This window comes from Anabaena subtropica FACHB-260 (genome assembly GCF_014697105.1).
Taxonomy (GTDB): Bacteria; Cyanobacteriota; Cyanobacteriia; order Cyanobacteriales; family Nostocaceae; genus Trichormus; species Trichormus subtropicus.
This window is the reverse complement of record NZ_JACJRF010000014.1, coordinates 1-57,671: the sequence shown is the minus strand read 5'-3', so window position 1 is coordinate 57,671 and position 57,671 is coordinate 1. Positions and strand designations below refer to the sequence as shown.

The 57,671-nt window shown below is 40.4% G+C and carries 50 protein-coding genes and 2 pseudogenes (1 of these 52 running past the window's edge); 26 read left to right on the top strand and 26 right to left on the bottom strand.

Translation table 11 applies throughout. From position 1 onward, the window contains the following. From H6G18_RS10565 to H6G18_RS10540, 6 genes are all read right to left on the bottom strand, one after another. A protein-coding gene (locus H6G18_RS10565; RefSeq protein WP_190407057.1) for a hypothetical protein crosses the window boundary here: on the bottom strand, positions 1–232 show its 5' end (the start). It extends 581 nt beyond the left edge of the window; 232 of the gene's 813 nt are visible here — the first part of the coding sequence; it begins with the start codon at positions 230–232; its stop codon lies off the left edge, out of view. Between the two features lie 94 nt (positions 233–326). Then, positions 327–1,379 (bottom strand): hypothetical protein, encoded by a 1,053-nt coding sequence (locus H6G18_RS10560; protein ID WP_390824746.1) that lies wholly within the window; start codon positions 1,377–1,379, stop codon positions 327–329. Between the two features lie 146 nt (positions 1,380–1,525). Further along, positions 1,526–2,302, bottom strand: coding sequence for a hypothetical protein (locus H6G18_RS10555; RefSeq protein WP_190407055.1), 777 nt, complete (start codon positions 2,300–2,302; stop codon positions 1,526–1,528). A gap of 25 nt (positions 2,303–2,327) precedes the next feature. Beyond that, on the bottom strand, positions 2,328–5,075 hold the full coding sequence (locus H6G18_RS10550; protein WP_190407054.1) for a hypothetical protein: 2,748 nt from the start codon (positions 5,073–5,075) through the stop codon (positions 2,328–2,330). After that, the gene (locus H6G18_RS10545; RefSeq protein WP_190407053.1) at positions 5,023–5,400 is read right to left on the bottom strand and encodes a hypothetical protein; all 378 of its coding nucleotides are present in this window, start codon (positions 5,398–5,400) and stop codon (positions 5,023–5,025) included. The genes H6G18_RS10550 and H6G18_RS10545 overlap by 53 nt, the downstream gene beginning before the upstream one ends. A 28-nt stretch (positions 5,401–5,428) precedes the next feature. After that, positions 5,429–6,046 (bottom strand): hypothetical protein, encoded by a 618-nt coding sequence (locus H6G18_RS10540; RefSeq protein WP_190407052.1) that lies wholly within the window; start codon positions 6,044–6,046, stop codon positions 5,429–5,431. Between the two features lie 729 nt (positions 6,047–6,775). On the opposite strand from H6G18_RS10540, the gene H6G18_RS10535 reads away from it, so the two are divergent. Next, positions 6,776–7,351 (top strand): nucleotidyltransferase family protein, encoded by a 576-nt coding sequence (locus tag H6G18_RS10535; protein ID WP_190407125.1) that lies wholly within the window; start codon positions 6,776–6,778, stop codon positions 7,349–7,351. A gap of 333 nt (positions 7,352–7,684) precedes the next feature. Here H6G18_RS10535 and H6G18_RS10530 read toward each other — a convergent pair whose 3' ends face one another. Further along, complete coding sequence (locus tag H6G18_RS10530; protein ID WP_190407051.1) at positions 7,685–8,458, bottom strand: ZIP family metal transporter; 774 nt, start codon at positions 8,456–8,458, stop codon at positions 7,685–7,687. 331 nt (positions 8,459–8,789) lie between these two features. Here H6G18_RS10530 and H6G18_RS10525 point away from each other — a divergent pair, with 331 nt between their 5' ends. Continuing rightward, positions 8,790–10,526, top strand: a complete 1,737-nt coding sequence (locus H6G18_RS10525; RefSeq protein ID WP_190407050.1) for a hypothetical protein — start codon at positions 8,790–8,792, stop codon at positions 10,524–10,526. Positions 10,527–10,619: 93 nt separating this feature from the next. On the opposite strand, the gene H6G18_RS10520 is transcribed toward H6G18_RS10525, so the two are convergent. Both H6G18_RS10520 and H6G18_RS10515 read right to left on the bottom strand, forming a co-directional pair. Further along, on the bottom strand, positions 10,620–11,393 hold the full coding sequence (locus H6G18_RS10520) for an SDR family oxidoreductase (protein WP_190407049.1): 774 nt from the start codon (positions 11,391–11,393) through the stop codon (positions 10,620–10,622). A 138-nt stretch (positions 11,394–11,531) separates the two neighbouring features. Further along, on the bottom strand, positions 11,532–12,419 hold the full coding sequence (locus H6G18_RS10515) for a carbohydrate ABC transporter permease (protein WP_190407048.1): 888 nt from the start codon (positions 12,417–12,419) through the stop codon (positions 11,532–11,534). 111 nt (positions 12,420–12,530) lie between these two features. On the opposite strand from H6G18_RS10515, the gene purN reads away from it, so the two are divergent. Continuing rightward, positions 12,531–13,196, top strand: a complete 666-nt coding sequence (gene purN / locus H6G18_RS10510) for a phosphoribosylglycinamide formyltransferase (protein WP_190407047.1) — start codon at positions 12,531–12,533, stop codon at positions 13,194–13,196. A gap of 88 nt (positions 13,197–13,284) precedes the next feature. On the opposite strand, the gene H6G18_RS10505 is transcribed toward purN, so the two are convergent. From H6G18_RS10505 to H6G18_RS10490, 4 genes are all read right to left on the bottom strand, one after another. Beyond that, positions 13,285–13,866: a CPBP family intramembrane glutamic endopeptidase gene (locus tag H6G18_RS10505; protein ID WP_190407046.1), complete on the bottom strand. Its 582-nt coding sequence runs from the start codon at positions 13,864–13,866 to the stop codon at positions 13,285–13,287. An 89-nt stretch (positions 13,867–13,955) separates the two neighbouring features. Next, positions 13,956–14,987: a DUF3326 domain-containing protein gene (locus tag H6G18_RS10500; protein WP_190407045.1), complete on the bottom strand. Its 1,032-nt coding sequence runs from the start codon at positions 14,985–14,987 to the stop codon at positions 13,956–13,958. Between the two features lie 111 nt (positions 14,988–15,098). Beyond that, on the bottom strand, positions 15,099–15,281 hold the full coding sequence (locus tag H6G18_RS10495; RefSeq protein WP_190407044.1) for a hypothetical protein: 183 nt from the start codon (positions 15,279–15,281) through the stop codon (positions 15,099–15,101). 183 nt (positions 15,282–15,464) lie between these two features. Continuing rightward, positions 15,465–15,779 carry a 2Fe-2S iron-sulfur cluster-binding protein gene (locus tag H6G18_RS10490; protein WP_190407043.1) on the bottom strand — a complete coding sequence of 105 codons (315 nt, stop codon included), beginning with the start codon at positions 15,777–15,779 and terminating at the stop codon, positions 15,465–15,467. A gap of 287 nt (positions 15,780–16,066) precedes the next feature. On the opposite strand from H6G18_RS10490, the gene acnB reads away from it, so the two are divergent. The 6 genes and pseudogenes from acnB (at position 16,067) to H6G18_RS10460 (ending at position 21,959) form a co-directional block, all read left to right on the top strand. Next, positions 16,067–18,697 (top strand): bifunctional aconitate hydratase 2/2-methylisocitrate dehydratase, encoded by a 2,631-nt coding sequence (gene acnB / locus H6G18_RS10485; protein ID WP_190407042.1) that lies wholly within the window; start codon positions 16,067–16,069, stop codon positions 18,695–18,697. A gap of 53 nt (positions 18,698–18,750) precedes the next feature. Next, positions 18,751–19,167: a XisH family protein gene (locus H6G18_RS10480; RefSeq protein WP_190407124.1), complete on the top strand. Its 417-nt coding sequence runs from the start codon at positions 18,751–18,753 to the stop codon at positions 19,165–19,167. Then, positions 19,155–19,496 carry a XisI protein gene (locus H6G18_RS10475; RefSeq protein ID WP_190407041.1) on the top strand — a complete coding sequence of 114 codons (342 nt, stop codon included), beginning with the start codon at positions 19,155–19,157 and terminating at the stop codon, positions 19,494–19,496. Before H6G18_RS10480 ends, H6G18_RS10475 begins: the two co-directional genes overlap by 13 nt. Positions 19,497–19,602: 106 nt before the next feature. After that, entirely contained in the window at positions 19,603–19,800 is a 198-nt protein-coding gene (locus H6G18_RS10470) for a type II toxin-antitoxin system Phd/YefM family antitoxin (RefSeq protein ID WP_190407040.1), read from the top strand. A gap of 41 nt (positions 19,801–19,841) precedes the next feature. Then, positions 19,842–20,129: pseudogene (locus tag H6G18_RS10465) on the top strand (bifunctional aconitate hydratase 2/2-methylisocitrate dehydratase); the annotation flags it as partial. A gap of 132 nt (positions 20,130–20,261) precedes the next feature. Beyond that, positions 20,262–21,959: a DUF262 domain-containing protein gene (locus H6G18_RS10460; protein WP_190407039.1), complete on the top strand. Its 1,698-nt coding sequence runs from the start codon at positions 20,262–20,264 to the stop codon at positions 21,957–21,959. A gap of 128 nt (positions 21,960–22,087) precedes the next feature. On the opposite strand, the pseudogene H6G18_RS10455 reads toward H6G18_RS10460, so the two are convergent. Together H6G18_RS10455 and H6G18_RS10450 are read right to left on the bottom strand one after the other, a co-directional pair. Next, positions 22,088–22,276 (bottom strand): annotated as a pseudogene (locus tag H6G18_RS10455) (ABC transporter); the annotation flags it as partial. Between the two features lie 22 nt (positions 22,277–22,298). Beyond that, positions 22,299–23,081 (bottom strand): ABC transporter permease, encoded by a 783-nt coding sequence (locus H6G18_RS10450; RefSeq protein WP_190407038.1) that lies wholly within the window; start codon positions 23,079–23,081, stop codon positions 22,299–22,301. A gap of 48 nt (positions 23,082–23,129) precedes the next feature. Between H6G18_RS10450 and H6G18_RS10445 the strand changes: the two genes are divergently transcribed. After that, on the top strand, positions 23,130–23,555 hold the full coding sequence (locus tag H6G18_RS10445; RefSeq protein ID WP_190407037.1) for a DoxX family protein: 426 nt from the start codon (positions 23,130–23,132) through the stop codon (positions 23,553–23,555). A gap of 52 nt (positions 23,556–23,607) precedes the next feature. Here the strand turns inward: H6G18_RS10445 and aroF are convergent, their stop codons facing one another. Then, entirely contained in the window at positions 23,608–24,480 is an 873-nt protein-coding gene (gene aroF / locus H6G18_RS10440; RefSeq protein ID WP_190407036.1) for a 3-deoxy-7-phosphoheptulonate synthase, read from the bottom strand. Positions 24,481–25,165: 685 nt separating this feature from the next. Here aroF and H6G18_RS10435 point away from each other — a divergent pair. The 8 genes from H6G18_RS10435 (at position 25,166) to atpC (ending at position 33,805) form a co-directional block, all read left to right on the top strand. Next, positions 25,166–25,657, top strand: a complete 492-nt coding sequence (locus H6G18_RS10435) for a hypothetical protein (RefSeq protein ID WP_190407035.1) — start codon at positions 25,166–25,168, stop codon at positions 25,655–25,657. 266 nt (positions 25,658–25,923) lie between these two features. Further along, the gene (locus tag H6G18_RS10430) at positions 25,924–26,583 is read left to right on the top strand and encodes a pentapeptide repeat-containing protein (RefSeq protein WP_190407034.1); all 660 of its coding nucleotides are present in this window, start codon (positions 25,924–25,926) and stop codon (positions 26,581–26,583) included. A gap of 12 nt (positions 26,584–26,595) precedes the next feature. After that, positions 26,596–27,435 (top strand): SDR family oxidoreductase, encoded by an 840-nt coding sequence (locus tag H6G18_RS10425; protein WP_190407033.1) that lies wholly within the window; start codon positions 26,596–26,598, stop codon positions 27,433–27,435. Positions 27,436–27,439: 4 nt separating this feature from the next. Next, entirely contained in the window at positions 27,440–28,342 is a 903-nt protein-coding gene (locus tag H6G18_RS10420; RefSeq protein WP_190407032.1) for an alpha/beta fold hydrolase, read from the top strand. Positions 28,343–28,955: 613 nt separating this feature from the next. Beyond that, positions 28,956–29,855, top strand: a complete 900-nt coding sequence (locus H6G18_RS10415) for a choice-of-anchor L family PEP-CTERM protein (protein ID WP_190407031.1) — start codon at positions 28,956–28,958, stop codon at positions 29,853–29,855. A 732-nt stretch (positions 29,856–30,587) separates the two neighbouring features. Further along, positions 30,588–31,400: a DUF1194 domain-containing protein gene (locus H6G18_RS10410; protein ID WP_190407123.1), complete on the top strand. Its 813-nt coding sequence runs from the start codon at positions 30,588–30,590 to the stop codon at positions 31,398–31,400. 381 nt (positions 31,401–31,781) lie between these two features. Next, positions 31,782–33,230 carry a F0F1 ATP synthase subunit beta gene (gene atpD / locus H6G18_RS10405; RefSeq protein WP_190407030.1) on the top strand — a complete coding sequence of 483 codons (1,449 nt, stop codon included), beginning with the start codon at positions 31,782–31,784 and terminating at the stop codon, positions 33,228–33,230. Between the two features lie 161 nt (positions 33,231–33,391). Further along, a complete protein-coding gene (atpC, locus tag H6G18_RS10400) occupies positions 33,392–33,805 on the top strand; it encodes an ATP synthase F1 subunit epsilon (protein WP_190407029.1) in 414 nt (137 codons plus the stop codon). A 100-nt stretch (positions 33,806–33,905) separates the two neighbouring features. On the opposite strand, the gene H6G18_RS10395 is transcribed toward atpC, so the two are convergent. Further along, positions 33,906–34,568, bottom strand: a complete 663-nt coding sequence (locus H6G18_RS10395; protein WP_190407028.1) for a class I SAM-dependent methyltransferase — start codon at positions 34,566–34,568, stop codon at positions 33,906–33,908. 459 nt (positions 34,569–35,027) lie between these two features. Between H6G18_RS10395 and H6G18_RS10390 the strand changes: the two genes are divergently transcribed. Continuing rightward, positions 35,028–35,885: an SDR family oxidoreductase gene (locus H6G18_RS10390; RefSeq protein ID WP_190407027.1), complete on the top strand. Its 858-nt coding sequence runs from the start codon at positions 35,028–35,030 to the stop codon at positions 35,883–35,885. 169 nt (positions 35,886–36,054) lie between these two features. Further along, the gene (locus tag H6G18_RS10385) at positions 36,055–36,312 is read left to right on the top strand and encodes a hypothetical protein (RefSeq protein WP_190407026.1); all 258 of its coding nucleotides are present in this window, start codon (positions 36,055–36,057) and stop codon (positions 36,310–36,312) included. Between the two features lie 11 nt (positions 36,313–36,323). Here the strand turns inward: H6G18_RS10385 and mgtE are convergent, their stop codons facing one another. From mgtE to H6G18_RS10340, 9 genes are all read right to left on the bottom strand, one after another. Further along, on the bottom strand, positions 36,324–37,724 hold the full coding sequence (mgtE, locus tag H6G18_RS10380; protein ID WP_190407025.1) for a magnesium transporter: 1,401 nt from the start codon (positions 37,722–37,724) through the stop codon (positions 36,324–36,326). A 132-nt stretch (positions 37,725–37,856) separates the two neighbouring features. Further along, positions 37,857–39,386, bottom strand: coding sequence for a mercuric reductase (locus H6G18_RS10375; RefSeq protein WP_190407024.1), 1,530 nt, complete (start codon positions 39,384–39,386; stop codon positions 37,857–37,859). A 546-nt stretch (positions 39,387–39,932) separates the two neighbouring features. After that, positions 39,933–40,973 (bottom strand): glycosyltransferase family 2 protein, encoded by a 1,041-nt coding sequence (locus H6G18_RS10370; protein ID WP_190407023.1) that lies wholly within the window; start codon positions 40,971–40,973, stop codon positions 39,933–39,935. 15 nt (positions 40,974–40,988) lie between these two features. After that, positions 40,989–42,278, bottom strand: a complete 1,290-nt coding sequence (locus tag H6G18_RS10365; protein ID WP_190407022.1) for a glycosyltransferase — start codon at positions 42,276–42,278, stop codon at positions 40,989–40,991. A gap of 8 nt (positions 42,279–42,286) precedes the next feature. Continuing rightward, positions 42,287–43,579, bottom strand: coding sequence for a colanic acid biosynthesis glycosyltransferase WcaL (locus tag H6G18_RS10360; protein WP_190407021.1), 1,293 nt, complete (start codon positions 43,577–43,579; stop codon positions 42,287–42,289). Positions 43,580–43,594: 15 nt separating this feature from the next. Beyond that, the gene (locus H6G18_RS10355) at positions 43,595–44,320 is read right to left on the bottom strand and encodes a histidine phosphatase family protein (protein ID WP_190407020.1); all 726 of its coding nucleotides are present in this window, start codon (positions 44,318–44,320) and stop codon (positions 43,595–43,597) included. Further along, positions 44,304–46,151, bottom strand: a complete 1,848-nt coding sequence (locus tag H6G18_RS10350) for an ABC transporter ATP-binding protein (protein WP_190407019.1) — start codon at positions 46,149–46,151, stop codon at positions 44,304–44,306. Before H6G18_RS10350 ends, H6G18_RS10355 begins: the two co-directional genes overlap by 17 nt. Before the next feature lie 43 nt (positions 46,152–46,194). Next, positions 46,195–47,439, bottom strand: a complete 1,245-nt coding sequence (locus H6G18_RS10345) for a glycosyltransferase family protein (RefSeq protein ID WP_190407018.1) — start codon at positions 47,437–47,439, stop codon at positions 46,195–46,197. Further along, complete coding sequence (locus tag H6G18_RS10340; RefSeq protein ID WP_190407017.1) at positions 47,405–48,625, bottom strand: glycosyltransferase family protein; 1,221 nt, start codon at positions 48,623–48,625, stop codon at positions 47,405–47,407. The genes H6G18_RS10345 and H6G18_RS10340 overlap by 35 nt, the downstream gene beginning before the upstream one ends. Before the next feature lie 482 nt (positions 48,626–49,107). Here H6G18_RS10340 and H6G18_RS10335 point away from each other — a divergent pair, with 482 nt between their 5' ends. From H6G18_RS10335 to H6G18_RS10310, 6 genes are all read left to right on the top strand, one after another. Next, the gene (locus tag H6G18_RS10335) at positions 49,108–50,394 is read left to right on the top strand and encodes a glycosyltransferase family protein (protein WP_190407016.1); all 1,287 of its coding nucleotides are present in this window, start codon (positions 49,108–49,110) and stop codon (positions 50,392–50,394) included. A gap of 95 nt (positions 50,395–50,489) precedes the next feature. Then, entirely contained in the window at positions 50,490–51,752 is a 1,263-nt protein-coding gene (locus H6G18_RS10330; RefSeq protein ID WP_190407015.1) for a glycosyltransferase, read from the top strand. Positions 51,753–51,894: 142 nt separating this feature from the next. Beyond that, positions 51,895–53,055, top strand: a complete 1,161-nt coding sequence (locus tag H6G18_RS25195) for a glycosyltransferase family 4 protein (RefSeq protein ID WP_190407014.1) — start codon at positions 51,895–51,897, stop codon at positions 53,053–53,055. Next, complete coding sequence (locus tag H6G18_RS10320; protein WP_190407013.1) at positions 53,056–54,858, top strand: ABC transporter ATP-binding protein; 1,803 nt, start codon at positions 53,056–53,058, stop codon at positions 54,856–54,858. It begins immediately after the preceding gene. Between the two features lie 46 nt (positions 54,859–54,904). Further along, entirely contained in the window at positions 54,905–55,906 is a 1,002-nt protein-coding gene (locus H6G18_RS10315) for a phosphotransferase family protein (protein WP_190407012.1), read from the top strand. A 75-nt stretch (positions 55,907–55,981) separates the two neighbouring features. Beyond that, positions 55,982–57,523, top strand: a complete 1,542-nt coding sequence (locus tag H6G18_RS10310) for an iron uptake porin (RefSeq protein WP_190407011.1) — start codon at positions 55,982–55,984, stop codon at positions 57,521–57,523. Positions 57,524–57,671: the final 148 nt, after the last annotated feature.

The following is a 57,671-nucleotide window of genomic DNA, read 5'->3' as shown; positions in this document are numbered from 1 at the left end:
TGACAAATTGTCGAATCATCTCTGGTTCCCTGGCTAAATCATCAATCACACCTACAGGTTTACCATCGATTGTTTGCACAAAATTCGGGGGTTTACGGATACCAAGTTGACGAATATTTAACCCTTGTATTAGGAATATTACGAATACTAATAAATGTAAACTAAAGGTAGCGATCGCAAAGGTCGTCAGAACGCTGAATGTTTGTTTTTTCTGCTTTAAAAGATTGACCATTTTCCTCACCCAATTTATATAGGAAGTATATTCTATATCTGCAAAAATCCATTACCCTCCTCTAGAATTAATTTCTCTGAATCACACACAAATTCTATATTCTATCCCTCACCATATCCGCCCCATTACTAATACCATTAAATACGGCTAAAGCGGATAATCCTGCCAACGCTAAAGATAGCAATGGCGCTAAAACTCCTAAAAAAATCATGAACCACATCAAATCAGGATTGGCATTAGGGTCTTGCGCTGGGCCGTTGACAATCACGGCAGCAGTTACAATGGCAATAATATTGAATGAAAGTTTGGCAATTCCTGCTGATAAAAACCCTGTCAACCATAAGAAAATCGGTTTACCAGCCACGGGTAGTAATGAACTACCAATAGCTAAAGGCCCTAAGAGTGCTATCAGCAACATAGTTGCTTCTATCAAATTTTGAAAAGCATATTGCAATGAAACTAAGAAGTTTTTAATACTAGTTTGGACTGTATTACCTATCAAAGCACTAAAGGTAGTTTCTGATATATTGCCTGTACCAAATCTAATCTGATTAACTTGAGTTTCTAGCCTAACTATCCAAGGTCTATTGCCATATAAATCTCTATAGTCTCGCCAGAGGTTATCAATTTTCTCGCTGGCTTTTGTAAAACATTGAGTTTGTTGTTCACCAGTTAATGATTGACAAGGACGAAGTAAAGAACCTGCTACTTCTTCCGCAATACTCATATTTAATGCTTGCTGATAAACTAGGTCAGCATCTGCTGTAGCAACTACTTGTTGATTGACGGTATTGATAAAATTCCTCACACCCAATGTCAAGGTAGAAAGAAGGCTACCATTACCAGAATTACTTAATAATACGACGACAATAAAAGGCCAAACAAGCGCCGATATCGGACGAGAATACTCACTGTGAATCATATCTTTGAACCACTGGAGTACGAAAAATAACAAAGTACCAACAGCAAAAAATACTCCTAGATTTGTTAATGCTCCATATAAGTTATTATTCGTGTCATTTTGTAATAAATCTAGCCACTGATTGTCCCAACCTTCCGCAATACTGCGAGCTGTTGCAGTACCACTATTGAGTGTATCTGTAATGCCAATATCAGCTAGGAGTGGATAAATTTGCATTTTAATCATACATATAGCAGGAAGTTACAGGGAATAGGGTATATTTTTGAACTTCTCTTGTGTTTTTGTTGTCATATTTCTGACTATTGTTAGAGTTACATACGCTGTGTTTCTATGGTTAATTTTCCACCACAAAGACACAAAAAAACAGAGGTTTAATTTTCGGTTTTTCTACCAAATAAATCGATTTGAGCCGTAGTTCTTAAAAGCCTGGCTGCTTCTGCTGATGTGTCTACTCGCCGCGCTCTATTGGCTTCTTCCATTTGTTGGGAAATATTCGCCAAATTTAAATTAGAATATTGCAGAGATTGATTTGCTAGAACTGTTTGATATAAGTTTTCGCTGATAATCTTTGATTGCTCAGTTTGAATTTTGATACTTTGCACTTGTAAGTCAGCTTGACTTTGAGTGGCGTTGAGCGCTGGATTGACAGCAGTACCAGCCGCACGGATTATACTAGCTAAACCTGATTGAATTTGATCAGCTAATGCCGAAGATTTTTCAATTTCTGTGATACTTGTTTCTGTATCCTGCAATTTTGTTCTCATTCTTATTTGTCCATCTCTCCCCAGCGTTCCCTCTACTGCACTCCGGGTAAGATAACGATTAATTTCATTAGTAACTACGTTGGAACGTATCGCTTGATTATTTTCAAATTTGTCGGGGATGGAGTTAAAAAATATGATATCTCTACGCACTTGATCACTAGCCGCAATAGGATTAGGTATATTCAAATCCCCTGTGGCGCTATTGAGTGCGTTTTGAGAACTGGTTTCGAGTGGTTTTAAAGTTTCACTCAAGTTATATCGCAAATAGTCTTGTAAATCTGTGGAGTAGGATTGAAATTCTGTCCAAACTCTCCCCAGTTGTGCTGTTGCTGGGATAGTAAGTAATCCCAAAAATCCCAATGTTAATAAAATAGTTTTTTTCATTTACCTATACCCATATTTTTGACAATTAACCACCGCGTAAACTAGCTAGTAATTGACGAGCGAATACTGAAATTGCTTCATATTTATTGCTGTAATGTTGCATTGCTTGTTGACGTGCAGTTTGCTCATTGGGGTTGTTCGCAACTACCGCCAATTGTTCGTAACCAGGATAATAACGACAGAAGGTATGAATGCCGTTATCATCTAATAGCCATTGGCTATAAACTCCTTCTTTGCGAGGGAAAAAGCTTTCGGAAGCGTTACGTGCAATAATGTCTTTGGGATATTTTAAGATACTGACGAAGCTATCTACAGCTACTGGTTGGATACGACCGATTAAGCGTGTAGTTAAGTTTTGCAAAATCTTAGACGAGGCTTTAGATTTGGCGATGGTATCGGGGTCTTGTGCCGATAGGATAACTCTAATCCCGGCTTTGGCTCCGTTCGCACACATTCTGCCTACTAAGTCAGATATTTGATCAAATTCAAATAAAATCGGTGCTTCGTCAATAAAGAATATAGAAGCTGGACTGCTTAAGGCGCGGCGTAAGGCGGCTGAATAAGCACTCAAAGAAAGTACCGCCGCATCTTCGTTATCTGAGAGGTTTCGCAGCGCAAACACCAATAGTTGAGCATCTGTAGGGAAGCTGGAAGGTGCGGAAATAGCTTGTCCTACACGACTGGAAAGCCAAAATCTTAAGCGCAGATGAATTTGACTGAGTGCATCTTCCACTCGGCCACTGACAGCATCTAGTTGTAGATGTTCTGGTGAACAAAAATAGAGAAAGTCGTTGAGGGTAGGAGTTTTTTGCCATGCTGGAGTACCAAATCCACCAGCGATCGCCATTTTATATCTTTCTTGGATACCTTCATCGGCAAAGAAGGCGGTTAAGGCTAAGTTGAGGAGGGAACGGACTGTCTGTGCTAGTAGTTGGTTGTCACTGGATGAGCCTAAAACCATTGTCATGAGAGCTGATTCCAGAAAACCTGTATAATCGAGCAAGCGATCGCGTTGTTGTTCAGGATCGAGCGATCTTAAATCTGGTTGCTCAAATAAGTTATTTGATTGTCGAGAAATATCAAAGTATGCCCCGTTCCCTTCCATAAAGTGGGCATAGTCAGTAAAAGTAGATGTACCATCAGGTTTGGGAAAGTCTAAGGCGACTACAGGAATCCCATGTGCCAAAGCTTGGGTTAAAATCCCTGATACCAGCACTGATTTACCTGCGCGGGTGGTAGCAAACAAGGCTAAATTTTTATGTTGGTTAAATAAATCCAACTGTACAGGTGTACCGCCTTCTTCGGCAATTAATTCAAAGCCGTGTTTATCACCTGCTTTGGTAATTACTAAAGGCATTAAACCTGGCACTTCACTAGTTAAATATAACTGGCGGCGATTGAATGGTTTGACTAGTAAACCTTCCCAAACTATCGGTAAAGATTGTAACCACAGCTTCCAAGCGTATTCAGTTTCTCTGACTACCTGCGCCGGACGTTGAAAGCAGTTTTCTATATATCTTGTAGCTTCATCCAATTTCTCCACAGTGGGACGATGGACGAAGATTGCCACACCTGTGTAAATCGGCACAGCACCTTCAAATAATTGTTCTTGGGCTGCAACTGATTTTCTTAACTTTAATTGAGCGTTGACATCAATGGTTTTACTCTTTTCCTGCGCCAACATCGCCGTCACATTCGACTGCTTCAACACTCTTTGCAAGGTAGTTTTCACCAAAGAGGGGTTAGCCGCCGTTAGTTGACAGACAATTTCTGTGTCTACTACCGATTCTCTGGCTAGGAGTTCCCAAAGGTAACGCAATTGGGCAAATTTATTCGGCCAGCCCCCTGGTTTCTCCAAAAAAGTCATCGCCCCAATGTAATTATTATTCACATTGACCCAACGGCGATCGGCACAAGGTACACCAGACTCCATCAGCAGCGTTGTACTGTGGATATTTTCTATCAATAATTGTGTACTGGATAACTCTGAATGAACTTGTTCGTACAGTCCATTTTCATCTAGATTTACTAATTGGGGAATTTCGATTGGTTGTGTATCATTAAACCTTCTCCAGGCATTTTCCCAAAGTTCTGCCGCATTTAAAGGTTTAATATCCAAACCCATTTTGTTAGATAAAAGTTGTTCCCAACGACAAAATCCCTGTTTGTAAGCTTTGGTGATAATACTTTCAATACGCTGGTTTTGAATTTCTGCCATATCACCTTTGAACTTTAACCACCAGCCTTCTGCTTTTCCTAACAGTTTTTCAATCCAATCATCGGCGTTGGTGGAACTTGGTTCAATTGTATAAGTTACATAGATTTTCAGGAATTTTGGCTTGCGAATACCAGCAGCCGTCAATTCTTGGGTTCTCGCTCTCTCTGCCATCAATAAATACTTAATATCTCTTGATGGGGCGCGTTTAATCAAGTCTGTCAATTCTGCTTGTCGTTGTTTATCTGAACTAAAGGACCCCATGTGCAGTGTCATTTTCTCTTCTTCGGGAATGTCTTTTAATCCAGATTCAATATTATTGAAAATTGTATCTATCTGTTCTTTTCTTAAGGTGGTATGGATGCCTTTACATTCAAAACCAAAAACAAAGCAAAATTTATCCTTTTGAGTTCCTTTAGTGAGAATATACGCGCCAACATCACGACCATCCAGCGCGATGCGGAGCATGGTTGATAAATGTAACGCATCTTCAAATGGCGTTAACCTACTTTCTTGTCCGGCGAGACCGATGCTTTGTTTTCCGATTTTTTGCTTCATAGTTAACTTCTAACAAGCTTTGATAACGAGCAAAGCCTCTTGTCCAAGTGGGAACTCCGATAAATTTGCTTAAAAAGCGCCAACTCCTACCACCAGATAATATCCACCATGTAGCCATTCCCCAACCAGCGAGGAGAAAAGTCCACAGCCATCTTTGAAAATCATCTGGGAAAACACCCCCAAAAATTCCATTGATGATAAAGTAAGAAGTTAGGCAAATTACTGTCCAAGGAAATATTTGATCGGCAGGAATTGGCCCTAATGATGGTTGAGAGCCTAAAATTTGATTGACTGGGCGAAATTCTTGTTGCCGTTCCTCAGACATAACCAATCCGTAAAAATAATGGAGTTATTTATCTACTAGTATCACCGATTACAAATCCTGTTAAAACATCTGCGACTGTGACAGCAATCACAACTAACAGTGGAGTTCTGGCGATACTTTGCCAATCTTCGTCTTTACGGACTGCATTGATTACACCAATTAGAGATACAGCAATATACAGTAAAAATATTCCTCGTAATACGTTAAAAATTAAACTTACGGCTGGTTGGGTATTACTGTTATTTGTAGTCCCTTGGGTTAATGTGTTTTTGAAAAAACTTTCTGCCTTACCAAAAAATTGTGCTTGGGCAGGATAGGCAAAATAATCTAACCAAAATAAACTAAGAATGATGGCTACTGCTGATATTTGACATAAAATTAGCCACCGTTTTGGTAAATGTAACTGCTGCCCAATTTGTTGAATAAGTATGGTGATTAAACTACCAAGTACTAGGCAAAAAAGTAGTAAGGGGCTTTTTAAGCTGATAACACCTAAAAATACTGCACAAGCTAATAAAAATGGGACTGATTCAACCAAGTTTATCCGCACTGCTGCGACAATCAGCCTGAATTTATGAGCATCTTGTGTCACCTTACTTGTTGCATTTTGTCCGTCTTTTTGGACGTTTACACTCTGTCTAGGCATTTACCAATTTCCTTGCTATTGATTACAAATTCTGATTAGTACTGTTGTTTAAACTTTGATAATTTATCATGCAACAACACCCCTTGTTCAATAAGTTATTGATTTTAATTACAATATCTATCCATGATATTACATATCGTTAAAATTAAGTTAATACAATCTTAACATTATATTAAATAAAGATTGACCACGGCACATATTTCATGGCTGTAGAGTTGTCACATTCCCTTGAAACTATTTACAGACAACGTTTCAATGACCTCTCTTAACGCTTGCTTAATCTCTTGATGAGAAATTAATTCTGTTGTACATACCCAGCAATTTTCAATAACGTTTTGAAGAATTGGCGAAGAATGCTATAGTGAACCAAAGAAATTATTCAATTTGTTAAAAATTCTAGATTAAACTTGTTACTCCCCAAAAAAAGTGATTTTAGCTATATTAATAGCTCTGATGCTTTCTTGGTGATAGGTTGGCAAATCATCAGTTTTAAGCACGTGATAGATTAAGCTTGATAGACGCAAGTAACCCCATATAGAGAATGCACATCGAGAATCGTGTCATCGATAGTTAGTGATTAAACCACAGATGATCGCTTGTTTAACAACCTTTGCACTAGGTTAATAGATGGGTAGCTAAATGTCCAGTGTAAAACTCTCTAATTCACTGGGTTTTGTCGAATAGTTGTATTGGCTGCTAGGCTCAAAAATTTGTCCATTCCTATCAATGATGAACAATCAGACTCGTTTACAGATGATTTTGGCTGATACACCTGTTAGTAGAGTATTATCTGCAATCAGCTACGCTGGGCGGAACGCCATCGCAGAAGTGAATTTACCTAACTGGTGGTTAGCAGGGGGTGCAGTGCGAAACACAGTTTGGTGTTCCATCTTTGGTGAAAACTGTAGATTATTTATCAAAGATTTTGATATTGCTTTCTTTGATGAAACCGGAAACCGAACTCAAGAATTAGCAGCCCAAGCTTACCTCACAGAACAATTCCCCAATTATCTGTTCGATGTAAAAAACCAAGCTAGTTTTGCTCGATGGCGCACTGGCCACCGTCCCTACACCAGCACAGAAGACGGGATTGAAAATTGGCTACACACAGCTACTGCTGTAGGTGTGCGATTAAATACACAAGAGCAGTGGGAATTTTTCACACCCTACGGCTTAGATGATTTGTTCGCTGGTATTATTCGACCTACGCAAACTCACATTCATAATCCAGATGCTGACAATAAAGCAGCTGATTTTCTGTCAAAGTGTCCTTGTCTGCGGTTAGCTGATTCATTTGACAATTGACACGTGGAGTAAAGGTAATCCCTTGGCTTTAAACAATTTTTTATTGCAAGACAATACTGCTGGAGATTGTATTTTTGTTTGGATAGACTTAGAATCTGGTAAGGTAAAGTAGCTCAATTTATTGTATATGACTTTTTCACCAAAATTGGCTCATCAATTCTTATCTTTGGTGGTAAAGACACATTGACTGAGCATTTTTTCAATGGTGGTGCTGACAATATAATTCGCTGGATGAGGGGAAGAAAGACTAGATTAAAAAAGGAACAGATAGAATAAACAAATAGAGGTTAGGGGTTAGGTGTTAATATGATCTCTTTCCCACTCCCTAATAGCTTATCCCAAAGTAATATCTAAAAACATCATAATTACAAAGCCAACCATCACACCTATAGTGCCTTCCTTTTCTAAACCTTGGCGATGAGATTCGGGAATAATTTCATCACTAATTACAAACAACATTGCTCCGGCGGCAAATGCCATTGCCCACGGTAAGATAGAATTCGCTACACTTATCACAGCCACACCAACTAAAGCACCAATGGGTTCCACTAAACCCGTAAGTAGGGAAATCCATATGGCATAACTAGGTGAATATTTCTCTGTAACTAAAGATAAAGCAACTACTAAACCTTCAGGAATATTTTGCAGTGCAATTCCTAAAGCAATAGGAATACCATTATTAATATCATTATTGCCAAAGTTAACACCAACCGCTAATCCTTCCGGGAAGTTATGAATAGTTATAGCGGCGATAAATAACCAGATGCGCTTGAGTTTCTGACCACGACAGTTTTCTTTTCCCTTGAAAAAATGTTCGTGGGGTAAAAACCGATGAGCTAGTTGCAGGAATAGTCCACCCAAGAATACACCACCAACCATAATTAAAGCGGCATTGATGGGAAATTGACCCTGAGTAATTGCGGCTTCAGTGCCAGGGACTATTAAGGAAAATGATGTCGCTGCTAACATCACTCCACCACCAAACCCTAGCATAATTCCCTGCGATCGCTGCGTAAACTTTATTGGTAATAATACTGGCAAAGCACCAAGGAAAGTGGCAAGTCCTACTCCTAAACTGACAAATGCACCGATTACAAGACTGTTCATAGTTGAGATTGTTTGTTGAAGTTATTTAAATAAAGCATAGTTGAAATGACTATGACTTGCAATCAATGCTGGATATGAGTGTGTTTTATGACTAAGGATTAGTTTAAGTAGAAGATTCTCATTTAGTAAAAATACGCAAACATATACAAAATTTTATATAAATTTTTATACAGTAAATCTCTTAAAATAATCTTAATTTTCCAGGATTTTTATCTCAGGATATTGCATAAAAGAAAAATCCCAAACAAATAAGCTAATTGAGGCACATAGTTTAATTCATGCACTATGCGTCGGAGTATTAGCCAAAATATTTAATGGAAAATCATTGATTATGAAAATTAAAAAAATCGCTTGTGCTTTAACTCTTGCTACTACCTTAATTGCAGGTATTACATTCAAGGCAAATGCCGAACAACCCCTTGGTGTAATTACCCGTAAAAGTGAAGTTGCGCCTGAAGGTGTAGCGCGTGAAATTAAAGGAACTTTTCAATTAGAAAATGTCACGAAATATCCTTTAATCATCGAATTCTCTCCTGTGAGAACAGAGTCATATTTATTTAATGTAGGGGAACGCAGAATTATACTCAAGCCTGGTGAATCAAAAGAAATAGCTTACACAGGAGGGATTTTTCAAGATGGCAAGTGGCAAATTAACTTTCAATTAAGACTCCTGAGTGAACAAGGTATTCTTGCTGGTCGTCATACTGTAGATATTTATTTCTTAGTAGAAGAAGGTAAGTATCAAGCATCTACTTATGAAAAACTATTTTTAGTACCTGATGTCCGAGATTCGGTATTGGGAGACTCATTTTCTGTCAATCAAGATGATGGCTCAATTCCTCGCGCACCTTTAGGAGATATTCGATATCCGGCAATGAAAGACTTGCTGAATATGCAGCGAGAGTCTATCTTGAAAATTCCTACAGACTCTTCAGGTAAAACCGAAAGACCTACTATTAACATAACTAATCCTACTATTCGCCGACCTAATATTCGCCAACCGATTTTATCTCCTACTCCTATCTTGAAATCTCTGGCATCAAATAAAACTTTGTTAGCTTCTGGGACTGTACAAGCTAAGGGAGTGTTTTCTTGGAAGGGAATGGATAATCTGTTACATCCTGCATTTGGCTGGCGTGTACGCGCATGGCGGCTACAGGGTGGTAATTGGGTAAAAGTAGGAGAAGATTGGATTGAAAGTAATGGTTCTTGGAACCTTTCGTTTCCTCAACAAGCGGGTAAAGTTAAGTTTCAGTATGTGGCGTTTAATCGCTTTTTTACCCCTCAAACCTCTTTAGGAAATACTTATCGCTGGGTAGGGCCAGAAAGAAGCAGTGTAAGTTTGACCCATAACGAAGGTGGCTGGATAGCAGATACATCTGGTGGTGCAGTCCGGGGTTTGGGTGAAGTTTATCGAGAAGGGATGAATCTTTGGTCTAAACTATATTGGGATGGTGGGATTAATCCACTACGCAAAGAGTCAATCAAGGTAATTTTCCCCAATACGGCTTATGACTGTGGTAATGGTAGTGGAGTACCTTGGAGTTGCGCTAACACTGGTGGTAATATTTGGCTAATTCCTTCTCATGCCAGCCGTAACGGGGTGATGCAACATGAATTGGCTCACCAAATCAATTATGAGTATTGGGATAATAAAAGACCTGCGGGTTCTGGTGGTAGCCATACTTTAGGCGATTGTTATACACCTGGTTTAGCCATGATGGAAGGCTTCGCCAATTTTATGGTTTTCTGGACACAAGCTGTGCGTGGTGCATCTCCTGATGGTGGCTTTGATTTTGCGGTAGAAAATCCAGCTTTTGCTTGTCAGAATCCCATTAATAGAAACGAGTCTTGGACTGCGGCTACATTCTGGGATTTTCATGACACCCGCGCCGATGGTCAGGACAATTTATGGTTTAATCATCCGGGTGCAGTTCCAGGAATTTATTTGCGGGCTGGGATGAAATCTAGCATGGCAGATTTTGCAACTATCTATCGTAATGGGGCCAATGCAGAACATCGCACTATTATCGATAATATTGCTCGTCAAAACTTTATTATTCCTTAATTGAATTTGGATTAGACATTGATTTTGAAGTCAACCAATGCTTAACGTTTTAACAGTAAACAGTTACCACAGCACTGTTTACTGTTAACTGATTTAGGTTTGCCGATGAACTAGAGTGGCGCTGGCTTGGTCAACAGGCATGAGGATGACTTCATTAATATTGACATGAGGCGATCGCGTTGTACAGAAAAATATCACATCGGCAACATCCTCTGGTGTCAGTGGTTGCACTCCTTGGTAAACCTTTTTTGCCCGTTCCCTATCGCCATGAAAGCGGACTTCGCTAAATTCAGTTTCCACCATCCCAGGGTCAACAGAAGTCACACGTATCGGAGTACCCAACAAATCTTGTTTTAAGCCTTCAGAAATGGCTTTGACTGCGGCTTTCGTTGCACAGTAAACATTACCACCAGGATAAGTTTGATGTCCGGCGATAGAACCAAGGTTGACTACATGACCACGACCACGAGTTACCATCCCCGGAACAATATAACGGGTGAGATAAAGCAACCCTTTGATATTGGTATCAATCATTTCTTCCCAGTTTTGCCAGTCGCCTTCATGTAGCTTATCTAAACCGCGACTGAGACCAGCATTGTTAATGAGAATATCAATTGCCGACCAAGCAGGAGGTAAACTAATAATACTAGATTCAACAGCATGGCGATCGCTCACATCTAACTGTAGTAAATAAGTCTCTATACTAAACTCTTTACTTAGTTCATCAGCTAGTTGTTGCAATCTGTCCAGCCTCCGCGCCACCAGGATTAATTTTGCCCCCGCACCAGCAAAAACCCTAGCGCAAGCGCTACCAATCCCACTACTTGCACCGGTAATTACAACAATTTGATTTTTGAGAGAAATCATAAGTTAATAAAATAAAGGTTCGTAGTCAGGGCTACCCTACGGGAACGCTATGCGAATAGCCCTTTAAAACTATGTAAGTAAGCGATAAATCGCTCACTACAAACAAAATCTTAATATTTAATAGTCAGTTGTCAGTTGCTAATAATTTTCTTCTCCCCAAGTACGTAATTGTAAATAAACTAGTATTAAGGCTACTGCTAATAAAACTGTGGCGGCGGCGGCAGCGTAACCAAAATCAAATTGACCAAAAGCTTCTTGATAGATGTAGTAAACCAGCAAATTCGTTGTATTTAACGGGCCTCCACCAGTCATGACGTAAACTTGCTCAAAACTCCGCAATGTAAAAATAGCCGTGGTGACTGTGGCAAAAATTAAAGTGGGTCTTAGTCCTGGTAGGGTAATATGCCAAAATTGCCGCCAACCATCCGCACCATCTAATTCTGCGGCTTCGTAGCGACTGGGAGGAATGGCTTGCAACCCAGCTAAGAATACCACCATATTGAACCCTAATTGCTTCCAAATACTTAAAATAATGATTACAGGCATTGCCCAGAATGTATCTCCTAGCCAGGAAATGGCTGGGATGCCAAATATATTTAAAAATGCGTTTACTGGGCCGGAGGTTTGAAACAACCAACGAAACCCTAAACCAGCCGCTACCAAAGAAATAATTGATGGGAGAAAATAGGCACTCCGGAGAACTCCCCGCAATGCTATGGAACGGTTTAATAATACTGCCAGCCCCAGAGAGAGAACTAAACTAGGAATTAAGGAAGCCACAGTAAAATAAACGGTGTTGCCCAGAACTTGCCAAAAATCAGGGTTAAGTAACAATCGCCAGTAATTTCTGAATCCTATCCAATATGTGCCGGTGGAAGTGAAACTACCAGCAGTAAAGCTGAGATAAAACAAATAGGCGATAGGCCAGAGGACAAATAAACCCAACAAAATTACAGCCGGAGCAAGAAAAGTCCAAGCGGCGAATGTATCATTGTCTAACCATGACTTAGTAGATGTTTTTGGCATGATAATTTTCTTCTTGATTGCCTACTTCCAGAAGCTAATATACTTGGTTTTCTAATGCGTGAATTTTGAATTTTGTAGCTTGCTTCTCCAAAGGAGTATTTTGAATTGTTTATGACTCTCCGCCCTGATTCTACCTTTAGTCTTGTTTCTCCCAGCATTCACACTGATAAATTTTCTGATGGTACTCCTTTGAAACTGGGAGTGATGGCTTCTGGTAGTGGTAGCAATTTTGAGGCAGTTGCTCAAGCTATTGAAAATAAGCAACTCAACGCCCAAATACAAGTTTTAATTTACAATAATCCTACGGCTAAAGCAGCCGTTAGAGCAGCTAATAGAGGTATAGAAGCGGTTTTATTAAATCACCGTGAATATAAAAATCGGGAAATTCTTGACCAAAAAATTGTCCAAACTCTACGCCAATACGATGTGGAATGGATAATTTTAGCTGGTTGGATGCGTGTGGTGACATCAGTTTTAATTGATGCGTTTCCTAACAAAATTATTAATATCCACCCCAGTTTACTACCCAGTTTCAAGGGCATTAATGCTGTAGAACAAGCCTTAGAATCTGGGGTAAAAATCACTGGCTGCACTGCTCATTTGGTTTGTTTAGAAGTAGACAGTGGCCCGATTTTGATGCAGGCGGCTGTGCCAATATTACTAGATGACACAGCAGAAACACTCCACGCTAGGATTCAAGTCCAGGAACACCGTATATTACCACAGGCGATCGCCCTAGCAGCACAAAAGTATTCTCAAATAGTGAGTAAGGAGTAATGAGTAATGAGTAATGAGTAAGAAGTAAACAATTATTACTTTTTATATCTCCCCCTGCCTCCCCTGCTTCCCCTGCCCCTCTGCTTTCTTAAGGGTGTTGCAGCTTCCAAAAACAACTAGAAACCAAATTGGTCATAATATGAGCCACAATCGGCACTAATAAGTTACCACTCCACAAGGCACTATACCCTAATATTACCCCAACAATACTTGCCCAAACGACGTAAGGCCATTGTTGGGGTCCACTCAGATGCAAAATCCCAAAACAGAAACTAGAGCCGATAACAGCAAAATCATCTAACCCCAAAGCGGGTAACATGACACCGCGAAATAATAATTCTTCACTTAACCCTGGTAGTAAACCTAACCAGATTAAGTCAGGCCAAGCCAAAGGCTTCAGCACTAATTCTAAATAATAGTCGGCACTCCTGCGGTATGGCTTCCATAAGCTATAAGCCAGTCCACTTAAAACAGTAATAATTAACCCTACACCCAAACCAAGCAAGAAATCCCTGCCGTACCAATGCCATTCAAATAACAACAAGTTACCAAAGCGCAACCACAACTTGGCAACTGTCCACAACAGAACGGCAGTTACACCCATCGCTACTAGCACTTGGGTACGTGTCAAGTATGGAATTTCTGGTTCTTGTTTTTGTTGTTCAACCACGGGTTTTTAATGGGAGTGGGGAGTAGGGGAAGCAGAGGGGCAGGGGAAGCAGAGGGGCAGGGGAGGGAGAGAAAAGAACTGTTGACTAATTAACAAAGGGACTTTGGGTTGATGCCTGCTTTGTGGGCAACTATTAAACCCACTGCTTCTAAATAAGATTTTACTTGGGTGGATTTAATACCTAAGGCTTGGGGAGGAACTTGAATTTGAGTTTGATTTTCCTCTACAGTGATTATTTGACATTGCTTTTGGCTTAAGCTGAGTAAGGCGCTGCTACCACAGGCTGTTGATGGCATGATAATAACATCTACTTGCTCTGCCCAAATATCTCCTATTTGAGATGGGGTTGACCCTTTCTGTAATATAAATTGTGGTGCGCGACTCAATCCTACGAGTACGCTTGGTAAAAAAGTATAGCCTAATTCTTCGGCGGCAGAACGAGGGGATAAGTTTGGATATGGGGGTTCCGGTGCTAATGCGGGGGAATGGGCGCAAGGTATTTGAAAGTTTCGTACTACCAAATGGCTAATGACTGCTTCTGCACCTGCAATCGGGTCTACACCTTTACCGTGACGGTAGTTTTGTGCTGCTTCTTCATCCATATTATCGGGGAAACGGGCGACAACGGCGATCGCTTCTGCCCCACTTTTGTTAATTAATGTTTCCGCAGCTCGTAATAAGCTGTCGGGGTTGCCTATTGTTCCCCAACTTGCGCCTGATGGTGCAGTCCGCAATTCTACATTTAAGGGTGCATCGGTAATTGCATAATCGGTTAAGGTTAAGCCTAAGGTTGCTCGTGCTGCATCGGCTACTTGTAGGTGTCGTAGTCTTAAATCTGGCTCAATGCCTTGGTCTAAGAGTAACCCGATTTTGTTGTTACGTACTGGGCGTAATCCCCAGCATCCAGAGGCGAATTTGTCAAGACCGTAACCTTCTACATAGAAAGAATTGGGGATGTTCCAATACAAACTAGCACCATTGAGGACATTGGGGTGAGTGATCAGGCGATCGCAAACTTGTGCTATTAATCTAGCAACAGGTAAAGCATCCCCCGCATACCCACCAATCGCCGCACCAACGCCAGTAGGTACAATTAAGATAGCAGTGTAAGGACGATTCATATAGGTGCTGAGTTAATGTAGATTAAAAATTATGGCGGATTGATGCTTAAACATCTAGTTTTAGAGACTTTAACCCCTCAATCTTTATGGAGACTCAGCACTTAGAACTCCCTACTCAGGGCTAACTGTAGTTACCACAGCTTCCACAGTCGCTTTTTGCTGTTCATCATCTACAGCAGTAATTGCCCAACGGAGAGGTTCACCTTGCTTTTTCAACTCTGCCTCAATCACTTGTTGCAACTCTGTGGGTGTTTCTTGGATGTCGATTTCTGCACTAATAAAATGAGTTGTCATTGCTGTCAATCCGGTTGATTTGTAGCTTCTAGAATAACCGATTTCAGCCGCAGTGAAATACTGATTTTCTGTATATTGTCGATAAGAGACAGTAATTGGTAATGATAACTATCAGTAATTTAAATTTTCCCATAACTTACTGACAACCTAAAAATACCAATTACTGACATTAACCTATTTATGTTACTTACCGAATTGCAACTGATAAACAGTATCTTCTTTTTCGGTTTCAATTTTCAAATCGGAACGAGGATAAGCTACACAAAGTAATGCGTAACCTTGTTTTTGTAGTTCAGGGCTAACCCCCATACCATCAGTTTGATCTACAGTTCCGGTAATAATTTGACCAGCGCAAGTTGTACAAACACCAGCATGACAAGAACTAGGCAAATCTAACCCTTGTTCATCTGCAACTGATAAAATGGTTTTATCTTCAGGAACTTGTAAAGTGTGGGTTTTGCCTTGGTGGAGAATCTCAACGGTGTATGTTTTAGACATATACAAAATTAGAGGGAAGCAAATGACAAATAAAACATCTTATCTTATAAATAGGTAGCCAATCAAATAGTGCAAGGGCAACACAGGAATTATTTGCAAATAGCTTTGAAAAGCAAAAGTAGCTATACAGTGATAATTATAAGTCCTTGCCAGACAAAAAAATAAAGTAAGGAATCTCACTTTCTCTTAGTTCTGCCGGGAAAGACTGATAAGGTGATATTCTCCTGCGACGTAGAGAGTGATTATAAAATTTGCCGAAAGTTAAACCAAACATCTTGGAGTACACAATGCTGGAATCATACCGTCAACACGTTGCCGAAAGAGCAGCACTAGGAATTCCTCCCTTACCGTTGGATGCACAACAAACTTCAGAATTATGTGAATTACTGAAAAATCCACCAAAGGGTGAAGAAGATACATTATTACATTTATTGCGCGATCGCGTTTCTCCTGGTGTTGATCCGGCGGCTTACGTCAAAGCTGGATTTCTCACCGCCGTTGCCAAAAAGGAAGTTAAAAGTCCTGTCATTTCCTCAATAGAAGCGGTGGAATTGCTGGGAACGATGGTAGGCGGCTACAATGTGCAGTCTTTAATTGAGTTAATGCAATTCGCCACGGTATCCGTCTCCGACTCTTCCGAAACCCCCTTGGTAATGGGTGGAGAAGGTAAAGAACCCATAGCCGCCTACGCCGCCGCCGCCCTCAGTAAAATCTTGCTGGTGTATGATGCTTACCATGATATTTTGGAGTTAGCGAAAACCAACCCCTACGCTAAACAGGTAATTAACTCTTGGGCAGAGGCTGAGTGGTTTACATCTCGTCCACAGCTACCAGAATATATCAACGTCACCGTGTTTAAAGTGCCTGGGGAAACCAACACGGACGACTTATCCCCAGCCACCCACGCCACTACCCGCCCGGATATTCCCTTACACGCCTTAGCAATGTTAGAGTCAAAGCTGCCCGGAAGCTTGGAAACTATAGCTGAGTTAAAGAAAAAAGGACATCCTGTGGCTTATGTCGGCGATGTTGTAGGTACTGGTTCCTCCCGCAAATCGGCGATTAACTCAGTTTTGTGGCATACAGGAGAAGATATTCCCTATGTTCCCAACAAACGCGCTGGGGGGTATATTTTAGGTGGTGCGATCGCTCCCATCTTTTTCAATACAGCTGAAGATGCCGGTGCTTTGCCTATACAGTGCGATGTCACCAAGCTAGAAACTGGTATGGTGATTACCATCTATCCCTACAAAGGTGAAATCACTAACGAAGACGGCGAAGTTATCTCTACCTTCACCCTCAAACCAGACACCATCCTCGATGAAGTCCGCGCCGGTGGACGCATACCCCTACTAATTGGCCGTACCCTCACCGACAAAACGCGCCTTGCACTAGGTTTAGAACCCAGCACCATCTTCATTCGTCCTCAGCCACCAGCAGACACAGGCAAAGGCTACACCCTAGCACAGAAAATGGTAGGTAAAGCTTGCGGTTTACCAGGAGTTCGTCCAGGGACATCTTGCGAACCCATCATGACTACCGTTGGTTCCCAGGATACCACCGGCCCCATGACCCGCGACGAATTAAAAGAACTCGCTTGTCTGGGTTTCAGTGCTGATTTAGTCCTGCAAACCTTCTGTCATACAGCCGCATATCCCAAACCCGTAGACATCAAAACCCACCACGAACTACCAGATTTCTTCTCCTCCCGCGCTGGTGTAGCTTTGCGTCCCGGTGATGGTATCATTCACTCTTGGCTCAACCGGATGCTGTTACCTGACACAGTAGGCACAGGTGGCGACTCTCACACCCGCTTCCCCTTGGGTATTTCCTTCCCCGCCGGTTCTGGGTTAGTCGCCTTTGCTGGCGCTTTGGGTGTCATGCCATTGGATATGCCAGAATCAGTTTTGGTAAGATTCAAAGGAGAATTACAACCAGGAATCACCCTGCGAGATATTGTCAACGCCATTCCTTATGTAGCAATACAACAAGGCTTGCTAACAGTAGAGAAGGAGAACAAGAAAAACATCTTCTCTGGGCGCATTATGGAAATCGAAGGCTTACCATATTTGAAAGTAGAACAAGCCTTTGAATTTACCGATGCAACCGCCGAACGTTCCTGTGCAGGTTCTACCATTAAGCTGAGTGTCGAGACAGTCGCAGAATATCTGCGTTCCAACGTAGCCCTACTGAAGAACATGATTGCACGGGGTTATCAAGATTCCCGCACCCTCCTACGCCGTATCGCCAAAATGGAAGAATGGTTAGCCAACCCCGTATTATTAGAAGGTGATGCAGATGCGGAGTATGCAGCAATTATTGAAATTGATTTAAACGAAATCAAAGAACCAATTGTCGCTGCTCCCAACGACCCCGATAATGTTAAATTATTATCGGAAGTTGCTAATGATCCAGTACAAGAAGTATTCGTGGGTTCTTGTATGACAAATATTGGTCATTATCGGGCAACAGCAAAAGTTTTAGAAGGTGCAGGGGAAGTCAAAACTCGCCTGTGGATAGCACCACCAACCCGGATGGATGAATACCAATTAAAAGAAGAAGGTGTATACAGCGTTTTTGGTGCGGCAGGTGCGAGAACAGAAATGCCTGGATGCAGTTTATGTATGGGAAATCAGGCAAGAGTTGCTGACGGAACCACAGTATTTTCTACCTCCACCCGCAACTTCAATAACCGCATGGGTAAAGGTGCAAGAGTGTATTTAGGTTCAGCAGAATTAGCCGCCGTTTGTGCCTTGTTTGGACGCATTCCTACAGTACAGGAATATCTGGATATTGTAGCGAATAAGATTCATCCTTTTGCTGATAATTTATATCGCTATTTGAACTTTGATCAAATCGCCGGTTTTGAAGATGAAGGGCGGGTGATTTCTAAGGAGGAGCAAGCTTTGTTAATATAGCTTGATTAGGGTGAGTCTTGATGACTCACCTCAAACTCATTAATAAAGTAAAAATGCCAGCAAAAGATATTTACCACGATGCAGTCAAAAATGCTTTAATGAAGGACGGTTGGACGATTACTTTTGACCCTTATCCTATTAAGTATGAAGAAGTTAAATTACTGGCTGATTTAGCTGGTGAAAAAACTATTTCCGCAACAAGAGAAGGAGAACTAATAGTTATCGAAATTAAAAGCTTTCTTGGCCGTTCAACTATGCGTGAATTTGAAACAGCTTTGGGTCAATATCTAATTTATCAAACATTTCTCGATATCACCCAACCTCGGTACAAAATCTATTTGGCAATTAGTAAAAACATTTATGCAAAGTTTTTTCAACAAGTTGCAATTAAATTAATTTTGCAAAAATATCAGGTTCTACTGTTAGTTGTTGATATCAGTAAAGAGGAGATTATGCAATGGATCAATTAATTCATTATCAAAATGTAATTAAACAAATACTCACAGAGTATGAAAAAATTTCTTCTCAATTACCTGATCCTGATATAGATGAGGTATTGATGTTTGATGATCAAAGAAGTCAATATCTTTGGTTTAATATTGGTTGGAAAAATGATAAACGAGTGAAAGCTATTTCTGTTTATGTTCGTATTAAAAATGAAAAAATTTACATCGAGGAAGATTGGACAGAAGAAGGAATAGCTACTGAATTATTAAGAAAAGGCGTACCGAAAGAAGATATTGTTTTAGCATTTCATGATCCAGAAACTCGTAAATTGACTGAGTTTGCTGTTGCTTAATCAACCAAAATAATATTTGCGATCGCCTAAAGTTTGCCATAGTAAATAAAACTGCTATCAATCACCCTAGATTGATGTAGTCACGCCACTACGTATCTGAACTAAAATGATTGAACTACATCCTGAATTTTTAACCAAAAATGGTCAAAAGGAATTTGCTGTTTTACCTTATGAGGAGTTTTTAAAAGTTCAGGAATTGTTAGAAGATTTGGAAGATTTAAGAGATTTGCGAGAAGCGAAACAAGCAGGAAAAGATAGCCCATCAATATTGTTGTCTGATGCAAAAAAAATCTTAATAAGCTAATAAGCGAATGATTTTATAGGAAGATATGCTCAAGTCTAAGTATATTTTCTACATCTACCTGCAACTTTAATAATCGCATGGGTAAAGGTGCGAGAGTCTATTTAGGTTCAGCAGAATTAGCCGCCGTTTGTGCCTTGTTTGGACGCATTCCTACAGTACAGGAATATCTGGATATTGTAGCGAGTGAGATTCATCGTTTTGCTGATAATTTATATCGGTATTTGAACTTCGATCAAATTGCCGATTTTGAAGATGAAGTCCCAGTGATTCCATTGGAAGAGATGCCCAATATTGAAGATAATTTGGGTATGCCTACGGCAGTGAAGTAGTGATAAACCTGATTATTATAAGCAAAGTCCGCGTATGCGGGCTTTTTATTGCAAATCAATCATTACAAGTGTTGGATAACACAAAAACTTAGTTATTATCGTATATAATCACAAATCAATCAATTAGCAAGCATGAAAGCATCAGAAACGAGTCTTCGGAATTTACTAGAAGGTGGTAAACAGTTTCAAATACCTCTGTTCCAGCGACCATATTCTTGGAAACAGGAGAACTGGGAGACTCTATGGGAAGATTTAATGAGTCTTTATAATGATGATGAAAAAGGCTTCTATTTTCTTGGACCTATAGTAACTCAGGCTGAACTGGGAACTGCCGATGGTATAAGTCGATATATTGTTATAGACGGACAACAACGTTTTACAACCCTTAGCATTCTACTGGCAGCACTAAGAAATTATCTTAAGAAGTCCGACAGACAAATGTCAGAACAAATACACGAATTTTTTCTGATAAATAAGTATCAGAAAAATGATGATATTTATAAAGTACTACCTACACAAAATGATTGCGACGCATATAAAAGTATTATCGATAATAAGACGGTTAAGGCTAAACATAAAGAATCACAGTTAGGACAAATACACGCAGCATATAAATTCTTTGATGGGAAGCTTAAAAAGCCTTTTACCGATGAGGATACTTTGTTAGATTATGCAAAATTTAAAAATATTATCCTCGAACGTTTGGTGTTAGTAAATATTACTTCTGATAATAATGATAACCCCTATCTTATTTTTGAAAGCTTGAACAACAAGGGAGAAGAATTAACCCAAGCAGACTTAGTTCGTAACTATATATTTATGAAATTACCTGCTGAAGAAAGAGATGAGGTCTACAACAGTGAGTGGCTGCCTCTTCAAGAAAGTTTTAAATTAAACATGAAACAAAAGGAATATGCAGACGAACTAACGAAGGCATTTTGGTTTTATCTACGTAAAGACGGAGAGGCTATTAACGAAAAAGCCGTTTATAAATCAATAAAAAAACGTTTTGACAATTCAGAAATTGGTGTAAAAGCTGAACTGCAAAAATTAATACAGTTTACTAAGTATTATCAACGCTTTATTTTCTGTGATGAAGAACCCGAGTATAGATTAAGACATTGGTTTAGACGATTGAACAGACTCGATTTTAAGACTTGTCATATTTTTTTACTAAATGTTTACCATGAATATGAAGAAGAAAAACTATCCCTTGAAAAATTTGAACTAATTTTACTTTATTTAGAGTCATATTTTGTTCGTCGTTTATTTGCTGGAGTTTCTACAAAAACATTAGGAACTGTTTTTAATTCACTGTATAGTGAAGTTAAAAAAGCAGATCCTGATGATTTGGTCAATGGCTTACAACAAGTTCTAAAAAGTTATGATAAAAATAAAGTCTGGCCTAATGATAATGACTTTCAGAATGGTTTTTTTTCAGAAACTATGTATAGTAATAGCGTGAGTGATAGGGCAAAGCTGCTTTTAGAGAGTTTAGAATCATATTTTACGAAGGAAAAAGTTAATCCTGAAAATTTAACTGTTGAACATATTATGCCCCAAACCTTAAATAAAGACTGGAAAACAATGTTAGGAGCAAATCATACTTCTGTGCATAAAAAATGGCTACATACTTTAGGCAATCTTACCTTAACAGCATATAATTCTGAGATGGGTAATAAACCTTTTGCAGAGAAACTACTATATTTTAATAATAGTAATTTGTCCTTAAATCATTATTTCCGAAAGATATCAGTTTGGGATGAAGAAGCAATCAAAAAACGTGCAGAATACTTGGCTGGGATAGCTATTAAAGTTTGGCCTAGATAATGCAAATTTGGATTATTAGTAATCAGCTTTTGATTGTGACAGTATCGTAAAATTTACGCAGACCTAACCCCCTAACTCCCTGACCTTGTAGGCAAGGGGGAAAATTTGACAGCACTTTCATCCTCAAATCATCTCACCCCAGAGTGTAACCGCCACAAACTTGCATAAATCCCATATTTGAGCAGTAACTCCTTATTGGTTCCCACTTCTACCAATAGTCCGCGTTCCATCACATATATGCAATCAGCATTGGGGATAGTAGAAAGACGATGAGCGATCGCTATAGTAGTCCGATTTACGGTAATCTTACCTGTGGAATATTTTTTTACTTGGAAGTCCCTAACTCGAAGCGCTGGTATAAAATCGCAATGCAAACCGCCAAAACTGACTAGAAGCCCAAAATAGTGCTATTGCTAACACTACTGCACCCATTAACCAAGGAATTTGCACTCTACCTAACATGACTTCCGCCGGTATAGTAGTGAGAAATGTGACCGGAATTATAAACGTAAAGAAAAAGCGATAGGCGGCGGGGTAGGCTACCATCGGATATCTACCAGCTTCTAATAAACCCCGTAAAACTTCAGTAGCATTGTAGATTTTGACAAACCAAATACTAGTTGCCCCTAGCATAAACCATAGACTGTAGAGAATTACTAGACCGCATAACAACGGCAAGATACTGAGTAAATAGTCATTGATTTCCAAACCAAGGCGCTTACCTGCATAGCCAATGATAGCCCCACCAAAAATTAAATCTGGTACTCCCCAAGGAGATAGGGTGTGAGTAGAAAGCCAAAACTGACTGCGGATAGGTTTGAGTAGGACAAAATCTAAAGTTCCTTCTTGGACATGGCGGACGATGCGGTTGAGGTTGGGGGCGAGAAAAGTAGCGGAAAAGCCTTGTAGCAAAGTGAAAATTCCCAACACGATTAAAGCTGCTTCCCATGACCAGCCAGCAAAAGTATAGCCAGTACGGTAGAACAAGAATAGTCCGAACAGACTACCAGCTAAATTACCTAAACTACTGAGGGTAGCGATCAGAAAGTTTATGCGATACTCCATCTCAGCAGCGATCGCTGCACTCCAAAATAGTCTTAATATTTTCCCATATCTTGACATTTTACACCTGTCACCCAATTTCACTAACTGAATCTGGAAGTATCTATCATGCTAAAAAAATACATTCCTTTGGTTGCTCGTTCATTTTTGGCTGTGATTTTTATTTACGCTGGCTTGAACAAAGTTTTTAACTTTGCTGGTACAAGTGAATCTATGGCTAAAGCCGGACTACCAATAGTAGGCGTGCTACTCGTGTTTACAATTGCGTTTCAGATTTTAGGTGGGTTGTCCATTATCCTGGGCTATAAAGCTGAGATAGGGGCGATTCTACTGATTATTTTCATGATTCCTGCTACTATTGCCTTTCACAATCCTTTAGCCGATCCTAGTCAAGTGAATAATTTCTTTAAAAACCTGTCTATTATCGGTGGGCTACTGTTGGTGCTTGTTTATGGATCTGGCCCTCTTAGTTTAGATCAAAGCGATCGCTCTTCTTATGTCTCACAGTCAGAGGAATCAATAATGGGGGAATAGGGGAAAAATTTCTGGAATTTTGAATAGATTCTTCCCCAATACCTTTAAAAATTTAAGCTGCACAACAAATAGGGGTAGGTTTCAAGCCTACCCCTTTCGCTTCTGATATTTTCCGCCCAACAGCTACGGCTACAGGCTTTAAACTCTCAACTAAATTCACCATATCTTCTAGAGATAAGGCTTGACGAGCATCAGAAACAGATTTTTCTGGTTCTGGGTGACATTCAATAATTAAACCATCTGCGCCACAAGCTACAGCCGCTTTAGCTAAAGGTGCAACTAGTTCCCGTTTACCAACCGCATGGGAAGGATCTACAATCACAGGTAAGTGAGTAATTTGCTTGAGTGCTGCCACTGCTGCTAAATCTAAGACATTGCGAGTGTAATTATCAAAGCTGCGAATACCTCGTTCGCACAACACCACATCAGGATTACCATGACTGACAATGTATTCAGCCGCCATGACAAATTCTTCAATTGTGGCTGCTAAACCACGTTTGAGAAGTATGGGTTTACCAGCTTGTCCTAAAGCTTTGAGCAAATCGAAGTTTTGCATATTGCGGCTACCCACCTGCAACATATCAACATGGGTAGCTATTAGTTCAATTTGGGAAATTGCCATGACTTCAGTCACAACGGGAATATTGTAACGCGATCGCACCCCAGCTAAAACCTCTAGTCCATCTTCGCCCATGCCTTGGAAAGCGTAGGGAGAAGTACGCGGTTTGTAAACACCACCACGTAAAGCTTGTACAGACGCAGCCCCTAACTGTTGGGCGACTGTCTCCATTTGCTGCAAGCTTTCCACTGCACAAGGGCCACCGATAATTACCAGTTCTTTCCCACCGAAGACAACTGTTTCCGATATTTGCACAATTGTCTGGTGGTGAGGATGAGATTGAGCAACAAGTTTGGCGTTAATCATGGTTTGATTCTCCTGAAAGTTTTGGATTGAGAATTGAAGACTGGGTATGAGATATAAATTTTTATGCCCTTTGTCTCTTTTCCATTGCCTGAAACAAAAAAGCCCAGAACCTTTGAGTTCCGGGCGCGTATGATTTATCAGCATGACGCTATTTACCCGGAATTTGCTCTGGGCCAAAAGTAAAAGCCATAAAACCAGTTACTGAAATAGGTCATCACGATAAAATTTTGCTCCTGAAAAAACAAAAACCGCAGAGTTGTCTCTGCGGTTCACCGGGCGGCTTCCATTAGGAAACTTAATTCACCCCCGGTGAACCGCCTGATACCAAAAATAAAAGTAGCGACTGCTGTTGAACATTTGCACGATGTTAAAGCTAATAAGATATATATACGCTATGTTAAATCAAACATAACAGAAGAATTTGGTAGCGTCAAGACCAGCAAGACTTCTCAAAAAACGATAAACTCAGTACAAATCTGAGACTCAAAACTTGTTACTGATAGATACAGACAAGGATGTTTATTAACAATAAACATCTCCAGATGTAGATAATTTTATTTTTTAGATGATGGGTAATGGATGATCATAACTATCGGTAAATCAGATGAAAACATGAGTCTGTAGAGGTATTTTTTAGACAGTTCTATATTTTTCTACACAAATTTAATCTCAATCTAGTTTGATTATGCCCAGGTCTAATCTCTTCACGAAACCTTTTGATACTCATGATGTCTATCCATGCCCCGTCTGTCGGGTAGGTAAGATTTCTCACATACCATTGATGGAGGCGATGGGTTGTGATTTCTGCCACGAAATTTTTACTGTGAATATAGAACAACAGCAAATTAAAATGCCTTCGCGGCAACCCCCTCTAATTTGGCGATGGAATGGCTTTAATTGGACAGAGGCCCAGTTAGAAGGTGTGGAATTAGGTTGGGGTTATGGTTTAGCTGCAACTATTTTTGTCTTGCTGCCTACAACTTTAATTGGTATTGTCGCTTATTATTTTCCACCTCATGCCAATGATTTTCTGACTTGGCTGCCATATATTTGGACAATATTAACTTTTTTGTCGCATCTATCAATTATTATTTGGATTTTCATCGAAGTTTATCAAATTCCCGTAGCTGCATATTTACGCGCTATGAGTAGGTGGAGAAATCGGCAAGCACAATGATAATTGCATCAGCATTCAGAATAGAGAAACCAGAATCAAGATGGACTTGAGAGCCAAGCCGAATTGTGATCTTAGACCTTGTTAGCAAAAAAGTTATTGATAGACTGAGTTTGCTGCGATAGGCTTATATAATGTCTGAGTACTAGTTTTTTACCGTAGTATCTAAGCATTGTGTAAAAGTTACTACGGAATTGCCCAGTCCCTATTGATAAATATGGAGGGCTATATCTCTCATAATTTAAGTTTATTCTCCACTAAAACATCTTATGAGCGAGCTGGAGTGGTATTATAGGGTATTGGAATTGGAACCAGGGGCCACCCTTGAGGAAGTGAACCAAGCTTATAAAGATTTGGTCTTTGTGTGGCATCCCGATCGCCTCCCCAAAGATAATCTCCGCTTGCAACAAAAAGCACAAGACAAACTCAAGGCAATTAATGAGGCGCGTGATAAGTTGCGCTCTTTAAATGGAAATGGGAATGGTAATCGCCCCCATGTTTATCATAATCCTCCACCACAACCCAGAAAATCATACCAAGAAACCCATCAGCCACAAAAACAAAACTCTGATTTGAGTGGCAAAGATTTCAGTCGGGCAAATTTGAGCAATAAAGATTTATCTGGTAGAAACCTTAGTTATGCTAATTTAAGCGGCGCTAACCTCAGCGACACTTTTATGCACAAAGTGATTCTAAGAGGTGCTGATTTATCAGAAGCCAATTTGTTTAGAGCCAATTTACTGTTAGCTGACTTGAGAGAAGCCAATTTACGTTCTGCTAACTTAATTGGTGCGGATCTTAGCGGTGCTGACTTGCGAGGAGCAGACTTAACAGGAGCGCGGATTCGCTCAGGCGATCGCTTGCTAGTAAAATTGATAGGTGCAAACTTAAGCGGTGCGATTATGCCTGATGGACTTGTTCACAAATAATAACAATAACTAATGAATATTACAATTATCGGGTGCGGTTATGTTGGGAATGCGATCGCGCAGTATTGGCGACAAAATCCCAACTTGGTAATCACAGCCACTACCACTACACCTGAACGTGTGACAGAACTACAAAAAATTGCCCACAAAGTTGTAGTCACTCAAGGAAATGAGCTAGATAAATTAGTAAGCACCCTGCAAAATCAAGATGTAGTTTTGTTGAGTGTGGGAGCAAAAGGTGCTGATTTATATGAAACAGCATATTTAAATACTGCCAAAACTGTAGTTGCTGCTTTACAACAAAATTCCAGCGTCAAACAACTGATATACACAGGCACTTATTCAGTTTATGGTGATAGAAATGGTGAGTGGGTAGATGAAGAAACACCTGCTATACCTACGAGTAGGAATGCAGAAATTCTCAAGGAAACAGAAGATATTTTACTAGCAGCTTCTGATGAACAACTCCGAGTTTGTATCTTGCGCTTGGGTGGGATTTATGGACCTGGTAGAGAATTGATAAAAATATTTAGTAGAGTTCCTGGTACAACTCGCCCTGGTGATGGCAGTGATATTACCAACTGGATTCACTTAGATGATATTGTTGCTGCTATAGAATTTGTCTATCAAAATCAATTACAAGGTATTTATAATTTAGTGGATGATGGATATTTAACTATTAAAAAATTATTAGATAGTCTCATGGATTATCATAATTTACCTAAGGTAATTTGGGATGACACTCTAAAGAGTAATCGCCTTTGTAATGCCAAGGTTGCTAATCAAAAAATCAAAGAAGCTGGATATAAAATAATTCACCAAAGGATAATTTTTGAGCAGAGTTATAAATAATTTTATGCAAACAAATAACATAGACTTCGGAAATACACATTTTTATCATTGGCAGAATTATCGCTGCGCTTATCAAGTTTATCAACCCACCGAATCTAGTCATGAAGGACTTCCTTTATTATTAATTCATCCTATTGGTGTAGGCTTATCTGGTAAATTCTGGCAACGTTTTTGTCGTGAGTGGTATGCTACGGGTCAACGCAATCTTATTTATAATCCCGATTTATTAGGATGCGGCGAAAGCGACAAACCCCACATAGCTTATACCCCCAAAGATTGGGCAGAGCAATTACATTATTTTTTACAAACTGTAATCAAAACACCTGTGATTTTAGTAGTGCAAGGTGGATTATTACCAGTAGCATTAGAGTTATTACAACTAGAAGTAAATTTAATTGCTAAACTCGTACTTTCAGGGCCACCAACTTGGCCTGTAATTACCAAAAAATCACCAGACTGGCGCCAGAGATTAGCTTGGAATATTTTTGATTCACCTGTAGGTAATGCTTTTTATCGTTATGCACGTACACCAAAATTTTTGAGTTCTTTCTCCACTCGCAGCTTATTTGCTTCTGGTGATACTGTTGATGCAGAGTGGCTAGATAGTTTAGTCGCAGGTGCAGCAAATCCAGCCACTCGCCACGCTGTATTTTCGTTTTTAGCTGGGTTTTGGCGACAGGATTACACTAGCTTGATTGCAGCTATCAAACAACCCACACTAGTAGTTTTGGGAGAATCAGCGTCAAGTATTAGCAAAGAAGGGAAAGCAGCGACGGCTGACGACACTTTAGCGGATTATCTGGCTTGTTTACCACAAGGTAGAGGTGTGAAAATACCAGGAAGAAACGTTCTACCTTATGAGTCTACATCAGAATTTGTGAGAGCGATCGCCCAAATTAACACCTAGCTAATTACCCGACTTATTTAGATAATTTCTCTAAAATTAACCCTATTAAGCACTTTTTAGCACAGATAAGTAATTGCTTGATATTGTAAGTTTTTAACCTTAATAATTACAGGTTATTAACTATGGTGTTGAAAATTCACCACAATAATCTCAATGGGTGGTTAAACAATAGTAGATTTACATAGAAAATTCATATTCACCCAAGCTAGATATTTGAGATCAAAAATTATTATGAGCCAGAGAAAAGCTAGGTTTTGGCCAATAAACTCCAATAAACTAGCAGACTCAACAATATGTTTTTTGTGTGAAGGTATCGAACTACTACTAGTGGATTAAGTAGATTTGCCCTAATGTGTTAAGTATGCCAATGAGGAAAACACGGAGTAAAGTTTTGCTCATAAGTCAAAATAAAGGCAAAGAAAAAAACATTTCAGTGTTTTTTCAGGGTTTTTATTGTATGTGATCGCACTAAAAAATCACGCATTTACCTCTCGTCACAAAGTGATTGTAAGTGATCATGCCAAAAAGTTTGGTATGGGGAATTTGCAATTACGCATGAATCACGCAATTAAAGTGCGTAGATGTGTTAACTACTTCTTAAAGGATAAACATAATGAAAGTTTTGGCTAGTTTTTTGAAGCATAGTGCTTTTACCGTCGTAGGTTTAGGGTTAGTAACTGCGCCTGCTCAAGCTATTAACATTACGACTACTGGCGACCCTAACGCTTTAGTTAATGAAATTTTGGGTACTGGTATCACTATTTCCAATGTTACCTACAATGGCTCACCGGTGGCATCTGGAACTTTCTCTAATGGTTTTTCTTCAGGCATTGGCATAGATAAAGGTATCATTCTCACCAGTGGTAGAGCTGACTTGGCAGTTGGCCCCAATACCTTGGATGATGCAGGAGTTAATAACGGATTCCCCGGAGATGCTGACTTAAACAGCTTGATTCCTGGATTTACTACCCAGGATGCTGCTATTTTGGAATTTGACTTTACCTCAGATACAGGTAATTTGTTCTTTAACTACGTTTTTGCATCCGAAGAATACAACGAATTTACCAATAGTCCGTTTAACGATGTCTTTGGTTTCTTCTTGGATGGAGTGAACATTGCTCTCATCCCTGGAACTACCACACCAGTTTCAATTAACAATGTTAATGGTGGCAACCCCTTGGGTACTGGTGCTTCAAATCCAGGGTTATTTATCAATAACGACCCATCTGATGGTGGCCCATTTTTCAATATCCAATATGACGGTTTTACAAGAGTCTTCACAGCTCAAGCAACAGGACTGACTGGAACGCGTAGAATTAAACTGGCAATTGCAGATGCAGGTGATGGTGTTTTTGATTCTGCTGTATTTATTGCAGGCGGTACTTTCTCTTCTGAGCCACCACCACCAAACACTGTTCCAGAACCAGCAACTCTGATTGGTTTACTGGGTTTGGGTGCTTTTGGCATAACCTCTAAGATCAAACGCCATCAAAACCAATCAGTTAAGTGCTAACAAGAGAATTTTGATACTGAAATTCTAGATTCATAACTGCCGTATTGAAGAATCAGCAACACGGCAGTTTTTATTTTTGCCTACTAGTCTGTTCCATTAATTTTGCTGGATTCAAAAAATAGACATACCATAATTGGAGACTAATATAATTGATCAACCAAACATTTTAAGCTTGCCGCGCTACTAAAACTTTTTAGTGCAGATAAATAATCACTTCATATTGCAAGCTTTTAACCTTAATAATTGCGGGTTATTAACTATGGTATGGTGTTAAAAATCAGCCACAATAATCTCAGTGGGTGGTTAAACAACAGTAGATTTACATAGAAAATTCATATTTACCCAAGCTAGATATTTGAGATCAAAAACTACTATAAGCCAGATAAGAGCTAGGTTTTGTTCAATAAACAAGCAGACTCAACAATATGTTTTTTGTGTGAAGGTATCGAACTACTACTAGTGGATTAAGTAAATTTAACCTAATCTATTAAGTGTGCAGATGAGGAAAACACGGAGTAAAGTTTTGCTCATAAGTCAAATAAAGGTAAAGAAAACGCTATTCTCAGTGTTTTTTCAGGGTTGATATTGTGTGCGATCGCAACAAAGTACCTGATTAAAGCCTCTTACAGAGATTTACTGATGAGCAACTGCATCCAAAGTCTTCACTTGGACTACTTACTGCGATAGAGTCAGTAATTTCACAGTTGGAATCTACATTTTTGATTTAGCGAGATTAATCTCATGAAGACCTCATTCTTTTTCCGGGCAACCTTCACAACAGTAGCTGGTACCTTGTCAGCTCTGGCTATGTCCACAAGCGCCTATGCTGCTACTCTTGTTGATACAGAGTTGTCTTTACTTGTTGATGTATCTGGTAGTATCAGCGCCAGTGAATTCAACTTGCAAAAACAAGGCTATGTAGATGCTTTTAATAATGCTGATCTTTTCAACAACTTTATCTCGAAGGGAAACACCGGCAAGATTGCTGTTAACTTAATCTATTGGTCTGCTGCTAATCAGCAGCAACAGTCTGTAGGCTGGACACTAATTGATAGTGTGGAAGCGTCCCAAAACTTTGCGAATGCAATTAGTGCGACAACTCGCCCCTTCAGTGGAGGTACTGTTATCGGATCGGCAATTAATTTTGCTACCCCTCTGATCTTTAATAATGAGTTTGAAAGCAGCCGTCAAGTAATTGACGTATCTGGCGACGGTACAAGCAACGCAGCTGCTACATCTGCTGCCCGCGATGCTGCTTTAGCAGCTGGTGTTGATGCCATCAACGGTCTAGTCATTGGTAACAGCACATCTCTATTCAACTTCTATAACGATAACGTCAAGGGTGGTACGGATTCGTTTGTTTTACAAGCCAATACTTTCCAAGATTTCGCTGACACAGTTGAACTGAAACTCAGAAGAGAAATTATTTCAGAGCCTCCTACAACAACTCCCGAACCAGCTACTCTGATTGGTTTATTAGGTTTGGGTGCGTTCGGTGTAACCACCAAGCTCAAACGTCATCAAAAGCAGTCAGTTAAGTGCTAATATCCCAGCAAACTGACCAATGCCCAAGCAACAACGGGCTGTTTGTGATCAATGCGTAAGTCTGAATGAGAAATAATCATCATTGATTTTCCCAAGGGAAGTGACTCTGTAGATTGTCGCTTCTTTTTTTTGTTTTTGTTGTCAGGCTACACACACCATACTTAAGCCAAGTTTTTCGATGTTGTAAGTCTGAAGAATCAATTTATGATATACAGTTGGGTCATTCAATCAAGCTGGTGGGAATAAAGTCGCCGAACTACTTTTTAAGGAATTACTAACGGAACTCTGTCCCCCTCCGGTGTTAGAGTGAAAGATGACATTGCATAATCTTATGTCTTCTAAGACCCATTCTGAAATATAGCTTCAACCATTAGGCGCAGCATGGTCACCACCGCAGAAAAAACAAACATCGGTTACATTACCCAAATCATTGGTCCGGTTGTAGACGTTAAATTCCCTGGCGGAAAATTACCGCAAATCTACAACGCTTTGACCATCAAAGGCACTAACGAAGCTGGACAGGAACTCAACCTCACCGTCGAAGTACAGCAGCTTTTGGGCGACAACCAAATACGCGCCGTTGCTATGAGTTCCACCGATGGCTTAGTCCGTGGTCTGGAAGTCGTCGATACAGGCGCTCCCATCAGCGTACCCGTTGGTAAAGCAACTCTGGGACGGATTTTCAACGTTCTTGGCGAACCTGTAGACAACAGAGGCCCAGTCAACAACCAAGAAACCTTACCTATCCACCGTCCTGCTCCCAAATTAACCGAACTGGAAACTAAGCCTTCCGTTTTCGAGACTGGGATTAAAGTTGTTGACCTCCTCACACCCTATCGACGCGGCGGTAAAATTGGTCTGTTCGGCGGTGCGGGTGTCGGCAAAACCGTAATCATGATGGAGTTGATTAACAACATCGCAACCCAGCATGGTGGCGTGTCTGTGTTTGCTGGCGTGGGAGAGCGTACCCGTGAAGGGAATGACCTTTACAACGAAATGATTGAATCTGGGGTCATCAACAACGAGAACCTCAACGAATCGAAGATTGCGTTGGTGTACGGTCAGATGAACGAACCACCCGGAGCGAGAATGCGGGTTGGTTTGTCTGGTTTGACAATGGCGGAATACTTCCGCGATGTCAACAAACAAGACGTACTTTTGTTTATTGACAACATCTTCCGGTTCGTACAAGCTGGTTCTGAAGTATCAGCGCTGTTGGGTCGGATGCCTTCTGCTGTGGGATATCAGCCAACCTTGGGTACTGACGTAGGTCAACTGCAAGAACGGATTACCTCCACCACCGAAGGTTCTATTACCTCAATTCAAGCAGTATATGTACCTGCGGATGACTTAACTGACCCCGCACCTGCAACCACATTCGCTCACTTGGATGGTACGACAGTATTATCTCGTGGTTTGGCATCTAAAGGTATTTATCCGGCGGTAGATCCCCTGGGTTCGACTTCTACCATGTTGCAGCCCAACATTGTTGGTGACGAACACTACAACACTGCGCGTGCTGTGCAATCAACCTTGCAACGCTACAAAGAATTGCAAGACATCATCGCTATTTTGGGTCTAGATGAACTGTCTGAAGAAGACAGACTCATCGTAGCACGGGCCCGGAAAGTTGAGCGTTTCTTGTCTCAGCCTTTCTTCGTAGCTGAAGTATTCACAGGTTCTCCTGGTAAGTACGTGAAGTTAGAAGACACCATCAAAGGGTTCCAGAAGATTCTATCTGGTGAATTGGATGATCTGCCAGAGCAAGCCTTCTACTTGGTAGGCGACATCAACGAAGCGATCGCCAAAGCCGAAAAACTCAAAGGCTAAACAGTAGTGCTGAGTAATGAGTAATGAGTAATGAGTAATGAGTAATGAGTAATGAGTAATGAGTAATGTCTCTTTACTTGTTGCTGATGTGCTTTTTAAAATACCCTTTAACTCATAACTCAGCACTGATAACTGATAACTGATAACTGACAACTGAAAAAATGACCCTAACTGTCCGTGTAATTTCCCCAGATAAAACAGTGTGGGATGCGGAAGCTGATGAAGTGGTTTTACCCAGCACTACCGGTCAGCTAGGTATCCTGAGTGGACACGCTCCACTGTTAACCGCGCTGGATATTGGTGTACTACGAGTACGCGCCAGCAAGAGCCAAAATTGGCAAGCGATCGCCCTGTTGGGTGGTTTTGCCGAAGTTGAAGAAAATGAAGTCACCATCCTGGTAAATGGTGGTGAACGTGGCGACAAAATCAACCTGGAAGAAGCACGTACTGCTTACAGCCAAGCGCAAACAAAGCTGAATCAAGTACCCGCAGGCGATCGCCAAGCCCAAATCCAAGCAAGTCAAGCTTTTAAACGCGCTCGCGCTCGTTTTCAAGCGGCTGGCGGTTTGGTCTAAATCCATACATACCAAGTTTTTCAGGGTGGGCAATTTGCTCACCCTTTATCAATTAAAAATTATTGAACACTGATAATATCTGTGGGGTTGGTAATGGGCTTTATTTCTTGCGTGCTAAGGTTAATCCGTCGCCAATGGGGATTAAACTTAGGGTGATGCGCTGGTCTTGGAATAGTTTTTGGTTGAAGGCGCGGATTTTCTGAGTCCGATTATCTTGAATTTCCGGATCGGCGACTCTACCAGACCAAAGCACATTATCAATGGCAATTAGACCGCCTGGACGGATTAATTGCAGCGATCGCTCATAATAATTTTCATAGTTGCTCTTGTCTGCGTCAATGAAGGCGAAGTCAAAGGTTTCGGCTTCACCGACTGCTAGTAATTTATCTAATGTTTCCAAGGCTGGAGCTAAATGGAGGTCAATTTTATCTGCTACTCCCGCTTGCTGCCAATAACGTCTGGCGATCGCGGTAAACTCTTCACTAATATCACAGGCGACAACCTTTCCTTCCGGTGGTAAAGCTAGAGCAATCACTAAAGAACTATAACCTGTAAATACCCCCACCTCTAAAGTTTTCTTTGCCCCCAACAATTGCACCAGCAACGCCATAAATTGTCCCTGTTCTGGCGCAATCTGCATTCTCCCCACAGGATGCAGGGATGTTTCTTGTCGTAATTGAGTTAATATTTCCGGTTCCCGCAAAGAAACGGATAGTAAATAATCATACAAAGGTGATGGGATTCCTATAGTGCGAGTTGTCATAATATTAATTCGTAATTCGTAATAAATTACTTAATGCTTAGTTTTCTTCTATCTTCTGCATAGTAACTTTTTTTCCCTCTCTAGATTGAGAAAATTTGATATTTCTTTCCACCCAAAGACCGATAAATATTGATTACATAATAGTTAATTTTAAGGCAGATGAATAGGGTAAATCCTGCATCGAAAGAGAGTTGTGTAATTGTTTTTCGTGGTCAGATTAATTCTTGTGTGTCAGGTGTGAGGAGCAATTGTGTCAGTCGCGTACATTGGCTAACAACTAGTACGTTTGGCTAACATCCGGGGTGAAAATGCCTACATTTGCAGTTTGCAAGTGGGAGCAAAAACACAATTTAACCTTGGGTTGAATTTTCGATCCAAGGTTTAATTGTGAGAATTAAAAAAGTCCAAGAATTTTTTAATTCCAATGAAAAATTGCTGAAGTATTACTGGGAGAAATAGATGTCTAAGAAACAAACATTACAACCACCACAGCAACAACAGCCACCGGGTACTGAATCAAAAATGCAGCCAAGACCCAAAGCTGATGATGCTCAGTACCGGGGTAGTGGTAAGTTAAAAGATAAAGTTGCCTTAATTACAGGTGGAGATAGTGGGATTGGTCGTGCTGTAGCGATCGCCTTTGCTAAAGAAGGTGCAGATGTCGCCTTTGTTTACCTGAGTGAACATGGCGATGCGGAAGAAACCAAAAATTTAGTAGAAGAACAAGGACGGCGTGCGGTATCTATCGCCGGGGATATTACTGATGAGGCTTTTTGTCAGCGTGCGATTCAACAAACAGTAGATGAGTTTGGTAAACTGGATATTCTCATTAACAATGCTGCTGAACAACATCCCCAAGAAACCATTGAGGATATTACGAAAGAACAGTTAGAACGGACATTCCGCACTAATATTTTCTCAATGTTTTACTTGACAAAAGCAGCAGTCAAACACCTAAGAGAAGGTAGTGCAATTATCAATACCACCTCAGTTACAGCTTATAAAGGTAGTCCGCAACTACTTGATTACTCTTCAACAAAAGGTGCAATTGTTGCTTTTACCCGTTCCTTATCACAAAATTTAGTTAGTAAAGGAATTCGAGTTAATGCTGTTGCACCAGGGCCGATTTGGACACCTTTAATTCCCTCAACATTTCCAGAAGAGAAAGTAGAAACCTTTGGTAAACAAGTACCTATGCAACGAGCAGGACAACCGGAAGAAGTCGCACCTAGTTATGTGTTTTTAGCCTCTGATGACTCCTCTTATATGTCTGGACAAGTTCTGCATCCCAATGGTGGAGCAGTAGTTAACGGTTAAATAGTCAGAATTTAGAATCTAGAATTCAGAATAAATTATCTTTTGTTTATTCTGAATTCCTACCCCTAGCTTCTCAATTCTATTGTATGTCTGTCAATAGAGAGATGATTCTATACTGAACAATTGTTATATATAATAAGGAACATCTAAGAGAAACTCAAGATAGCTTATGTCATCCCTCAAACCATTACATGGTACAGAATTAGTAGATTGTGCGAGGGCAAATGCCAAGCAGGGAATCGAAGCTGCTGCTTACCAATGTGGCTATGGTGATGATCTGAATAGATTTGCACGAGAATTGAGAAAAGCGTGTGAGGAAATGAATTTACAAGTTAAAGAATTGAGCGAATTGATTACCGACCAAGACATGATCCTCAACTTGGGTACTGGTGAGATCATTGCTCCTGATACAGCTTCAGAATTGTAAATATTAAGAATTCACAACCTTAAAATTGCCCGTGCCAAATTGAAGTAAATTAAAACCCCAAGTACGTCAACGGCTGTAGTAATAAATGGTGCTGACATCAAAGCTGGATCTAAACGCAAGAAGCGAAATAAAAATGGCAGTGCCGAACCAGAGATAGAAGCTAAAACAGAGATAGCGATTAAACTAGCACCTACTGCGATCGCTACTTCGATTCTACCTTGGAGAAAATAAGCCCACACAGTGGCGACAGTACCTAACATACCTCCCAATAAAGCACCGGCGATCGCTTCCCGGCCAATTACTTGCCAAGCACCAAGCGCTCTAATTTCTTCTGTATTCATCCCGCGAATGACAACTGTAGAAGACTGAGCGCCCACGTTCCCACCAGTACCAGTCAACAAAGGGATAAATGCAGTTAGTGTGACGACTTTCGATAAAATATCCTCTTGTGACTTAATAATTGTCCCAGTCACAGTATTGGTGATTAGTAGTACGAATAACCAGAGGACGCGCTTGCGAGCTACTTCTAGTAAGTTCATCTGGAAATAATTATCACCACTAGACTGGACACCACCACCTAAAGCGTAGATATCCTTGGTGGTTTCCTCTTCTAGAATATCTATCACATCATCGACAGTAACAATCCCGACTAAAAGCTGTTGTCTATCCACCACAGGCACAGCTAGAAAATCATACCGTTGAATCAACCTAGCTACTTCTTCTTGATGGGTGTCTGTGTTGACAAAAATCACATCACGAGTCATCACCTCGCCAATACTTTGTTCTGGCTGGGATGTCACCAACTCCCGCAGTGAGACAATCCCTGTTAAACGCCTTGCTTGGTCAGTGACGTAAAGATAATAAATCATTTCACTGGCATTAGCTAGGCTGCGAATGCGCTCTAGGGCTTGTGTTACCGTCATATTTTCTTTTAGCCCAATGAACTCAAGAGTCATGATGCGCCCGGCTGTATCGGCTTCATAACCCAACATTAGGGCTGTGGCTTGGCGTTCTGTCGGACTGAGTTGTTCTAGTAGCTGATTGACAATCTTAGCAGGCAATTCATCAAATAACCTGGCTCGGTCATCTGAAGACATTTGATCGACAATATCACGGATTTCTTGACTTTTCAGTTCTTCAATTAATCTTTCTTGGACGCTGTAGTCGAGATATTCATAAACTTCAATTGCTTCATCCTTAGAAAGTAAGCGGAAAGCCAAAGCGTGCATCGTCTCCGGTAAACCTTCAATCGCTTCGGCAATATCCGCAGGCTGTACAGGTACGAGAATTGCTTTTGCTCCCTGCAAATCTCCTGCTTCTAAGAGGATTCGCAGTTGAGTCCGCACTAAATCGCGCAATTCCCTACGTGGCACATCCTGAAGGGTAGAGTTTAAATTGTTCTTCTCTGTCACTTTCCACTTTCCTCGACCAGTCTGAACAAGGTTGCTGCCATTAGTCTAAGGGATAGTGGAATAGATGACGTTAAACTTGTTGTGATTTTTTCTACTTTTAAGTGCTGTGCTTGTCAGTTGATGGTTGTTTTTTTAAGAAAACTTGGTTAAAAATCCCAAAAGTTTTTTGGTCTTTGGTGTCAAAAGAGTGCGGCGATAGGTGTCTGCGGCTTTTTTAATTGCTTCTGCTTGAGTGGGGTAGGGATGAATAACGTTACTGAGCTTGTTTAAGCCGATTTTATTGACAATTGCCGTTGTAATTTCCGAAATCATCTCACCAGCATGACTCGCCACAATGGTTGCACCGACAATTTCATCTGAGCCTTTTTTATGGTGAATTTTCAGAAAACCATCTTCTTGGGCATCGGCGATCGCTCGGTCTACACTACTAAAAGGAACTTTAATGGTCTCTACGTCTTGACTTTCATAGACTCCTACATGGGCAATTTCTGGGTCAGTATAAGTTACCCAAGGCATCACCAAACTACTCAATTTTGACCTTCCCAAGCCAAAGGGAGAAAATAGGGTATTTTTAATGACAATACGTGCGGCTGCATCGGCTGCGTGGGTAAATTTCTTATCCATGCAGATATCACCAGCAGCGTAAATCTTTGGGTTGGTTGTTTGCAGATAATCATTGACTACCACACCCCGACGCTTGTCGTATTCTACCCCGACTGCTTCCAAATTTAACCCTTCCACATTAGGCGATCGCCCCGCACCCACTAATATCTCATCCACTGTCACCGAATCACGATAACCGTTAACAGAAAAGTACAACCGTTTACCTTCCGTGACAGTTACTACTTCTTCTACCTTGGCATTTAATACTAGGCGAATCCCGTCTCGAATTAACACCTGTTGGACAATTTGCGCCGCCTCAGCATCTTCTTTATTCAGGACGTGGGAACCGTTATGAATTAGTACTACCTCACTCCCCAAGCGCCGGAATGCTTGCGATAATTCGCAACCGATGGGGCCGCCACCAATCACTGCTAACTTTTCTGGTCTTTGAATGAGAGAAAAAACCGTCTCATTAGTTAAATACCCAGCTTCTTCAATGCCGATAATGGCAGGTTTTGTTGCTCTCGCACCAGTAGCAATCACAGCTTTTTTAAATTTAAGGGTTTTACCAGCCACTTCCACGGTGTTGCTGCTAGCAAATCTACCGCTACCCAAAAAAACATCAACTCCCAGGGATGCAAAGCGTTCAGCCGAGTCATGATGGCTAATTCCGGCTCTGACTCGCCGCATCCTCTCCATGACTGCGGGAAAATCAATATCAATCTGATGGGGAATATTAATCCCTAGATTTTTGCCATTCCCGATTTCCCCCACCACCCGCGAAGACCGAATGATAGTTTTAGAAGGTACACAACCCACATTCAAGCAATCTCCACCCATGAGATGCTTTTCAATTAACGCTACCTTTAAACCCACATCCAAACCAGCCGCACCCGCCGCCACCACCAAGCCAGCCGTCCCCGCACCAATGACCACCAAATCATAATTATCAGCAGGTTGGGGATTCACCCAATTGGGCGGATGCACATGAGCAACCAGTTTCTGATTATATTCATCCACTGGGCGAACGATGACTCTATCTAGTTCGGAATTGGACATTGGGTGTAACCTCTCTCAGCAATCCAAATTATCCTATTGTAAGCAAGCTACAAAATTCACAGTTCAAAATCAGGAAATTCAGAAAACGGATGGAAAAAATGAATGATTCCCTGAAAGCTGTTAACAAAATTTCAGGTTTAATTTTATATTCAAGATTATCAAATCTAAGTTAAGTAGAAAGGCTTAATAAAATAAAAGTTCGTAGTCAGGGCTACCCTACGGGAACGCTATGCGAATAGCCCTTTAAAACCTGTTAAGAGACCATTTATAAAGTAAATCTTAAGTAGGGGAGGCAAAAAGCGGTGTAGATGTTCTTCCCGCTTTATTGCCGTTGTGTTACGGCTATGAAAGGATTTGTGACTTAGAGACAAGACAATTTAGCCGTAACGCACCATCCGTGAGGCGGTGCGTTAGGCGCAAGGATATTTATTTCGTGACCAATCATCTTGGAAATCGGCGCCTAACACACCCTACAATAATTTTATTTTTGCTTTATAAATAACCTCTAAGAAAGCGATAAATCGCTCACTACAAACTTAATCATATCTACCTACTTAATTCTTGAACTAGTGAAACCTCTTTCTTCATAGGTCTTAGCTCAAGTTTTTGCTGTGGTAGCATTTTGGCATATCTATCAGTAAGAAAACGGTTGAGCTTTCTATCTAACCTTTTCAACAATCTTTTTAATGGCTTATTTTCATTTCCAAAGCTAACTTGACGCACAAAAGGTTTAATAATCGTCGCCACTCTTCTCACACCCAATTTTTTGTACTTGGTTTGAAAATAACCATCTTCAGATAAATTCCATTTGGCGCGGATACGTTGTAAACTTCCCAAAGTCCAAGCATCACTCCAACGTAGCATATAGAAATGTAAATCACTCCATTCAAGAGGAGGCCCTGGTACATAAGTGACTAAACTATCAGGTTCAAAATAAATCTTACCGCCTGCTTCTCTCACATTCATACAAAAATCTAAGTGTTCTTTTGTGTTGAGCATTTCTTCATCTAAATAGCTAATTCGCTCAAATATTTCAGTGCGAACTAGGGTGCAATGAAATTCTGCTAATTCTGTTTCAGTTTGCTGAAGTTGGGGGCGTAAATCTGATACTTGATGACCCTGTTTGTACATTTTCTCACGTAGATGTCTTCTGCCTTTGACATCTATCACGATGTGGCTTTCTCCGCCTGCAAAATGGACTCTTTGATGTATCGGCTGTTTTTCACACATTAAAGGCCCGACTACAGTTGCGCCTGTTGTTTCTGCACAGTTAACTAAGGCTTTTAACCAACCAGGAGAAACTACAACATCATTATCAACAAATACTAAATATTTAGTATCAACGTGACTTAAACCTATATTTCGAGCGTGGTTGGGTGAAAGATAATAATCTGTGCGAATTAATTTAAAGTTTTTGGTTTGGGCTTGTATTTGTAGGTATTTACTAACTTTAGTTGGGGAATTGCCATCTACATAAATTAATTTGAAAGGTATTTCCGTATGTTCGTAAATACTTTCCAGTGATTCTTGAGTACAGCTAAAACGTTCGCGGGGTACAACAACAAGGGTGATGATTGGTTCTGACATTGTTGAGAACTCCTATTAATTTTTTGATGAGATGAGTTGTGTTTTTAGAAAACTTTGTGTGGTTAATTGACTATGTAAAACTTGTTGATATATGGCTACTAATTCATGATTTAATTTGTTCATGTCGTATTTTTCTTCAACACGCGCACGTCCAGCTTTACCCATTTTTTCCCACAATTCTGGATGTTCGATAAGATAGGTTAATTTATTGGCGATCGCCTCTACATCTCGCTCTGGTACTAAAAACCCAGAAACCTCATCCTCGACTAACTCAGGTATACCGCCATGTCTTGTACTAATCACAGGTAAACCCATCGCCATCGCTTCCTTTAATGTGTTGACTGGTGCATCTTGATTACCATCTTGAGCAGTCACACTAGGAGCGAGAAAAATATGGCATTTATCTAATATTTCTACAATTTCTTTTTGCTGTTTCCAGCCTAATAACTTTACATTTTGGCTAATATTTAATTCAGAAATAAGTTGTTCAAAAGATTCTTTAAGTTTTCCATCGCCAATAATGTTATATTCAATATTAGGATAATTTTTAACTACTTTAGCAATAGCTTTAATTACATACTCAATTCCTTTTTTTTCTACCAAGCGTCCAGTGGTAGCAATGCGAATAACACCGTCATCAGGAAAATAGCGAGACTGAAAAAAGAATTTACTACAATCAATTCCTGAACCGTGGACATGAATTTTATTTGCATCACAACCTAGAGCAACTGCTTGATTTTTGAAAAATTCGCAATTGGCTAAGAAAAAGTCTGTTTCTTGGAATAAATTTTGATAAACTTGTTCACCCCATTTAGGGAGAAACTTACTAATATCTGAACCCCTGAAGGTAGAAATTAATTTACCTTCAATTAAACCAAGTTGACGAAACCACACACCAAATACGCCCAAAGTACTAAATTGACAGTGGATAATATCGTAAGATTTCTTTTCTAAAAATGGTAATGCTCGGTAAAGCATTTTTAAGGATTTTGCTTGACTAATGTAGCGGGTAGTATTGAGTAATTGTAGACAGACACTAGGATTTTTGTAAAAATTCAGCAGTAATAAACTCACACCTTTAACCCAACGCCATAACTCATTAGTTGGACGAGTGGGAGCGTATATTGTGCGTTCGATTAGTTGATATTGTTCAACTAATGGATGCACTTTAGATGTGTCTTGAGGACGACCATCGAGAGAGTAGATATCGACATCGTGTCCGCGTTCGATAGTCCCAACGATTTGATTTAAAATAAATGGCTCAGATAGCACGGGGAAATGTGCGACAAAGAAAGCTACTTTCATATTTTTTCTTAAATACGAGTTAATTCTTGGGATAAATTAGTCACACTTTTTTGAGGTAATTCTGATTTCAGCATTTGTTGATAAATTTCGACTAATTCATCATTTAGCTTGTTCATATCGTATTTCTCTTCAACACGCCTACGTCCAGCTTTACCCATGTTTTCCCACAATTCTGGATGTTCGATGAGATAGATTAATTTATCAGCGATCGCCTCCACATCTCGCTCTGGTACTAAATATCCAGAAACTCCATCTTCGACTAATTCAGGTATACCGCCATGTCTTGTACTTATCACAGGTAAACCCATCGCCATTGCTTCTTTTAATGTGTTGACTGGTGCATCTTGATTACCATCAGTAGCCGTCACACTAGGCGCGATAAAAATATGACTATTATCTAGAATTTCTACAATCTCTGTTTGTTGTTTCCATCCCAATAATTTGACAACATGACTAATATTTAATTCAGCAATTAGTTCTTCTAACTGTTCCTTTAAATCCCCATCGCCGATGATTTTGTATTCAATATTAGGATAAAATTCAGCTATCCTAGCGACTGCACGAATAGCATATTCAATCCCTTTCTTTTCTACCAATCTTCCTGTTGTTGCAATCTTTACTTTACCATCAACAGGAAAATAACGAGGCTTGAAGGTGAATTTACTACAATCTAAACCAGAACCATGAACTACAAGTTTATGGGGATTACAGCCTAAATTAATGGCGCGTTCGCCAAAAAACTGACAATTAGCTAAAAAAAAATCACCTTCATTAAAGAGTTGTTCATAAACATTTATGCCATTGTCTTGGACATATTTACTAATATCAACACCGCGAAAAGTCGTAATTAATCTACCCGAAATTATTCCCGCTTCCCGATAGGCAAGAGCAATAGGTGCTAACGTACCAAATTGACAATGAATAATATCGTAAGAGCCATCTTCAAGTAAAGCAGCAATTCTATAAAATGTTTTGATAGTTGCTACTTCCTTGTCATACTTTCCAGAAATAAAAAATCGCCAAGTTTTCAGAGAACCCTTATGAATATTCTTCAGCATTAAACCTATACCTTTACAAAAACGCCAAACAATATTATTGGGTAAATTAGGAGGGAAATATGCCCGTTTCATTAGCCCATATTCTTCCACAAGGGGATGCACTTTCCCCGTATAATCTTTTGGTAAACCATTCACCGGATGAATATAAACATCATGTCCACGGTCAATTAACCCCGTAATTTGATTGAGAATAAACGCCTCAGACAAAATAGGAAACCGCCAAACAATAAACCCTACCTTCATAATTAAACCTCCGCCTTACTCGGTGCAAACTTCTGCGACACTTTGCGTTACTAAATCCCCTCCTGCCTCAAAAAAATGCAAATGACTATTCAAATTCATCGCTTCCAACTGTCCAGAACCTAACAAGCCATCAGTAAATCTGAGTATACTAATTCCACAATTTGACTGTTGAAAACAATGATAAAACTCAGGAATTATCCCCAATGCAGTACCAATTAAAGCCCGATTTGTACCCCCATGTGCAACCACCAACAAAGTTTTACCAACATTATTTGGTAGTACCTCATGCCAAAATTCTTTTACACGTTCATATAAATTAAGAGCAGGATAAAACCTTGTTTCATTATCTAGCCGCATCCAAAACTCATGAGGACGCTGTTTCCAAAGTTGATAAGCTTCTGGAAAGATTTCCCGCACATATTGAAACGCTAAACCTTCCCAAGCAGGCATATCATTTTCCCGTAACCTATCATCGATAAAAACTGCATTTGCTGGAACAGAAATTACCTCTAAAATTTCCTTAGCGGTTTCCTGCGCCCGCTTCAAGGAACTAATATACACAGCATCAAATGCTATTCTCTTCAGAAATTCGCCTGTGATTCGCGCATCCCTGCGCCCAACTTCTGTTAGTACCGACTCATCACTACTACCTTGATATAATCCCAAAGCATTAAATGTACTCTCTCCGTGGCGTAGAAGAACCACGCGAGTTCCTGGACATTTCTCAAGCTTCAACTGCATAGATATCTCCTTCTGGTTCGACAATACTTTGCATCCGGTACAAGGTTGCATAGCAACCACTCAAACGCATCAATTCTGCGTGAGTACCTTGTTCTAAAATGCTTCCGTCCTCGACGTAGAAAATCATATCTGCATTTTCTACCGCCTTGAGGTTGTGGGAAATGACAAATGTTGTCCGCCCCTCGGTTAATTTGGCGAGTGCAGTATTAACAGTATGTTCACTCTTGTTATCTAAACCTGTGGTGGGTTCATCCAGAATCACTATTGGTGCTTGTCGTATAGCAGCACGAGCGATCGCAATTCTTTGTCTTTGTCCTCCTGATAGTGTACCACCGCGATCGCCCAAAATAGTATCGTACCCTTGGGGCAGATTCATGATAAATTCATGAGCATTCGCCAGACGTGCAGCTTTCTCCACTTCCTTATCACTAGCGCCCAATTTCCCGTAAGCAATATTTTCCCTGACACTCACCGCAAATAACACACTCTCTTGCAAAACCACACTGATTTGCTGACGCAGAGAATTTAAGGTATATTCGCGGATATCTTGACCATCGATTAAAATTCGCCCTGCTTCTGGATCATAAAGCCGTAATATTAAACTCAGGAGGGTTGACTTACCGCCTCCAGAAGCCCCAACCAAAGCAATTTGCTGCCCTGGTTGCACAGTAAAGCTAATATCTTTTAAGATTTCAGTCCCTGTATCATAACCAAAGAAGACATTTTCAAACCTCACTGCACCGAAAAAAGGATGGGCTGGTTTCGCCCCTGGTAAATCTTGAACGTGGGGTTCATAGTCGAGAAGTTCCACCACCCGTTCCCCGGAAGCTGTGGCTTTAGCAATTTGTCCGATTTGATTGGAAAGTTTCCGCATCGGTTCAAAAGCGTTTTTGAGATAAGTCATAAATACCAACAGTTCCCCAGGCGTAAGTTCTTTGTTTAGCACCACATAAGAACCCCGCCACAACACCGCAGCAATAATCATCGCCATCAAAATTTGTACAGCCCTTTCTAGTGCGGCTGACAATCGCAGAGATTCGATAGCCTCATCTAAACTTTTTTGATTTTGCCTCGAAAAAACATCATGCAACATTTCCTGAAGAGATAGGACTTGCACAATCTTAATTGCACCAATAGTTTCGCCAGTAGTTGCAGCTAAAACACCTTCAGAATCACGATGCTTTTTCGCAAACTTGCGAATGCGACTAATCATATTGCTAGTCAACAATAAGAGTAGCGGGAAAATCCCCGTCACCACTAACGCCAACTGCCAATTTAGCCAAAACATAATTCCCAACATCCCCACCAGAGAGAATGTATTAGTAAATAAAGGTAAGGCTGTTTTCACCGTCACAGTCCGCATCTTTTCTATATCTGCGGTGACGCGGGTGATTAAATCGCCACTTTTAGATTGTTGGTGAAAGGATAAAGAAAGATGCTGTAAGTGATGAAAAACATTAGCACGTACCTCCGACAACACCCGCACTACAGCCAAAGACATTCCGTAGGTGCTGAGGTATGCAGCTACGCTACCCACCCCAGAAATCGCCACAATAGCCACAGCCGAGAACGTTAATAATAAAACAGGACTTAATCCATAAGTATTAGTAACATTCACCGTATTATTATGAGCAGGTATGAGAATATAATCAAAAACAAATTTTAAAGGCCAAGGCTCAAGTAAACGTAAGCCCGTTTCCAATAAAAGTGCCAAGAAAGAACCAGTTATTAAAACTTTTTGTTGGCGAATATAAGGCGAGAATTTTTCTAATATCTGTGAGATACCTGGAATCACACCTTTTAATTCCTTTTCTTTGGCACGTTGAGCCATTAACTACTTCTCCTTACTTGATATAGATTAAAACTGCAATTTCTCAAACTCCTCCGCGCTTATGTGTGACAGACACTTTGCTCAATTCGGGAAACCCGCCCGCGCAAGTGTCCTCCTCTCCGTGAGACAAATTCTTCAGAAAAACAGCAGTTTTCTCCGCACCCTGCAAATCAAACTGTGGGTAACTTTCCCAAGCTCTATTTTTGTTTAAGCAAGTAATAATTCTATCTGCCAGATTATATGCTTCTAAATCTTGTGCAAACATATAATCTAAAATTCCCAACTGCTGTAATTTTTGTGTCCTGATTAACTGTTCCTTATCTTCATTTTCATGCCCAATAGGAACAACAATCGCCCGGACACCAGTACTTAAAATATTTATTGTCGTATTATAACCACTGAGACTAAGAGAAATATCTGCCGTTTGCATATAAGCCAGTAGTTGTAAGGTGTATGTTTCGATATGAATATTTTCTTGATGAGCAGTAAGTTGTGTTAATTGGTCTACCTTTTCTTCTGGCATAAAAGGGCCAGTAAATATTTTAATAATACAAGGAATTTGTCTGGCTAAAATTGGACTCGCCTCTATTACTGTCTTTAAAAGCTCATAGCCAATCCTTCCACCACCAACACTCACAAGAATTTTTTTTATTCCCGGATTTACTTCACCCCATAATTGATGATCATCGATATTTTTCATTACAGGCTGAGTGACAAATCCAGTATGAATAATTTCAGCTTTGATATCTTTATATCTAGGAAAAGTTTCCGAAAATTGCTGAAATCTAGCATCTGCATGAAATAGTAATAAATCAAAATAGCGATTCATTAAATAGCAAATGGTTTCCTCTTCTTCCTGATTACTATCTTTACCGATAACATCGCGTAAACTACAAAGAATTTTTGTATCAGGACTTGTGGTTTTAATATGTTCAACCAGAGGAACTAATTCAAACAATAGCTTATGTCTACCAAAGGGGAAGAATTCTGTAATTAAATAGTCTGGCTTGGTTTTATCAAATTCAGAGATCAGGAGATTCTTTCTAAGTTCTTTTACTTCTTCTACACTGTTGTAATCATCCTCAACTATAAATCTACCATTTTCTAACCATAGTGCAGGTAATTGAATTAATTTTACTTGGGCAGGCATTTCAAAACCTACGATTTTTGGGCCGCCAACAATAAAATAAACCTGAAAATATTTAACCAAATTCCGCACGATTTCTGTGCTTCTAACTAAATGTCCCATACCACTAAGGTATTGGCAATAAAACATGATTTTCTTCATAGTTAAATAGACATTGATAATTTGTCCGGGTTAACATTTGATAGAGATATTTTTTGACATTATCCAAGCCGTTCATGCTTAACTTGAATTTGGATATCGGCAACTGATTAACCAAGGCAAACTTCAAGGCTTCAGGACTCAATTCACCTGGATTAATTGCCGGAAACAAACCTAATTTAGCCATTCTTTGGGCGCGAATTAATTGCTCTTTTGATGGGTGCGATCGCGGTATAATTACGGCAGGTTTATTTGCAGATACAATTTCACAAACTGTGTTATAACCAGCCATTGAAACTATGGCATCTGCTGCTTGGATATAACTCATCAAATCATCGGTAAATTCCCTCACTTGTACTTGAGGATTATTTTCTGCCACTTGCATAATAAGTTGTTTTTGAGTTTGCGGCATTTCTGGACCATAAATTATCAAACTTTTGTAGCTATTTGCTTCAGCCAATAATTTAATAGCACCAAGATAAGTATCAACTAATTCATAGCCATCTTCCCCACCACCAGGAGTTACTAAAATCAAACGTTCTCCGGGGGAGACTTGTAATTCATTTCTAATATTTTCCGGTGATTTTAATCCTGATTTACGTCCTATATATCCGCAGTAATGGGATTTTCGGGCGATGTTGGGGGAAAACTCATATTCTTGAACAGTGTGAAAAACTTCTGGTGTACCAACTATTAAAACTTGATGGTAAAACTTTTCGATAGCTGCATAATAGCCGTTTTTTGTCCAATCGGCGACAGTTACTTGTGGGGAGTCGAGAATATCGCGCAGTAACAAAACTAGTTTGGTTTGCGGAAGTTGGCGACGGAAATAATGGATGGTATCAGCTAACTCGTTTTTGACACCGTATGGTTTTTTATCTACCAAAAATAAGTCTGGTTGAAAGTTAATTGCAGCAGAGAGAATTAACTGCGATCGCAATCTTACCGTCTCTTCAAGTCCTATTCCCAGATATTTTACCGCCACTTCCCCAGTTGAGCCTCTGTTTAAGCAAGGAAGTTTGATATAGTCTAGGCCCTTGGGTAAACGAAACCCTTGTACCATCGGCGAACCCGACAGCAGTAATATCGAAATTCCCGGAATTTCTTGCAATAGATGTTCGCAGATAGCTAACATTCTGCGGATGTTACCGAGTCCGTATGCGTCATGGGAATATACCAACATTCGCATAATTGTTACCCATTAAGTTGGAATACACATAGCAGAAACACCCGTTTGATGTTCTCTTACCAGTACATATAATCACTTATTTATATGAGTTTTTCATGAAATTTGCATGAGAAGTTTCTCATCAAACTTTTGAGCATATTCAGCAGTATTTTTCCAGTCCAGAAAAGGTGTATATCAACTTTTTTACATGAAGTGAAGAGATGATTTTTGATATCCGGCACTGGTTTCATGAGAACTTTCTCATGTTTCCTTCATTATCTTCTCATGAAGCTTTGATTAAACTTACTTTAAGTTAAGGTTAAACTGAAATCAATAGTAGCTTACTTATCATTAGGAGGCAAACTAAGTAAGAGACATTCAGGCTCTATTTGTCAAAATTTGGACTTTACTAAACTCCACGAAGATAGTGTTTCCTCATGAATCATATCGGATTGCTAGATAAGAACGGTATTAGAGACCGTGGGAAAAATTAAGGAGTGCAAATGAACAAATTGTTACCCCACTCTGAAGAAATAACACGAACATCGGCTAGCGTCGTATCTTCAGAGGTTAGTAGTTTATCTAGCAATACTCGTAAGTGGCGCATTGCTTTATATTCCCACGACACAATGGGGCTAGGACACAAACGCCGTAATTTGTTAATTACTCAAACCTTAGGATCTTCACCCCTACAAACTGATATTTTAATGATTAGCGGCATTCAAGATGCCAGCAATCTACCAACACCACCAGGGGTGGATTGTTTGACACTCCCGGCTCTGCACAAAAACATTGATGGGCAATATCAGGCACGAAAATTGCATCTATCATTGCAGGAAATTATTACACTGCGATCGCAAGTTATCCTCACAACCATCAAAACATTTAAACCTGATATTTTCATTGTGGATAATGTACCGCGAGGAGCAGTCAAAGAACTAGACCCCACCTTAGACTACTTGCGTAGAGAAGGGAAAACTCTCTGCATTCTAGGTTTACGGGATATCTTAGATGAACCTGCTTCCGTGCGTCGAGATTGGAAACGAGCTGCTAATGAAGAGGCTATTCAAACATACTATGATCAAGTTTGGGTGTATGGCGATCGCAACATCTATGACCTAGCCAAAGAATATCACCTCCAGCCAAAAACCGTTGCCAAATTCCGCTACACAGGCTATCTTGACCAACGCAGCCGACTAAAACATCTGGATGTAGATAGCGTTCAAGCATTTAAATCCCTCAATCTGCCATCTGAACGCTTAGTATTGTGCTTAATGGGAGGCGGACAAGATGGAGCGCGTTTAGCAGAAACATTCGCTCATGCTGAACTACCACCCCAGATGAACGGTATAATCTTGACAGGCCCCTTTATGCCGCGAGAAGTTAGGCAAAAACTCCACAACTATGCAGCCCAACGTGACAATTTGCGCGTGTTGGAATATTTAGCCGAGCCGACAATGTTACTACATCAAGCCGAGCGCGTGATTGCGATGGGTGGTTACAATACCACCTGTGAATTGTTGTCATTTGGCAAGCGATCGCTGATTATACCCCGCGTCAAACCCCGAAAGGAACAATTAATCCGGGCTGAAAGATTACAAAAACTTAGCTTAATTGATGTATTGCACCCAAATCAACTAACACCTGCGGCATTAACCAACTGGCTAAAACTGGAGATTAAGCCACCACAAGTCCGTAATTTCGTCGATCTCCAAGGACTTACCCGCATTCCCCAATTCGTCGATGAAATCCTCATGTCTGCTCATCAAGCACCACCACAAGCTTCTTGAAAAGTCATCAGTCATTTGTCAAAAGCAAAAATCCCACCTCCTCAATTACGAATTACGAATTACGTAGCTTGCGTCCCGAAAGGTATTACGAAATTATGTCCATGTCTGTTGCTTATGTTCTCAAACGTTATCCTCGCTATTCTGAAACCTTTGTTGTCAATGAAATTCTGGCTCATGAAGCGGCTGGCTTAGATATCAAAATTTTCGCTTTAAGACCACCATCAGACACGCACTTTCAAAATATTATTTCCCAGGTACGTGCGCCTGTAACTTACATTCGCAAACCAATTCAAGGTCGGGTGAGCGACTCACTTAATAGCCTCGCACCTACAGCCGCTAGTTATTTCTGGGCAGAATTACAAGAAGCCAGTCAAGTTATCCCTGATTTTTGGTCAAAATTGGCATTTGCTCAAGGTGAAAAAGCCAGCACTGTCTACCAAGCTGCATGGTTAGCACGAGAAGTAAAACTCAAAGGCATTACTCATTTACACGCTCATTTTGGCACTGTAGCAACTAGTGTCGCTCGCCTAGCATCTCACTTTACAGGCATTCCCTATACCTTCACGGCTCACGCTAAAGATATCTTTCATGAAAGCGTGGAATTTGCGGATATGCAATGTAAGTTACAGGATGCGGCTAGTGTGGTAACTGTGAGTGATTATAATGTCGAATATCTGCACAAGACATATAACCTAGCCGCAAACCAAGTCCAACGCATCTATAACGGGTTAGATTTACGACAATTACAATATTCTTCGCCGGCTGAACGTCCGCCATTAATTATCTCAGTCGGTCGGTTAATTGAGAAGAAAGGGCTATCTGTTTTAATTGATGCTTGTGCGATTCTCAAGCAGAAAAATTATGAGTTTCAGTGTCAAATTGTCGGTACTGGTTCTTTAGAATTTACCTTGCGGCGGCAAATTATAGATTTGGGACTGCAATCTTGTGTGGAAATTATCGGCCCGCGTCCCCAAAATGATGTGTTTCAATTAGTACAACAAGCTGCTGTGTTTGCTGCGCCTTATGTGATTGGCAAAGATGGTAATCGGGATGGATTACCTACAGTTTTGCTGGAAGCTATGGCTTTGGGAACTCCCTGTGTGAGTACGGATGTGACGGGTATTCCTGAATTGGTACGGGATGGAGAGACTGGGTTGATTGTCGGGCAATATGATGCGGAGCAGTTAGCCAATGCTCTTGGGCAACTCCTGACAGATTCTGCTTTAAGGGTGAGGTTGTCAACTCAGGCTAGGGAATTAATTGAATCTGAGTTTGATATTCATCGTAATACGGCGGTTTTAAAGGAGTTATTTCTCACGCAGAGGAGGACACTTGCGTGGGCGGGTCTCCCGACTTGAGCAAAGTGTCCGTCGCGCAGAGGCGCAGAGGAGTATCAGAGGGTTTATACCAATTAAAAAGAATAGATACACATTCTCAAACCCTTGTGATATCAGGCTTTCTTTATTTTGAATTTTGAATTGGTATTAGGAGGTGTGAAGGGTGAGAGTTGCTTATATTTGTGCTGATCCTGGTATACCTGTATTTGGGCAGAAGGGATGCTCTATTCATGTGCAGGAGGTAATCCGAGCTTTAATCGGGCAAGGTGGACAAGTTACATTGTTTGCTACTCGGATTGGGGGAGAGTTACCGGCGGATTTGGCTGATGTGGTAGTACATCAACTTCCACCTATTCCCAAGCTAGAACGGGCGGTGCGAGAGCAGGTTGCTTTAGCCAGTAATCCTGATTTACGTTTAAATTTGGAGAAATTCGGCTCTTTTGATTTGATTTATGAGCGTTATTCTCTTTGGAGTTATGGCGCGATGGAATATGCCCAAGCTATGGGAATCCCTGGTTTGTTGGAGGTGAATTCGCCTCTGATTATCGAACAGGCACAGCATCGGGGTTTGATTGATCGTCAAAGTGCGGAAACTGTGGCTAGTCGGGTGTTCTCAGCCGCTACAGCATTGATTGCGGTTTCTGATGCAGTGAAAACTTACTTGCTGGATTATGTGGATAGTAGCAAAGTTCATGTCATCCCTAATGGTGTCAATCCTCACCGCTTTTCTAATCTGCGTTCGGCAAGTCAACGAGAAAGTTTTACAGTGGGATTTGTCGGTAGTTTGAAACCTTGGCATGGATTGCCAATCCTGACGGAAGCTTTCAGTTTACTGCATCAACGTGTTCCCAACGCCAAACTTTTGATTGTTGGTGATGGCCCGGAACGAGAGAATCTGGAAGCTGAATTAGCTACACGGGGATTAGATGCTCATACTCAATTTACAGGTGCGGTGAATCCTGATGAAATTCCCCAATTATTAGCTGCAATGGATGTGGCTGTTGCACCCTACGCCGCACAAGCTGATTTTTACTTCTCACCGTTGAAAGTGTATGAATATATGGCGGCTGGTTTGCCTGTAGTTGTTAGTCAGATTGGGCAATTGACAGACTTGATTGATCCAGGGGTGAATGGTATGCTTTGCCCTCCTGGTGATGCGATCGCCTTAGCTGACACTTTAGAACAATTATGGCGATCGCCTACTCTCCGTCATAGTTTAGGACAGGCGGCACGTAAAACTGTCATAGCAAATCATACTTGGGATGCGATCGCAGGGCAAATTCTGCATATAGCCTCTTCATTACCGATGGAGGTGAAACGATAAATGCCAAAACCCAAAAAATCAGCTGTTCCCGGTTTGTGGGGAGTGCTGGCTTATTTCTGGCCTGATATTCGTCCCCAGTATGGACTACTTTTAGTTTCGGCGATCGCCTTAATTGCAGATGTCGGATTCCGAGTATTAGAACCTTGGCCGCTCAAGTTTGTCTTTGATTACGTTCTCCTGCGTGGCGAAAGGCTCAATAGTATTCCCGTGATTGCTGGTTTAGAACCAATCACATTACTGACATTCTCAGCCGTTGCAGTCTTACTTATCACAGGCTTACGCGCCCTTGCTGCTTATTGGAGTACCGTGGGATTAGCCATAGTCGGTAGCCGAGTCATGGCGAAAGTGCGGAATCATTTATATTGTCATCTGCAAAATTTATCTTTGGCTTATCACACCAAAGCCCGTAGTGGTGATTTAATTATCCGTGTCAGTAGCGATGCTAGCCGTCTCCAAGAGATTATGATTACGGCAGCTTTACCGCTAATAGTGAGCATTCTCTCTCTATTTGGCATGATTGGGGTGATGTTTTGGATGAATCGTAGCCTCACTCTGCTATCACTCATCACATTACCGTTCTTTTGGTTAGTTACTAACCGACTCAGCCAGCGCATCAAAGATTCCTCATTAAAACAACGTCAACAAGAAGGTGCTGTGGCGGCGACTGCGGCTGAATCTATAGCTGCGATTAAATTAATAAAAGCCCTTTCCCTACAGGATGCTTTTGCGCGAGTATTTGCTCAACAAAATCAGAGTAGTTTGAAAGAAAGCGTTAAAACCCAACGGCTGGCGGCTCACTTGGAACGTACCGTTGATGCTGTAATTGCAATGGGAACAGCGATCGTTTTATGGTATGGCTCTTGGTTGGCGTTGCGTGATGCTTTAACCCCTGGGGATGTGTTGGTATTCCTTACCTACCTCAAGAATGCCTTTAAGCCAGTGCAGAACTTCGCTAAATACACGGGACGACTAGCTAAAGCTGCGGCTTCTGGTGAGCGTATTTTAGATGTGTTAAATCAAAAACCTGATATCTTTGATGCACCGGATGCCATCCCAGCACCAATTTTACGGGGTGCGGTAAGTTTTGATCACGTCCACTTTGCTTATGACTCAGGACAAGTCCTACTAGAAGATATCAATTTAAACATTCAATCGGGACAGCAAGTAGCAATTGTGGGGACTTCTGGTGGTGGTAAATCGACGTTAGTGAGTTTATTATTACGGCTTTATGATCCTACATCCGGGCGGGTGATGATTGATGGGCGGGATATTCGAGAATACACATTGGCATCATTACGTCCGCAAATTAGTGTAGTTTTGCAAGATAGTCTTTTATTCGCTGCAAGTATTAAAGAAAACATTGCCTACGGCATTGCTGGGGTGTCTGATGCGGAAATTGAAGAGGCGGCGCGTTTAGCTCATGCTCATGATTTTATCCAAGCTTTACCGCAAGGATATGACACTATTGTTGGGGAAAGAGGCGCGACTCTTTCTGGGGGACAAAGACAACGGATTGCGATCGCTCGTGCTGCTATTCGTCAAGCTCCTATCCTGATTTTAGATGAACCTACTACGGGGTTAGATAAGGGTAGTGAGAAGGCTGTGATTGATGCGCTGCAAAGGTTGTCACAAAATCGCACAACTTTTTTGATTACTCATGATCTTGATTTTGCTACTCGTGCAGATATGATTGTTTATTTGGAAAATGGGCGGGTGGTGGAACAAGGTTCTCATGTGGAGTTGATGCACAAAAATGGGCGTTATGCGGCTTTGTATGAGGTGCAGGCTTCTTTGAGGGTTTAGAGAGGGGAGATAAGAGAGTTTTTTTAACGCAGAGGGGCGCGGAGGTATGCGCGGAGGTACGCTGAGTATGGGTTTTAGTGATGAGAAGATGCCTTTTTTGGCGGATGCGGTTGATCGGGTGCGGGTGGAGGAGTGTTTTGAGGGGTGTTTGGACATAGCTAAAAATTGTCGTGTGCAGAATGTCCGGGTAATTCGTCATAAGTTGGGGCGGCGTTGTTTGATTGAATATGAGTTGATTAATAATGCCGGGGAAATTATTACGCTGATTGGTAAGGTGAGGGCGAAGGGAACGGATTTTCATAGTTATGAGTTACAGAAATCTCTATGGGAATCGGGATTTGCTGATGATAGTCCTGATGGAATTTCTGTACCTGAACCTGTAGGGATAATTCCTGAATGGCAAATGTGGTTGCAGCGTAAGGTTGAAGGGGTGACTGCTACTCAATTACTATCTCAAGCTAACGGTATTTTACCTGCAAAATTAATTGCTGAAGCTGCTTATAAATTGCATCAAGTTAATATTATTCCTCGTCGTTCTCATACGATGTCAGATGAATTAAGAATTTTGCATGAACGGATTCCATTAGTTATGGAACAATATCCACAATGGCAAGCACGTTTAAAACGCATATTAGCAGCAAGTGATGATTTAGGAGAAAAGACATCAGAATTAAAATGCTGTGGTATTCATCGTGATTTTTATCATGATCAAGTGATTATTAATAATTCTCGTTTGTATCTCATTGACCTAGATTTATATTGTATAGGTAATCCAGCAGTTGATATCGGTAATTTCATTGCTCATCTGCAAGAATACAGCTTGCGTACCTTTGGTAATTCCCAAGCATTACAAGAGTATGCAAATATTCTAACTACAAGATTCATTCAGCTTACAGGCGATGAATTTTTACCTGCAATTGAAGCTTATACTACTCTAACTTTAGTCCGACATATTCATATCAGCACTCTATTTATTGAACGTCGTCTTTTTACAGAAAGATTATTACATCTATGCGAACAGCGACTTAATGTAATTTGTAATTCGTAATAAAAAAGGCTCCGCTACACTAACGTAATTATAAATTTAGTGAATCAAATTGCTGATTTTCAGGAGATAAGATTGATGGGTTTGATTGTTGGGAAGGAAATGCACCTAATTGGTTTAATCATTTCCATTTTTTTGAGTAGTATAACTAAAGTTAGCGCAACAACTATTCCAGTAGAAGAAGAAAATAATAAATTTCATAAAATCACATCAGTTTCTCAGTTGTCGGATATTACTCCTGAAAGTTGGGCATTTCAAACACTACAAGCATTGATTGAGCAATATGATTGTGCTATCCAGGATAATACTAATAATCAAACCCTGACTAGATATGACTTTGCTAGTAAATTCCATACTTGTATTACACACATAAATAAGCTAATTAATCAGGGTAAAATTGACAAAATTAATCGAATAACCTTAACTAATATTCAACAATTAAAAACAAAATTTTCGGCAGAGTTAGCAACTTTTAGCAACCGCATAGATTTATTAGAAAAAGAAGTGGCTGCATTAGAAATACAACAGTTTTCACCCCAAGTTGAGTTAGAGGGAGAGATTATTTTTGCTGTGACTGGAGTCGCTGGTGGGAAAAAAGCCAACAGTAGAACCAAGCCAATAAATGAGAATTTAGCATTTAGCGATCGCGTCCGTCTCAGCTTAGAGACTAGTGTTACTGGTAAAGACCAATTACAAGTACGCTTGCAAGGTCGAAATACACCAGAATTAGCAGATGTTACCGGAACTCAAATGGCTAATTTGGGATTTGATGGTGACGATGATAATGAGGTGGAAGTAGATGAGATAGATTATAAATTCCCCCTAAGTAAGCAGACTCGTATAACTTTATATGCTTTGGGAGGAGGATTAGGTGATTTTGTACCTAGTGTCAATCCTCTTTTTAGCGGTAGTGGAGACGGCTCAATTTCCACATTTGGACGAGAAAATCCGATTCGCCGACAAGGTGGGGGTGCAGGTATCGGCATTTCTCATAATTTCAATGACTCTCTCAATTTCTCGTTAGGATACGTCACTAACGATGCAGCTGATCCAGAGAGAGGAATTTTTGCTAGTCCTCATGGCGCCATCGCTCAACTCACCCTTGAACCTACCAAAAACACAGCACTCAGTGTTACCTATATCTACTCTTACAATAATGTAAATACGGGAACCGGCAGCGAATTAACCGGCAATCCGTTTAATAATCAAGCAGATGCAATTACAGCTAATTCCTTTGGTGCAGAAGCTGCTTGGCAAATTAACCCAACTATCACCCTGGGAGGGCGAGTTGGTTTGATTGATGCAAAAGCAGAAGATTTACCCGCAAACCCAAATGCTGTCATCTCTACATGGGCGTTACTACTAACTCTTAGAGATATTGGCAAAGAAGGTAGTTTTGCTGGATTTGTGGTAGGTCAACCACCTAAAGTGAATCATAATAGTTTCGGTGATGCCTTTGAAGATGAGGATACATCTTTACATATAGAAGCTTTTTACCACCTGCAAATCACAGATAATCTGGCAATAACTCCAGGGTTATTTCTCATCACGAACCCAGAACATAATAATAGTAATGACAAAATTTATATTGGTACAGTTCGGACAACTTTTACCTTCTAAGTATCAGTAAGTGGAAGAAGTCTGAGGAGTCGAGATATATCACTCATTACTCATTACTCATTACTCATTACTCATTACTCATTACTCATTACTCATTACTCATTACTCATTACTCATTACTCATTACTCATTACTCATTACTCATTAC

Coding starts and splice junctions, on each gene's coding strand:
- H6G18_RS10315 (WP_190407012.1), top strand. CDS start 54,905: ATGCGCGGAGGTACGCTGAGTATGGGTTTTAGTGATGAGAAGATGCCT.
- H6G18_RS10385 (WP_190407026.1), top strand. CDS start 36,055: ATGTCATCCCTCAAACCATTACATGGTACAGAATTAGTAGATTGTGCG.
- H6G18_RS10445 (WP_190407037.1), top strand. CDS start 23,130: ATGCTAAAAAAATACATTCCTTTGGTTGCTCGTTCATTTTTGGCTGTG.
- H6G18_RS10450 (WP_190407038.1), bottom strand. CDS start 23,081: ATGTCAAGATATGGGAAAATATTAAGACTATTTTGGAGTGCAGCGATC.
- H6G18_RS10520 (WP_190407049.1), bottom strand. CDS start 11,393: ATGATTTCTCTCAAAAATCAAATTGTTGTAATTACCGGTGCAAGTAGT.
- H6G18_RS10535 (WP_190407125.1), top strand. CDS start 6,776: ATGAACAATCAGACTCGTTTACAGATGATTTTGGCTGATACACCTGTT.
- H6G18_RS10430 (WP_190407034.1), top strand. CDS start 25,924: ATGAGCGAGCTGGAGTGGTATTATAGGGTATTGGAATTGGAACCAGGG.
- H6G18_RS10425 (WP_190407033.1), top strand. CDS start 26,596: ATGAATATTACAATTATCGGGTGCGGTTATGTTGGGAATGCGATCGCG.
- H6G18_RS10355 (WP_190407020.1), bottom strand. CDS start 44,320: ATGCAGTTGAAGCTTGAGAAATGTCCAGGAACTCGCGTGGTTCTTCTA.
- H6G18_RS10545 (WP_190407053.1), bottom strand. CDS start 5,400: ATGTCTGAGGAACGGCAACAAGAATTTCGCCCAGTCAATCAAATTTTA.
- H6G18_RS10480 (WP_190407124.1), top strand. CDS start 18,751: ATGCCAGCAAAAGATATTTACCACGATGCAGTCAAAAATGCTTTAATG.
- H6G18_RS10340 (WP_190407017.1), bottom strand. CDS start 48,625: ATGCGAATGTTGGTATATTCCCATGACGCATACGGACTCGGTAACATC.
- H6G18_RS10310 (WP_190407011.1), top strand. CDS start 55,982: ATGGGTTTGATTGTTGGGAAGGAAATGCACCTAATTGGTTTAATCATT.
- atpD (WP_190407030.1), top strand. CDS start 31,782: ATGGTCACCACCGCAGAAAAAACAAACATCGGTTACATTACCCAAATC.
- H6G18_RS10515 (WP_190407048.1), bottom strand. CDS start 12,419: ATGCCAAAAACATCTACTAAGTCATGGTTAGACAATGATACATTCGCC.
- H6G18_RS10395 (WP_190407028.1), bottom strand. CDS start 34,568: ATGACAACTCGCACTATAGGAATCCCATCACCTTTGTATGATTATTTA.
- H6G18_RS10375 (WP_190407024.1), bottom strand. CDS start 39,386: ATGTCCAATTCCGAACTAGATAGAGTCATCGTTCGCCCAGTGGATGAA.
- H6G18_RS10460 (WP_190407039.1), top strand. CDS start 20,262: ATGAAAGCATCAGAAACGAGTCTTCGGAATTTACTAGAAGGTGGTAAA.
- H6G18_RS10335 (WP_190407016.1), top strand. CDS start 49,108: ATGAACAAATTGTTACCCCACTCTGAAGAAATAACACGAACATCGGCT.
- H6G18_RS10345 (WP_190407018.1), bottom strand. CDS start 47,439: ATGAAGAAAATCATGTTTTATTGCCAATACCTTAGTGGTATGGGACAT.
- H6G18_RS10360 (WP_190407021.1), bottom strand. CDS start 43,579: ATGAAGGTAGGGTTTATTGTTTGGCGGTTTCCTATTTTGTCTGAGGCG.
- H6G18_RS10555 (WP_190407055.1), bottom strand. CDS start 2,302: ATGAAAAAAACTATTTTATTAACATTGGGATTTTTGGGATTACTTACT.
- H6G18_RS10490 (WP_190407043.1), bottom strand. CDS start 15,779: ATGTCTAAAACATACACCGTTGAGATTCTCCACCAAGGCAAAACCCAC.
- acnB (WP_190407042.1), top strand. CDS start 16,067: ATGCTGGAATCATACCGTCAACACGTTGCCGAAAGAGCAGCACTAGGA.
- H6G18_RS10370 (WP_190407023.1), bottom strand. CDS start 40,973: ATGTCAGAACCAATCATCACCCTTGTTGTTGTACCCCGCGAACGTTTT.
- H6G18_RS10320 (WP_190407013.1), top strand. CDS start 53,056: ATGCCAAAACCCAAAAAATCAGCTGTTCCCGGTTTGTGGGGAGTGCTG.
- aroF (WP_190407036.1), bottom strand. CDS start 24,480: ATGATTAACGCCAAACTTGTTGCTCAATCTCATCCTCACCACCAGACA.
- H6G18_RS10330 (WP_190407015.1), top strand. CDS start 50,490: ATGTCCATGTCTGTTGCTTATGTTCTCAAACGTTATCCTCGCTATTCT.
- H6G18_RS10495 (WP_190407044.1), bottom strand. CDS start 15,281: ATGACAACTCATTTTATTAGTGCAGAAATCGACATCCAAGAAACACCC.
- H6G18_RS10420 (WP_190407032.1), top strand. CDS start 27,440: ATGCAAACAAATAACATAGACTTCGGAAATACACATTTTTATCATTGG.
- H6G18_RS10350 (WP_190407019.1), bottom strand. CDS start 46,151: ATGGCTCAACGTGCCAAAGAAAAGGAATTAAAAGGTGTGATTCCAGGT.
- atpC (WP_190407029.1), top strand. CDS start 33,392: ATGACCCTAACTGTCCGTGTAATTTCCCCAGATAAAACAGTGTGGGAT.
- H6G18_RS10525 (WP_190407050.1), top strand. CDS start 8,790: ATGAAAATTAAAAAAATCGCTTGTGCTTTAACTCTTGCTACTACCTTA.
- H6G18_RS10435 (WP_190407035.1), top strand. CDS start 25,166: ATGCCCAGGTCTAATCTCTTCACGAAACCTTTTGATACTCATGATGTC.
- H6G18_RS10500 (WP_190407045.1), bottom strand. CDS start 14,987: ATGAATCGTCCTTACACTGCTATCTTAATTGTACCTACTGGCGTTGGT.
- purN (WP_190407047.1), top strand. CDS start 12,531: ATGACTCTCCGCCCTGATTCTACCTTTAGTCTTGTTTCTCCCAGCATT.
- H6G18_RS10550 (WP_190407054.1), bottom strand. CDS start 5,075: ATGAAGCAAAAAATCGGAAAACAAAGCATCGGTCTCGCCGGACAAGAA.
- H6G18_RS10475 (WP_190407041.1), top strand. CDS start 19,155: ATGGATCAATTAATTCATTATCAAAATGTAATTAAACAAATACTCACA.
- H6G18_RS10530 (WP_190407051.1), bottom strand. CDS start 8,458: ATGAACAGTCTTGTAATCGGTGCATTTGTCAGTTTAGGAGTAGGACTT.
- H6G18_RS10390 (WP_190407027.1), top strand. CDS start 35,028: ATGTCTAAGAAACAAACATTACAACCACCACAGCAACAACAGCCACCG.
- H6G18_RS10560 (WP_390824746.1), bottom strand. CDS start 1,379: ATGATTAAAATGCAAATTTATCCACTCCTAGCTGATATTGGCATTACA.
- H6G18_RS10470 (WP_190407040.1), top strand. CDS start 19,603: ATGATTGAACTACATCCTGAATTTTTAACCAAAAATGGTCAAAAGGAA.
- H6G18_RS10540 (WP_190407052.1), bottom strand. CDS start 6,046: ATGCCTAGACAGAGTGTAAACGTCCAAAAAGACGGACAAAATGCAACA.
- H6G18_RS10415 (WP_190407031.1), top strand. CDS start 28,956: ATGAAAGTTTTGGCTAGTTTTTTGAAGCATAGTGCTTTTACCGTCGTA.
- H6G18_RS10365 (WP_190407022.1), bottom strand. CDS start 42,278: ATGAAAGTAGCTTTCTTTGTCGCACATTTCCCCGTGCTATCTGAGCCA.